Origin of the sequence: Flavobacterium sp. (assembly GCF_027484205.1) — a bacterium.
In the GTDB taxonomy this organism is placed as follows: Bacteria; Bacteroidota; Bacteroidia; order Flavobacteriales; family Flavobacteriaceae; genus Flavobacterium.
Window position 1 is genome coordinate 173,015 of sequence record NZ_JAIXUB010000013.1, and the last position, 57,671, is coordinate 230,685.

The window sequence follows — 57,671 nt, forward strand, 5'->3', positions numbered from 1 at the left end:
ATTTGCTTTAAGACCTTTAAGAGCTTTTTCATTAAATATGTTTACTGGACTTCAATCTGGTACAACTTATTCTGTAGATGTAAGTGTTTTAATTAATGGAATTTGGGGTCCATTTGGAAATGCATGTAATATTACTACTCCAGGAAGTATAGCAAGAACAAATACACCATCAACATTAAAAAATAGTTTTGATGTAAAAGTAGTTCCAAATCCATTTTCTGAAAATTTTGAGATAAAAGTTACCTCACCTTCAAATGAAATATTGAAAATTAAAGTTTTTGATAATTTAGGAAGACTTTTAGACGATTTTGAATCTACAATTGAAAATTTAAATCAAAGTAGTATTGGAAACAAATATCTTTCAGGTGTTTACAACATAATTATTCAACAAAATGATGAAGTTAAAACACTTAAAGTAATTAAAAGATAAGTGAAATCTAATTTTTGAGGCATTTGAAAAAATGCTTTGTATAAATTACATGAAAAAATTTTAATTTTTATAACTACTATAAATACATAAATAAAAAAGCGTGAAGTTTAATTACTTCACGCTTTTTTGGTTTGAATAATTTATTACTTACTGAATATTTTCAGCTCTAAATTCACCTTCAGTAACAGTGTAGGTTGCACCTTCATTTGTTCCTACGAATGAGAAAGTTCCTTTAATAACATCAGCATTAACTTGAGTTATAGTTACAGTTCCTGATTCATTATCTGAAGCTGCTTCTGTTTCAAAATCAGAATAACTTGCTCCATAAGCATCAACATTTGATGGTTCATCAGTAATAGAATAAGTTCCTGTTGCAACATCTAAAGGAAAGTATAATGTCAAAGATTTTCCGTTTGTTGTAAATCCTGTTAACGATTTACTTAAAGAATTGATAACTTCAGGATCAGAAACTTCTACTAAAGTTCCGTTAATTTTATATTTCAAATAAAATGTATCTGAACTACTTCCACCATCACCATCAGAGCTACAATTAACTAATAGAGAACTTGTTAATACTAAGACTAATAAAACCGTTAATTTTTTTAATGCTTTCATAATTTGCTTTTTGTTTAAATTTTAGGTGGCAAATATATTCTTACCATTTTTAATAATCATAAAAAAATGCTAAACTTTAACATTTTACAAAATAATTTACAAAATCATCGTTTTATATATAGTAAATTGCACCAAAATTAAATGCCATTATGGATAAAATTAAAATACTTTGGGTGGACGACGAAATTGATTTGTTAAAACCTCACATCCTATTTTTAGAAAAGAAAAATTATGAAGTTACCACCTGTAATAATGGTCGTGATGCTGTAGATATTTTTGCCGAAAACAATTTTGATATTGTTTTTCTAGATGAAAATATGCCCGGAATGAGTGGTTTAGAAACACTTTCAGAAATAAAAGAAAAAAAATCTTCAACGCCAGTAATCATGATTACAAAAAGTGAAGAAGAATATATAATGGAGGAAGCAATTGGCTCTAAAATTGCCGATTATCTTATCAAACCAGTAAATCCAAATCAGATTTTATTGAGTTTGAAAAAGAATTTAGACCATTCAAGATTAGTATCCGAGAAAACAACTTTAGATTATCAGAAAGAGTTTAGAAAAATTGCAATGGAAATGGCAATGGTAAATTCCTATGAAGATTGGATTGAACTTTATAAAAAACTATTATTTTGGGAATTAGAACTTGAAAATATTGAAGATTCTAATTTAATTGATATTCTTGAATCTCAAAAAGTGGAAGCTAACTCGCAATTTGGTAAGTTTATAGAACGAAATTATGAAGATTGGTTCGAACCAAAAGCAGAAACCCGAGGCAAAGCCGAACAGAGCAAAGCTAAACCAATTCAATCCCACACACTTTTCAGAGAATTAGTTGTTCCTGAATTGGTAAAAAAAGATAAGCCAGTTCTTTTTGTAGTTATCGATAATCTTCGCTACGATCAATGGAAAGCGATGGAAAGTACTGTAAATAATTATTACAAACTTGAGAAGGAAACACCTTATTTTGCAATGCTTCCTACAGCTACACAATATGCAAGAAATGCCATATTTTCGGGATTAACACCTTTAGAAATGGAAAAACAATTTCCGCAATATTGGAAAAATGATATTGAAGATGGCGGAAAAAACTTGTATGAAGCCGAATTTTTAACAGCTCATTTAAAACGTTTGGGATTAAATCTAAAACAAGATTATTTTAAAATTACAAATCTCGCTGGTGGAAAAAAATTGGCTGATAATTTTAGAAGCTTAAAAGACAATGATTTGGTGACTGTAGTTTACAATTTTGTTGATATGCTGTCACACGCAAAAACTGAAATGGATGTTGTAAAAGAATTAGCATCAGATGATAAAGCGTATCGTTCCTTAACTTTAAGTTGGTTTAAAAATTCACCGCTTTTAGAGATTATTCAACAAGCGCAAAAACTTGGTTTTAAATTAATTATAACCACAGACCACGGAACAATAAATGTAAAAAATCCTTCAAAAGTTATTGGAGATAAAAACACAAGTTTAAATCTTAGATACAAAACGGGAAGAAGTTTAACCTATGAAGATAAAGATGTTTATGTTGTAAAAGACCCGAAGAAAATTGGACTTCCTGCTATAAATATGAGTAGTTCTTTTATCTTTGCAAAAAATGATTATTTCTTGGCTTATGTCAATAATTATAATCATTATGTGAGTTATTACAGAAATACCTATCAACACGGAGGAATATCTTTAGAAGAGGTTATTGTACCTTTTTTGGTTTTTAATCCGAGGTAAAATTCAGTTGGAAGATGGAAGCTAGAAGAAGTAAGTTATTTTCATTAATCATCAACTTCTAACTACCATCTTCCATCTTCAAACTTAAAAACATGGAGATACTATTTTCACTAGACGAAATTGATATTGTTGCAAAAAAAATTCTTTCAGAAAATCCAAAAAAAGTAATTCTTTTTAATGGTGCAATGGGAGTTGGAAAAACAACTTTAATAAAATCATTGGCTAAAAATCTTGGCGTAAATAATGCTACAAGCAGCCCAACCTTTTCTTTAGTTAATGAATACCAAATAACTGCTAATCAATATATTTATCATTTTGACGTTTACCGTTTAAAGAAAGAATCTGAAGCACTAGATATTGGAATTGATGAATATTTATATTCTGGAAATTGGTGTTTCATAGAATGGGCAGAGAATATTCCAAATCTAATTCCAGAGGAACATTCTGTTGTTTCAATTGAATTACTTCCAGATGGCAAACGACGTTTAATTCTTAATTTATAATTATTAATTAAGAATTTTTATGTAATTTGTGCCAATATTCATTTGTAACTATGCCACTTACACCATTTACAAAACAACAACTACTTCCTCAAGAAGAAAAGCTTGAAATTGCTCGCCATAAAAGCGAATTGTTTATTGGAATTCCGAAAGAAACAAGCTATCAAGAGCGAAGAATATGCCTTACGCCAGATGCTGTTCACTCCTTGACAGCTCATGGTCATCGTATTTTAATCGAAGCTGGAGCTGGAGAAAGTTCGAGTTACTCAGATAAAGAATATAGTGATAATGGTGCTGAAATCACAAATGACACTAAAAAAGTATTGTCTTGTCCAATGCTTCTTAAAGTAGAACCACCAACAATGGCAGAAATTGAAATGATGAATCCAAATTCGATTATCATTTCGGCTATTCAATTAAAAACCAGAAAAAAAGAATATTTTGAAGCGCTTACTAAAAAGAAAATCACTGCTTTAGCTTTTGAATATATAAAAGATGAAGATGGTTCTTATCCAGCTGTAAAATCTCTTAGTGAAATTGCAGGAACGGCTTCGATACTCATTGCGGCTGAATTAATGATTAACAATCAATTTGGTAAAGGATTGTTATTTGGAAATATAACAGGAGTTCCTCCAACAGATGTTGTAATAATTGGTGCTGGAACTGTGGGCGAATTTGCGGCAAAAACCGCAGTTGGATTAGGAGCAAATGTGAAAATATTTGATAATTCTATTACAAAATTACGCCGATTACAAAACAATTTGAGTCAACGTGTATCAACTTCGACGATTCAACCTAAAGCACTTTTAAAAGCATTACGTCGTTGCGATGTTGCCATTGGAGCAATGCGAGGAAAAGACAGATGCCCAATTGTAGTGACAGAAACAATGGTAGAACACATGAAAAAAGGTGCTGTTATTGTTGATGTTAGTATCGATACTGGAGGTTGTTTTGAAACTTCAGAAATAACCACACATGAAAAACCTACCTTTATTAAAAATGATGTAGTACATTATTGTGTTCCTAATATACCATCTAGATATTCAAAGACGGCATCACTTTCTATCAGCAACATCATTACTCCTTATTTACTACAAATTGCTGAAGATGGCGGAATTGAGAGTTCCATTCGATGCAACAAAGGATTGAAAAACGGAGTATATCTCTATCACGGAATCTTAACAAACAAAGCCATTGGTGATTGGTTTAATTTACCAGATAGCGATATCAATTTAATAGTTTTTTAAATCATCAAATTTGTAAATATTCTAATCTTTAGATTACCTTTGCAAAAAAAATTACAATATGAAGTTTTATCAGAGGTTAGCCTACTATATGGTTGGTTTAGTTATGGGTGGATTTGTTGTAGCACTGGTTTTTTCAGGGAAAGACACACGTTGTAATTATTTCCCAAACGCAAGAGTTTTAAACGATTTACGTAACAAACCTTTTAATTATAGTATCGAAGCTTCAAGAAAACTTTCTGAAGATTGGATTGACACTATTGATATAAAAAACACCTTGACTTATGGTGATGTTGATTTTGATAGAAGTAATATTTCTTATCAAAAAGGTAAACTATATGTAATTGAAGGTCAAACTACAAAAAAAGATACCATCACTTTAAGAGTAATCAATTATCCTAGCAAAGCGGTTTTAGAAGATATTATTAGAAAAAAATAAAAAAATCCTGAGTTAGTAGCTCAGGATTTTTTGCTTTATAATTATTATTTATTTTTTCTTCGTTCTCTTTCTGTTTTCAGAAGATTCAATTCACGACTAGTTTGTCCTGCTACTGAAGTATTTTCTTCTGCACGACGAATTAAATAAGGCATCACATCACGAACTGGACCAAATGGTAGATATTTAGCAACATTATATCCATGAGAAGCTAAATTATAACTAATATTATCACTCATTCCATATAATTGTCCAAACCAAATGCGTTGGTCTTTAATTTCTATATTGTTGTTTTTCAACATTTCCATCAATTTATATGAGCTTTCTTCATTATGAGTTCCGGCGAAGATAGCCATTCTGTCAATATGTTGCATCATATAATCAACAGCAATATTGTAGTTATCATCTGTAGCTTGTTTTGACGCGCAAATTGGTGTTGGATAACCATTTTCCTCTGCGCGTTTATGTTCTTTTTCCATGTATGCACCACGAACTAACTTCATACCAATATAAAAACCATCTCTCTTTGCTCTTTCATGCAATGCTTTTAGGTAATCCATTCTATCCCAACGATACATTTGTAAAGTATTGAAAACAATTACTTTGTCTTTGTTGTATTTGCGCATCATGTCTTCAACTAAATCATCCGCAGCATCTTGCATCCAACTTTCTTCAGCATCAATTAATAAAGCTACATCTTTGCTATGAGCAGTTTTACATATAATTTCGAAACGCTCTTTTACTTTATTCCATTCAGCTTGTTCTTCCTCAGAAAGTGGTTGCTTCTCTCCTACTTTAGTATATAAATCTAATCTACCTAAACCTGTAGGTTTGAAAACTGCAAAAGGAATTGCCTGACGTTCTTTTGCAAACTCAACTGTTTTTAAAGTCATTTCTAAAGCCGCATCGAATTGAGCTTCTTCTTCTTTCCCTTCAACAGAATAATCCAATACAGATGAAACACCTTTTGTGTACATTTTATCAACTACAGAAAGACAATCCATTTCATTAACACCACCACAAAAGTGATCAAAAACAGTAGCACGAATTAATCCGTCAACTGGTAAATGAGCTTTTAGTGCAAAATTTGTTACCGCTGTTCCAATTCTAACAAGTGGTTCACTTGCAATCATTTTGAAAAGAAAATATGCTCTATCTAATTCTGTATCGCTTTTTAAAGCAAAAGCAACTTCTGTATTGTTAAAAATTTTGTCCATTTGTTTGTTAATAAGAAAACTAACTATCAATTTTACAATTGACGAATTAGTAATTATAGATAATGATTGTACAAATATAATTAGAATTTGATAATTTTTATTTAGAATTAGCTATTCTTTTTATCATTCCGTTAAAAATGAAAAAATGAAATGGTAGCATACTGTACCAATATAATCGTCCAAAAAGTCCTCTAGGTCTAAAAGTGGCAATTTGATGTAAATAATTATTTTCGTCAATTCTAAATTCGAGCCAAGCTTCGCCTGGAACTTTCATTTCTGCAAAAAGCAATAATCGTTTATTTTCTTTGTCGGCTAGTAAAACTCTCCAAAAATCTAGTGAATCTCCATTGTCTAAATGCGTTGGACTTGTTCTTCCTCTTCGTAATCCAACTCCGCCAAAAAGTTTATCAATAAATCCTCGCAATTGCCACATCCAATTTCCATAATACCAACCTTTTTGACCTCCAATTGACCAAATATTTTCTAAAACTTGTTTAGAATTTAAAATTTTAATTTTTTTACTGTCTTTCAAACATCCAAAATTGGGTATCTGAATATAATTTGTCAAATTACCTTTTAAGCCACTACTTGTTAAACTATCTTTCCAACTTGAGATAACTAAATTTTGTTCAATTTTTTGAAATGCTAATTTTATTGCATCAACGTATGAAATGGATTTTATTTTCAATAATTTTTGAAGTCGATTATCCTTACAAATAACTTCAACTTTCATACTATCAACTAAATTCATAGCTAATTTATAAGAAGTTGAAGTAACAAAATACAACCAATATGATGATAGTTTTGGAGTCATGACTGGAATAGTAATTATCGCTAATTTAATGCCACGAGTTTTAGCATATAATTGCATCATTTGCTTATAAGTAATCACATTTGGACCACCAATATCAAACGATTCGTTAAAACAATCTTCTCGATTTTGAACTCCAATCAAGTATTTTATCACATCACGAATAGCAATTGGTTGCGTTTTTGTTAAAACCCATTTTGGAGTAATCATAATAGGTAATTTTTCACACAAATCACGAATAATTTCAAAAGAAGAGCTTCCTGAACCAACAATGATTCCAGCCTTAAGAACTGTTAAATTTGGTTTACCTCCATATAATATTTTTTCAACATTATTACGTGAAAGCATGTGTTTTGATAATTTTGGATCGTTAACAATACCACTTAAATAAATAACTTGCTTTATATTCATATGCTCAGAATACAAATTGAAATTTTGAGCCGTTTTAGCTTCCATTAAATCAAATGTTTCCGTCGAACTCGACATAGAATGAATTAAAAAATAGGCAATATCAATTTCCGTGGGACAATTATCAAGGTTAATATCGTCAAGAAAATCTACTTCCCAAATAGTTATTAATGAAAGTGTTTCTTTATCTAAACCCAATCGCATTTTGTCTCTAACGGCACAAACTACTTCATGACCTTGATTGAGTAGTTCTGGAAGTAATCTTCGACCTACGTATCCGTTTGCTCCTGTTAGTAAAACTTTCATTTTTAATTATTTATAAATTAATTAACCCTTCAACCATAAATTTCGATATTTTTTATCTTTATCATAATCAGTTGCTTGTTTATCAATATTGAAATAACGATTTCCTCTTGGATCGTTTCCAACTCCTGCTAAATATGCCCAATTTCCCCAATTGCTACACACATCATAATCAATAAGTTGCTGTTCAAAATAAGCTGCGCCATAACGCCAATCGAGTTTTAAATCATTGCACAAATAACTAGCAACATTTTGACGACCACGATTGCTCATAAATCCAGTAAGTTTCAATTCAATCATGTTTGCATCAACAAAATCTACTCCAGTTTCTCCATCAATCCATTGTTGTAATTGATGCGAATTATGTTTATTAACTTCAATACCTTTGTTTTGAATTCCTGCTAATTGAAAAAAATTGGCATTGTGCTTTTTCATCATAAACCTAAAATAATCACGCCACAACAACTCAAAAACCAACCAATAAGTAGATTCATTAGCTCCAAATTGTTGCTCATATTTTTTTAATTCGTCGTGAATAAATCTTGGCGAAATACAACCTAAAGCCAACCAAGCAGAAAACTTTGAAGAATAATCAGCACCAAACAATCCGTTTCGCGTTTCTTTATATTTTGAAATGCATTTAGTTTCAAAAAAATAGTGATTTAATCTGGCTATTGCTTCCGTTTCTCCACCTTTAAAAGTTAAGACAGATCGTGAATCAATTGGTTCAAAACTCAATTCTAAATCTTCAAGTGTTGGTAATTTTAAAGATTCAATTTCTGGAGATTTAATTTCTTTTGGTTCTTCAAATGAATCTCTAATTAAGGCATCTTTTTCGGTTTTCTTTCTAAAACTAGTAAATACATCTGGAATGTCTTTTATTGAAAAAGGTAAATCCTCAGCATGATATAACGTACTTGTGCTGAATGTTTTAAGCTCACATTTCAATTTAAACAGTTCCTCTTGAACTTTAGCTTCGGTTTGCTTTTCTTCATACGACACTTCACGTTTAGCAAAGACTTTAGATACTTTATATTGCTGGGCAATTTTTGGGATTTCAACTTCTGGTTTTCCTTTTAAAATCAATAATCCTGAACCAATCTCTCTTAAATTTTTATCTAAATCCGATAATGATTCTAATAAAAATTGTGCTCTAAAATTTCCCATTTTTTTAAATCCAAATTCATTGGTAACAAATTCAGCATCATCAAAACAATACACCGGAATAATTTCATCACTTTGGGCTATGGCTTTGATAAGTGTTTCATTGTCGTGTAATCGCAAATCGGTTTTAAACCAAACTATTGAGGTTTTCATATATTTATTTTATTTCAGGTTTCAAGTTTATAGTTTTACAGTTTTAAACTTGGAACAAATAGTTTTACAATTCATTTATGTTTTTCAAACAATAATCAGCTTGTTGCAAAATAGCTGTTTTATCTTCGGGTTTCATTTTTCGCCATACATTATACATCATGCCTATTCGAGGATTTTTCCCTAATTTATCTTCATTTCTATCATAAAAATTCCAATACAAACTATTGAAAGGACATGATTTTTCGCCTGTTTTCAATGCTTTTTTATAAAAACAAGTGCCACAATAATGACTCATTTTATCAATATAACTGGCTGAACTTACATAAGGTTTTGTTCCTACAATTCCGCCATCGGCAAACTGACTCATTCCTCGCGTATTCGTAATTTCAACCCATTCAAAGGCATCAATGTAAATTCCTAAATACCATGCATCTACTTCATCAGGATGAATTCCTGCTAAAAGCGCAAAATTTCCTGTAACCATAAGTCGCTGAATATGATGCGCGTAAGCAAAGTTCAACGATTGTTTAATTGCATCTTTTAGGCAATTCATTTTTGTATTTCCTGACCAAAACCAATCGGGTAATTTTTCTTGATTATTGAAATAATTCATACTGGCATACTCAGGCATTTTGTTCCAATAAATTCCACGCATGTACTCGCGCCAACCTATAATTTGACGAACAAAACCTTCTAATTGATGAAATTCGATTTCGTTTGGACGCTTTTGCCATTCCTTAATAGCCGAATTAATAACTTCTTGTGGTGAGATCATTTTGACATTCATTGAAAATGAAATTCTTGAATGATAAATGGACCATTCATTTGGCATCATTGCATCTTGATAGCTTCCAAAAAGTGATAAACATTCGGACACAAAAAATTCCAATAATTGAAGTGATTGTTCTCTGTTTATTGGCCAAACAAAATTTTTAGCATCAATAGTTCCAATGGTTTTTACATCGGTTTTTGTAATTTCATTATAAATTTCGGAAACATCATTACAGAAAACAAATGGTAAAATTGGTTTATGATTTTTAGGCAATTTTTGTCGGTTTTCAGCATCATAATTCCATTGTCCAGTTAATGGTTTGTCACCTTCCATTAAGACGTTATGTTTTTTTCGCATGGCTCGATAAAAACTTTCCATCAAGAAAGTTTTTTTTCCATTAAAGAATTCACCCAATTCATTTCTTGTAGAAAAAAAATGCTCTGAATCAACAACTGTACTTGAAATTGAAATAGAAGAACAAAGGTTTTTTAAATCCAAATCAACTCGATATTCATCGGGTAATTGGTATTCAAAATGAGTGAAATTATATTTTGAAATTAAATGTTTAACATTTTTATCAAATGAATTTAAGTTATTGTCATCATTCAAATGAATATATATAACCTTATGATTATTAGATAATAAATCATTTTTAAAATTTTGCATTGCAGCAAAAATTCCAACTACTTTTTGAATATGATGTTTAGCATAATCCGTTTCAGAACGAATTTCCATCATCACATAAGTAATGGAATCATCAACAGTTTTAAACCAAGAATGATTGCTATTTAATTGATCACCTAGAATTAATCGTAACGTTTTTGACATTTGTACTTTTATTTGCAACTGATTCACTGATTAATATTTATAATCTGTGAATTTGCGGCTATTTAATTTTATTCATTCTACACTTATCACTACAATATTTCACTTCATCCCAAACTTTTTCCCATTTTTTGCGCCAAGTGAATGGTTTTTGACAAACAATACAAGTTTTATTGGGAAGATTTTGTTTTTTTACTCCTCGCATTTTTAGGTTTATTTGGGTTACTCACATGTTTCTTCAAAATTCGTTTTCCTTCTTCTTTGACATAATCTTTTTTACGGAAACTCCAAACAATATCACTTGCCATTTTTCTAGTTTCCTCAATATTTACAATGGGAAATGGATAATCTTTTCCAATTTCGCAATGATAAAATTGCTGCTCAATAGGATTCATTTTCCATGGTTCATGAATTAATTCTAAAGGAACTTCAGCTAATTCAGGAATCCATTTTTTTATAAAAATTCCATCTGTATCATGTTCTTCCGAATTTTTTATAGGATTATAAATTCGAATCGTATTGATTCCAGTCGTACCTGATTGCATTTGCAATTGTGGATAATGAATACCTGGCTCATAATCTAAAAATTGACGTGCTAAAAAATGTAATTCGCGCCAATCTTGCCATAAATTAAAGGTAAAAAACGAAACCACCATGGCTCGCATCCTGAAATTAATGTAACCTGTTTGAACTAAACATCGCATACAAGCATCCACAATTGGAACTCCGGTTTTGCCATCTTGCCAAGCTTTAATATAAGTTTCGTTTTTTGGTTTTATTAAAGAATCATAAGCACGATTAGCGTTTTCAAATTCCATTCGGCATTCATCTTCAAATTTTTGAATAAAATGACAATGCCAATGCAATCTGGAAACAAAATTTAAAATTGCCCTTTTGTTTTTAGAAGATTCATAATGCTGATTCGTATATTGGTAAATCATTCGCATACTGATATTTCCGTAAGTTAAATAAGGCGATAGTCGGCTGCAACCTGTTCGACTCAAACTTGGTTTAGAAATATGTTTACTATAATTTACGTATCGTTCTTTTACAAAACTATCTAAATAGCGCCAAGCCCAATATTCGCCACCTTGTTGAAAATTTTTATTGCGAGTTGTAATTTCGATAGGAAGATCATTTCCTTTTAGCTTTTGATAAAAATCTGATTCTAAATTTTCTATTTTAAAAGCATTCAAGTCAATCAATTTAGGTTCAGCTCGCATAACTTGCTCCCAACGTTTGTCCCAATCACTTCTTGATTTCAACTTTCTTATTACACCATGCATTTGCGATTGTTTCCATCTGATTTTATTTTCATCAAAAAACTTTTGCATAGCAATATCTCTATCAAAAGTGATTTTGTTTCCAATTTCTTGATGCGAAAAAACTGATTTTATATCGTAAATAGTATTCAACTCATTAAAAACAGTTGCAGCTTCATTATGAAAGAAATAAATATTGGAAGAAATAGATTGTAATTTAGTTTGCATTTCCTGCAATGATTCATGTATAAATCGCCAATGACGTACATCCGAATCATCATAACTCATTATTGATGGTTCAAAAAAATAGACAAATAAAACTGGTAATCCTTCCTGACTTGCCAAAAAAAGAGGTTCGTGATCTGTAAATCGTAAATCACGTTTGAACCAAACAATATTGATTTCTTTTTTTGTCAATTTTTTATAGTAATGATGTTAATTCTTTATCTGGTTTTGCATAACTCAATCGGTCAAGTTGAATAGTTTTGTGATAACTATCTAACCCAGAACAAGTAATGGTGTTTGCTTTTTCTAAATCGATAAATCCATCTTCGAGCAAGCAATTTTCTGGAATGTAAACTTGAATAATTTCTCCAATAATCATTGTAGTATTATTAATTGAAATATCTATTCTTTCTTTAAATTCTACACCTAATTGAATATGACTTTCAGATACAAATGGAGCAAAAAAATCATTTTTATATTCTGTTTGTAAACCTGTAACATCAAATTCAGAGATGCTTTTGTCGTATCTTGCTGAAGTTTGATGTGCTTGTCTATAAATTGCTTCGTTGATATGATTTACAGTATAAAAACCTGTTTCAAGAATATTACTCATTGTATCTCGCTCTGGCGGACTTGGTCTAAAAATCATCCCAATTAAAGGCGGATTAGCTCCAATATGAAATAAGGAACTAAAAATTGCCAAATTGGTATTCTTATTTTTATCAGAAGTTCCAACAAGAGCGACACTTTTAAAACCACCTAAACTGTTAATTAAATGAACACGTTTTTGTTTTTCTAGCAATTCAATTTGCGATTTATCGATATATTTTTTTTCCATTTTATAATTTTAAGCCAGGTGAATCCACTTTCTTTCACTGTTTAGTTTAAAGGTACCAATATGTTCTTTATTCCATTCATTTGGAGCAATCAACGATAGAGAATGTGTTCCGTCATCATTAGCATACAAATGATATATTTCGCCAATTACTGGTTCAAATGAAAATTTAGCATTGTATACCAATTCATTCCATTCATACTCGCGCATTAAACTTTCGTATTGCTCTTTTAGCTCGTTAAATTTATTTTCAAATTCTTTATTTACATTGTTAATGCTTCTGCTTTTCCATGAAACCACATCATCAATCTTAATCACTGGCGCACCAACACTTGTTGAATAAGTTAATAAACTTGCGTTGTAACCTTTTTCATCAGAAAAAACTACATTATCTGGCTTTTTGCTTTCCATTATTATCTTTTAGAAATTTTATTATTTGTGATGGCACGTTGCAAATTACATTTGAATCTATCAATACCTTCAACTCTTTTAGCAACATGCTTAGTTTTAGAACTTTCTACACGTTCACGCCACAATTTGTAACTGCTAAACTTAAGTTCTCTTTTCATTAATGCTTTTACATCAGCTTCGGATAATCCGAATTGAAATTTTATGGCGTCAAATGGAGTTCTGTCTTCCCAAGCCATTTCTATGATTCTATCGATTTGAATATCTGATAGATTTTCTTTTTCTGTGATTGGTGTAATTGGTTTCAAAATAAATTTGTTTAACTTTTTTATATTTTAATTAAACAAAAGTAAACAATTATTTGTTAATGAATACTTAAAATTTAATAAAGTAAAATAGATGTTACAACAAAATAGAAATCGGTTATATATAAAATCAATTTTATTACTTTTGTTGCAATTGAAAATCATTTTATGAAAAAAAAGGTACAATTAGTTGAGGAAAATATTGATGTAAGTGAGTCAAAAAAAACGGTAAGTTTTATAATAGTTTTATTGTTGCTTTTGTATTTATCGGTTGATTTTTTGCCAAAGTTTTCAGCACTAGATATCTCTGGCATTCAATGGGTTTTCATTTCTGTCATCAATATTTGTGTTGGTACTTTTATTTACTTCAATAAAAAAGAAACTTTAGAATTTAATTCTGTCAAATTAAATAAAGTATCGCTTTTATATTTGATTTTTACTGCAATATGTGGAATTTCAATTTTTGTTGCTCAAAATAAAATCGAAGGAATTGTATCGTTTGTAAAATTACTAACTACAGCTACTTCTGTATTCTTACTTAGCATTTTAGCACAAAAAAAGTCATCTCATTTTTTAACTTTTTCAGTCGCAGTTTCTATCATATTATTTTACCAATCGTTTATGATATTTGTAAAATATTATAGTTCCATAAACGTATTGAGTTTTGAACAGATAAATTCAATTTTATCAGGAAATACGGGAAACAAAAACGTATTAGCTTCTGTGTTTGCACTTAAAATTCCTTTCGCTATTTATTGTTTTTTTCATTACAATAACATTAAAAGATATTTCTTTTTGCTTACAATTTTTTTAAGCACAATAGTGATTTTTATAACCGAATCGAGAACTAACTTAATCAGTGTAAGTTTATTTTTAATCGCTCTGGTTGGGTTTCTGGTAATTTCGAAACAATTGAAATCAAATTTGAAAAATTTTGCTTTGCTCCTATTAACAGTAATTATTTCATATTCATTTGTAAATCTAAAATTTGCTTCTAAAAAATCTGAAAATCCAACAGAACTTGTTGCTTCAAACAATAATTTGACTTCAAAAAAAGAAGATATTTCAGGAAATCGTTTTTCGCTTTGGGAAAATACTTTTCAAATAGCTAAAGAAAATCCAATTCTAGGAAAAGGACTTGGAAGCTACAAAATTGAGTCAATACCTTATGAAAGTAAGCATAGAAACTATTGGGCAATTTCAAAACAGTCACACAATGACTTTCTACAAATTGCTGCTGAAACTGGTTTTATAAATATGTTGGTCTATTTATTGATTTTCTTTTTAGCTGTTTTTTATAGTTTTAAAACAGTAACAAATAAAGAAAACTCTGAAGAACAAAAATGGATTTCATTTGTAGTCTTAATTTCAATTTTAGCTTTTGGATTAGATTCACTTTTAAATTTTCCAATTCAAAGACCTATAACACAAATTCATTTTGCAATTATTCTTTTTTGGTTTTTGAATAGTACCAAATTCAATTCAAAATCTATACCTTCAAATTATTTTATTCTTCCAATAGCTGTTGTAAGTTGTGTACTAGTATACTCAAACATATTGTATTTTAAATCATTAGTTGGTCAAAATAAAATTTTTGCTGATGAAAATTCGATGGCAATGAGTTATGATGAAGTTGATAAAATAGTTCCTGATTATCCAAATTTAAGTGAATTTGGAAACTCAATAAAAGCTATTAAAGCAAAGTACTTAATTAAAGAAAATAACGAATCTGAAGCTTTAAATTTATTAAAAGAATCAAAAAAAGATAATCCTTATTTGATGGATACAGAATATCAACTTTCCAATCTTTATTTAAAACAGAAAAATAATGATAGTATTCACAAATATTTCAAGAAATGTTTTGATATGTTTCCCTTATATAAAACATTTTATATCAATTACATGGCTTCCGTAAAAGCAAGAAATAATCCTAAAGAGATTGAAGAAGCTTATAATTATGTAAAAAAATATAATAACGGAAAACCTTATCTAAATGTTGATTCAATTATAAATTTACGTTTAAAAAGAGTTGCTGATTCTAAAACGATTCAAAGTACAAAGCCAAATAATGAAACTCAAAAACCGGAAATTCAAAAAGTCAATTATCTTGCCATAGCAGAAAAATATGGAATAGAAAAGAAATTTGATTTGGCTTTAGAAAATTATGAAAAAGCACTACTTGAAACTCCAAACAATGCTATAATTCATCAAAATATTGGCATTTGTAATATCATGCTAAAAAATTATTCAAAAGGAATCGAAAGTTTAAAAAAGGCATTGAACAGTCCAACGTTAAATGATGGCAAAACTGAATATTATATTGGAGTTGCCTATTTTAATTCAAATGGAGACAGAAAAAAAGCCTGCGAATTTTTGAATATTGCCAAATCTAAAAACTATCAATCTGCTATTGAAATTGCAAATACTTACTGTAAATAAATGACACATCAACTAAACAAAATACAAGCCAATAATTATGAAATTTTCTTCAATGATGAAGGATATAATAATTTGAATGAAACAATTTCTAAAAACAATTATTCCTCCATTTTTATTATTGTAGATGAAAATACAAATGACTTTTGTTTGCCAAAATTCATTCCAAATTTAGCTACAGAAATTCCAATTGAAATTATTGAAATTGAAGCAGGTGAAGAAATAAAAAATATTACAACTTGTGTCGAAATTTGGTCTATTCTATCTGATCTTGGTGCAGACAGAAAAAGTTTAATAATCAATCTTGGTGGCGGTGTAATAACAGATATTGGCGGATTTATTGCTTCCACTTTTAAAAGAGGAATAGATTTTATAAATGTCCCAACAACTTTATTAGGAATGGTGGATGCCTCAATTGGAGGTAAAAATGGCGTTGATTTAGGAAACTTAAAAAACCAAATTGGTGTAATTAATGTACCTAAAATGCTATTAATTTCAACTGATTTTCTTGAAACTTTGTCACAAAAAGAAATGCGTTCTGGATTAGCAGAAATGTTAAAACACGGATTGATTTATGACAAAAAATATTGGGAACAATTTCTAGATTTATCACAAATTGATTTTGCCGATTTTGATGCTTTAATTTATCGCTCAATTGAAATTAAAAACGAAATTGTTAAACAAGATCCAACTGAAAATGGTATCCGAAAAGCGTTGAATTTTGGTCATACACTTGGTCACGCTATTGAAAGTCATTTTTTAGAATCGGAAACACCACTTTTGCATGGAGAAGCTATTGCAATTGGTATGATTTTAGAAAGTTATATTTCAAAAGAAAAAGGATTGCTTTCCAAAGAAGATTTTTATCAAATTAAGTACAACATCACCAACCTTTATGACCAACATAATTTTACTGATGAGGACATCGTTTCCATTCAAAATTTACTCATCCACGATAAGAAAAATGAGTATGGAAAAGTACAATTTGCCTTAATAAATGGTATTGGAAAAACCATCATAAATCAATCGGCTGAAAATGAATTAATTATTAATAGTTTTATCGATTATAAATCATAAGATATTTTTATAAAAAATATTGCAATTCGGTAATTTTATTTTTTACATTTGTCGTGATGAAAAATAATACGAACACTACTACTAATAGCACTTTCACGCTAAAAACCAATTCAGGTTTTCAAGTACTGTGTGTTACTTTTTTAACATCGATAAGGACAATTTTAGGATTATTTTTAGAGCTATTCAAGTCAGAAACTGAAAAACTTCCTATAGTTTATGCCAATATTAGGGTTTGAAAACAAAAGATTAGCGTAGTTTTTTTTTAATCTTTTAAAATCCCAAAATTCAATGAATACAAAATATTTCGACCTAATTAATCAAACTTATTATTTTCCGCAGGAAGAATTTACTTTAAACAAAGACAGTGAATTACTTTTTCACAACATTGATTTAATGAAATTGGTCGAGCAATATGGCACTCCTTTAAAATTCACTTATTTACCTCAAATTTCTAACAACATTAAAAGAGCTAAAAATTGGTTCCGAAATGCAATGGAAAAAAATAATTATGAAGGTAAATATTATTATTGTTATTGTACAAAAAGTTCTCATTTTGAATATATTATGAGTGAAGCTTTTAAAAATAATATTCACGTTGAAACTTCATCAGCCTTTGATATCAATATTGTTGAAAATTTATTAGAAAATGGTAAAATCAACAAAAGTACCTATGTAATTTGCAACGGTTTTAAAAGAGATCAATATGTCACCAATATTGCAAGATTAATTAATAATGGTCATAAAAATACAATTCCAATAATTGATAATTATGAGGAATTAGATTTGCTTCAAGCAGAGATTAAAGGTAAATTTAAAATCGGAATTAGAATTGCAGCCGAAGAAGAACCAAAATTTGAGTTTTACACGTCTCGTCTAGGAATTGGATATAAAAACATAGTTCAATTTTATAAAAAACAAATTCAAGAAAATGATAGATTGGAGTTGAAAATGCTTCACTTTTTTATTAATACTGGAATAAATGATACGGCTTACTACTGGAATGAATTAGTAAAATGTATCAAAGTTTACATCCAACTTAAAAAAGAATGTCCAACGCTTGATGGATTGAATATTGGTGGAGGTTTTCCAATAAAAAACTCTCTTGCATTTGAATATGATTATCAATACATGATTGACGAAATTATCAATCAAATAAAAATTGCTTGTGAAGAAGCTGAAGTTGATGTACCAAATATTTTTACAGAATTTGGTTCGTTTACCGTTGGTGAATCTGGTGGAGCAATTTATCAAGTATTGTATCAAAAACAACAAAATGATAGAGAAGCTTGGAACATGATTGACTCTTCATTCATTACTACTTTACCTGATACTTGGGCAATCAACAAACGATTTATTATGCTTGCCGTAAACAGATGGAATGACACTTATGAAAGAGTTTTACTTGGCGGAATGACTTGTGATAGTGATGATTATTACAATTCTGAACAAAATATGAATGCTATTTATTTGCCAAAATACAATAAAGAGAAACCATTATATATAGGATTTTTTAATACTGGTGCATATCAAGAAACCATTGGTGGATTTGGTGGATTGCATCACTGTTTGATTCCTCAACCAAAACACATTTTAATTGATAGAGATAAAAATGGAATTATAGCAACCGAAGTATTTTCTGAACAACAGACTTCAGAAGATGTTTTGAAAATCTTAGGATATAATAAATAATAAATAAAACAGTTTGAAGTTTTCAAAAAAAAGTTTTACTTTGAAATCCCAAACTACAATCATAAACATTAAATACACAAAATGAGCAAAGGACCAATAAGTCAGTTTATTGAAAAGAATTATCTTCATTTCAATGCAGCTGCTTTAGTAGATGCTGCCAAAGGATATGAGCAACATTTACTAGAAAATGGAAAAATGATGATAACTTTAGCTGGTGCAATGAGTACTGCTGAGTTAGGAAAATCGCTAGCAGAAATGATTCGTCAAGATAAAGTACACATTATTTCATGTACTGGAGCTAATCTTGAAGAAGATATTATGAATTTAGTTGCTCACAATTCATACAAAAGAGTTCCAAACTACAGAGATTTATCTCCTCAAGAAGAATGGGATTTATTAGAAAATCACTACAATAGAGTTACTGATACTTGTATTCCTGAAGAGGAAGCTTTCAGAAGATTACAATCACATTTATACGATATTTGGAACAATGCCGATTCAAAAGGAGAAAGATATTTCCCACATGAATTTATGTACCAAATGATTAATTCTGGTGTTTTAAAACAATACTACGAAATTGATCCTAAAGATTCTTGGATGGTTGCTGCGGCAGAAAAAAACCTTCCAATTGTAGTTCCAGGTTGGGAAGATAGTACTATGGGTAATATTTTTGCATCTTACTGCATCAAAGGTGAATTCAAACCTACTACAATGAAAAGTGGTATTGAATACATGATGTGGTTAGCTGATTGGTATCCTAAAAATTCTGGTGGTAAAGGTGTTGGTTTCTTCCAAGTTGGTGGTGGAATTGCAGGAGATTTTCCTATTTGTGTAGTTCCAATGTTATACCAAGATATGGAAATGCACGATATTCCTTTTTGGAGTTATTTCTGTCAGATTTCTGATTCTACAACTAGTTATGGTTCGTACTCTGGTGCGGTTCCAAATGAAAAAATTACTTGGGGTAAATTAGATATTCATACTCCAAAATTCATCATTGAGTCGGATGCAACCATTGTTGCTCCATTAATTTTTGCATATTTATTAGACCAATAAAATACATTTATGAGAAGAGTTATTGTTGATTATGCTAAGCTAACTGGCGATATTTTAAACTTATTAGTTGAGAAATTTCCTGAAGGATATGACGATAGTGATATTATCCGTTTCAGAAATGCTCAAAACGAACTTGTTGAAGCTGTAGAAGTTAGAACTGAAGACACTATTTATTTAGTAAAAGTAAGTACTAAACTTGCAAGCAGAATGGAGAAATTTGATGAAGACGATGATTTAGATGCAGTAATTGAACCAATTATTCCAGTTGCTGGTTTAGACGATGATGAAGATGCTGCAAGTGACGACGACGATGTAGAAGAAGATTTACTAAAAGACAAAGGTGGATCTGATGATGACGATGATGATGACGACGATGATTTTGAATCTTCAGATAATTTTGACGACGAAGACGACGAAGAATAAATAAAAGCTTGAAGCTCGAAGTTTGAAGCTCGAAGTTTTTTAAATATACAAGCATAAAAAGTAAAGCAGTTTTCATTTGAAAACTGCTTTACTTTTTATAATAATTCTTCTAACTTCCTACTTCTAACTTCTAACCCATTACAAATATCTTTCTTCAAAAACTCTTTGATGATGATTTTGATGACCAATAATTATAAATCCTAAAGCTCTAACCGACATTGGATTGTTGTTTGCAGAACCAATTAGTAGCAATTGTTCTTCATTGAATGACTTGAATAACAACATCGTTGCATGACGAACAGCTGAAAACTCCGTTAATAAATCCATGATGCTTCTTTTGTTTCCGCTTGCTTCGTTTGCATAATCGTCTTCTTCATAACCTGGTAATTCGGTTTTATCATTTCTTGCAAAACGTAAAGCTCTGTAGGCAAAAACTCTTTCGGCATCAATCGTGTGCTGAATAATATCTTTAATAGTCCATTTTCCTTCAGCATAACTGTAGTCAAATTTATCCATCGGAATGTCTTGCACAAATTTAATGTAGCGATGTAAAGAAATTTCTAATTCTTCTAACAAAGTATATTCATCAGAAACTTGTGCAATGTAATTTGCATAAAATGGTGCGTATTCGTTTGGGTTTAGTTGGGTTGGTTTCATTGGTTATAATTTTATCAAAATCAAAAATATAGTTAATATTGGAAATGACAAGAAAATTAAAGCAATATATTTAATAGCACTTCTTGTTAATTTATAATGCTTTTTTAATTCTTCATCTGTTAATTTTTCAAAATCAGGATTATTAAAAAGATTAATTGCGTGAATCATTTCATCCTTAAAAAAACCTATTTGAACACAATTTTTCTTAAATAAAATTGGATCACTTAATCTTAATTTATCACTAAAAGCACCAAGATTTTTAAAATAAAGAAAAACATATACTGGAAAACCTAAAAAATACAAAACTAATGTTGCAAAATTATTATGATATTCTTCTCCTAAAAAAATCCATATTATTGTTATCAGCAACAAAAGTAAAAAGTAATTTCTATACGTAATCTTCATAATTTAAGCCGAATTCCTACTAGCATTTGTATTTCCAAACAAGGAACGCATTACTAATTTTTCATATACTTCTAAAAGTTTAGCATCACTTCTACCCTTTTTGATTTCGTTAATTTTCATCAAAGCATATTGCTGAATCGTTAACAATGGTAACACAATATCTTCACGCATTTTAATTGAAGCTTTTCCGTCAGGATAATTTTCCATGAGTTCTTTGTGTCCTGCAATTTTTAGTAATAAACGTTTGGTTTCTTGAAACTCATCAAAAATTATTTGCCAAAAATCACCAAAATCAGCATCGTTTTTCATGTATTGCGTTAATGGGAAGAATGATTTTGCCAATGACATCATACTGTTTTCTAATAACGTTCTGAAAAATAAAGACGTATCAAACAGCGATTGTACTTTTTCCCATTGATTAGTGGTTTCAAAATGTTTTAAAGCGGAACCAACTCCAAAAAAACCTGGAACATTTTGCTTCATCTGACTCCACGAACCTACAAAAGGAATTGCGCGCAAATCAGCAAAATCTAGACTATCGCTTGCATTTCTTTTTGATGGACGACTTCCAATATTGGTCTTAGAATAATAATTCAATGTACTCATTTGCTCCAAATAAGGAATGAACTTTGGATGATTTTTAAAACTTAAATATTTTTGGTATCCAATTTCAGAAAGTTCATCAATGATTTCTTTATCAGAATTCGACAAGTTAATTTCATCTTTTTTATAAACTTGATTAGAAACTCCTGCACTTAAAAGATTTTCTAAATTATAACGACACGATTCTGTTGTTCCAAAATTTGAACTAATCGTTTGACCTTGAACTGTCAACTGAATTTCTTGATTCTCAATTTCTGAACCTAACGACGCATAAAATTTATGTGTTTTTCCACCACCACGAGCTGGCGGACCACCACGACCATCAAAGAAGATTACTTTTATTCCGTATTTTCTAGAAATCGTTGTTATGGTTTGTTTGGCTTTGTAAATTCCCCAATTTGCCATCAAGTAACCGCCGTCTTTGGTTCCGTCAGAAAAACCTAACATAACGGTTTGCTTGTTACCTCGATTTTTTAAATGTGCTGCATACTCTTTATTAGTGTACAATTGCTCCATAATTTTGTCAGCATCTTTCAAATCATCAATCGATTCAAATAACGGAACAATATCTACCGATGGTTTTTCCCAATTGCATAATTTGAATAAAGCAAAGGTTTCCAAAACATTCAACGCACTTTCATTGTTAGAAATGATGTAACGGTTCGCTCCTAGTTCACCATTATTTTCTTGTATTTTCTTAATAGCAAAAATAGAATCAAGAGTTTGCTTTGTAATTTCATCAACAAACAAATCTGAAGAAATGCTTCCTGAGATAGTCGTTAGCAATTCCATTCTTTTTTCAGTTGAATACGAAAAGTAATTCTTAAAATCATCGTTGCCCATTCCGAAGGAATCAAAAATGGTTTTAATTACTTTATTGTGAATTTTACTATTCTGACGAATGTCTAAAGAAGCAAAGTGAAATCCGAATAAATTGACTTTATTTATCAAATCGTTAATCTCATCTAAATACAGTGATTGATGTTTTTCTATACAAAGTAACTTGATTTCATTTAGTTTATCTTTTAGTTCTGATAAAGTTATGTATATAGTTCCAGTTGAATAAAATACAGAACGATATAATTTATTTTCAACATCAGAAATTATGATATCAATTCCTGAAAAAGTCAATTTTCTTTTCAACTTTCTTATATCAGAATAATAACATTTTAAAACAGATGTTCGCAATCTATCTGCAACTTTCAACGTGATTTCTGTAGTTACAAATGGATTTCCGTCTCTATCGCCACCAGGCCAAAATCCCAAATTTATTATGGAATTAGAAATCGGTTTATCCTTAAAAATATTCTTCTGAATGAATTGCACCATTTCACCAGTTGTTTGATAAAAAACATTCTCAAGATACCAAATCAAACTCACGGCTTCATCAAAAGGTGTTGGCTTTTCTTTTTTAATGAAAGGTGTTTTTCCTAATTGCGCCAAAAGTTGTTTTATTTTACTCAAATCATTTTCGCGAATGGCATCGGTTAAATCGGTGATTATTCCTAGAACAGAACCAGGATAAAATTGTGTTGGATGTGCTGTTAAAACTGTACGAATATTGAAATCTTCTAAAAAAGATAACAATTCCTGTTTAAGTTCTTTAGTATCAGCACGTTCTTTTACATCACGAAGTGAACCTTTTCCTTCCATGTTGTTTACCATAGGAAAAGCAGCATCTTCAATAGCATCAAAAAGTACAATTTGGCGTTCTACATATTGAATGAAGCGAAACATCAAACTGATCTTTTCTTCTTCAGAAACATTGTCTAAATACTTCTGCGAAAATGAATTTACAATTTCAATTGGAGATAAATTATTTTTGAATCCGTTATCACAAACTTCACTAAAAAGCGGCAATAAAACTCCAGTATTATCAATAGCATCAAAGGGTAAAGTTATAAATACACTATTGTAAATGTGGTATTTAGATAATACGTTTTGATTGAAACGCTCTATTTTTGGTAAGGTATACATAGTAATTTTAATTTTTAGTAACTGCAATTATAACTCCAAAATTTCCATCTATTTGTTCCCAATTTTCTTTTGGGCAATAGGTTCTGGATACAAATCCATCTAAATATAAAGCATTTTTGCATCCTTTGCTTTTGAAAAAATCAGCAAATTCATAAAAGTTTATCTCTTTTTTTGACATAGCGAAAAGCACTTCATTATTAGGCAATATTCCTACTCCATTTCTTATGTTTAAATTTGTAGATTTTTTATTAAAAGCGTTATGAATTTGACCATCAATAACCAACATTGGTCCAGATTGTGTTGCAAATTTTATGCTTTTATCATTATGAAAATCTTCAGTTTTACAAACAAATGCCTTATTAGAATTGGTCAAATAAAAAACTCCGTTAGGTTTCATGTAAAAATTTCCTTTTGCATTTGATGTATCAATTGGTGTTTTTTCAATTCCGTTTTCAATAAATAAACCTTGTGGAGATTGATCTTTCTTATACATTCCACCATTTGTGGCAAAAATCAATTGATTATTATTTTTTGACAACCAGTTTCTTAGTTTATCAATGCTTCCGAAAATTTCATGATCATTATTTTTCCAATAAAATGAAAGTTTTGATTTAGAAGTATTAACAGAATAAGTAACAAAATCATTATCAGATTTAGTCGAAAATTGAAAGAATAGCGAAACACTTATTACAAAGAATAAAACAATCAAAAACTTATTTTTCATTTTAATAATTTGAATCTAAATATACAAAAAAAACCTCAAGCAAAAAACTTGAGGTTTGTATAAATGATTTTCATTAGAAAATTAAATGTCTTTGAAAATAGTGTGCATCAAACGTTTTTTGTCGTTGATACTTTCCTCAAGTGAAATCATTGTTTCCGTTCTGTAAACACCTTCGATGTCATCAATCATGAAAATAACGTCTTTAGCGTGTTTTGTATCTTTAGCTCTAATTTTACAGAAAATGTTGAACTTTCCTGTTGTTACATGAGCAACCGTTACGAATGGAATTTCGTTAATTCTCTCTAAAACAAATTTAGTTTGAGAGGTATTGTTTAAGAAAACACCAACATAAGCAATAAATGAATATCCTAATTTTTCATAGTCTAAAGTCAATGATGAACCCATAATGATTCCTGCATCTTCCATTTTCTTTACTCTTACGTGTACTGTTCCTGCAGAAATTAATAATTTTTTTGCGATATCTGTAAATGGAACTCTTGTGTTGTCAATCAACATATCAAGGATTTGGTGATCTACTTCATCTAAACGAAACTTACTCATAATTACTAACTTTAATTTATTGTTTTGTTTTACAATACAAATTAATACATTTTATTTAGTAAAAAACAAAAAATAATATTATTTTTTTAATCCATTAACAAATTTAATGTCATTTCCTAAATAAAAATTAGCTTTTTGATTTAATTTCGGAATATTCTGTTCGTCATCTGTGTAGCGCATTTTGTGTGCATTATACAAATAATGTCCAAACTTTCCTTTCAATTCTCCAATCTCAACTATGTAAGCATTCAATTGGATTTTTCCATCAATAAGTTCTTCTTTGTATTGTGCAGCAAAATTCGTGATAATTTCTTTACCATCATAATTTATTTTGATGTTTTTATAAAGAAAATCATAAAAAACGATATTATTTTGAGGAATTGACAAATATTTTGCAATATCATTATTAACTATATCGTTTTCGTAAATATACTTTAATCCTGATATTAAGGATATAAAAATCATTTTTCGAGTATATTCTCTATAATAATCGTCTTGATAATGTCCTGCTTCAAATAAAATTGTGGGAACATTTAGTGACGTAAACCTATCACCTATACAATTGATATTGAATCCGTCATCAAAACGTCCAACTTGATTGGGAATATGTTTTTGAAGTTCGTCATTCATTGCAACAATAACATTCATTGCTTTAGTACGAACATCATTTACATCTCGGGTTTCATTAAAAGCTGGCGCTAAAAAAGAAACTGTTGCAACATTTCCTTCATTACCTGCTCCAAAAATGGTTCTTTGATCGTGAAGATTGTAACAAAAATCAGGTTTGAAATGTTCAAATGTTTTACGAAGTAATTGACTTTCAGGCTGCGATAAATCGACAGAATCTCGATTCAAATCTACTTTATTAGCATTTTCACGAGTGTATAATTCAGCGCCATCAGGATTTACCATTGGAAGAAAACAAAAAGTAAATTCTTGAAGTAACTTCGTTCCTATTGCTTCTTGTGAATGAATTAAGTTGAAAAAATCAAACAATGCTTTAGTTGTAGTACTTTCATTTCCATGCATTTGCGACCACATGAAAACTCTGATTTTCCCAGTTCCTATTTCGTATTTATAGATTGGTTTTCCTAAAACTGAAGCTCCAATAACTTCTGTTTGAAGCTTTGATAAAAGTGGTTCAATATCTGTTAAAGTGATGTATCTCCCAAAAAGGGAATTGGCTTTGTATTGTTTATGTAATTCAATGTAATCCATAAAATAAATTTACTACAAATGTAATCAACTTGAATTATTTGCCTACAAAAAAAACCTCCAATAATAACTATTGAAGGTTTTAAAACAAAACTTAACCAAAAAAATTAATCTATTTTCTTAAAAGATAAACACTACTAATTCCTGCTTCCATTCGTGATGCACTAGGGTTTGCATCTGCTGTAGCTGTAGGTAAAGCAAATGTTAGTAATTTTCCACCTCCATTTAAACGTTCTGCTACATATATATTTTCTGTTTTATAATCGTAAGTAACATCTACAGGATTTCCTAATGAAGAATTTGGACCATAAACTCTAACTTGACTTGACACTGGAATTGTTCCTAAATTTGCGGTTGCACTTAACACTGATGTAAAGTTGTTTATCACAATTAAACCACCATCTGAATCTGATGTCGCTGCTCCAACATCTGTTAAAATCATTCTATTATCTTTAGCAGAAAAGAAAATTCCGTGTGTTCTCACTAAACCTTCAACTGTAAATCTTTTTGTTGGAGTTATTGGTCCATTAGCATTTGAAAAGAAATTTTCAAAAACAACGATATCACCTGTTAAATCTGCTGTTGCATAAAGTGTGTTTCCATTTAAAAAGATTCCCCAATTTTTAAAATTAACTGTGTAATCGTTTAATAAAGTAAATCCAGTTGCTGTTTTTTGATAAACTAATAATTTGTTAGTGTTTGAGTTAGCTGCATTTTGATCTTGTGTTACAACCACTTTATCACCTGAAACAGCAACTTCTCTTGGGTTATTAAAGTTTGAAGTACTTGCATAACTCAAAGACAATGAAGTTGAAGCATTCATCATAGCTTCTTCAATATTCCCATAGGCTTCTAATACATTATTTGTACGTGAAGCTAATATAATTTCATCTGATTCATTATCATAAAAAACACCATCAGTATCCATTGAAGGAATTGTAAAACTCATTACAGAAGGAGTTGTTAATGATAAATCACTAATTGTAACTTTTCCTGAAGTGTTACTCGATGTAAAAAGTTTAAAGTCACTTTTTCCTTTTGAGTCATCATCTGAACATGAAAAAAATGATACTGATACGAGTGCGGCAATTAAAAAATTTGTTTTCATAAATACTTGTTTTTTTTTGTTATTTACAGGTATTTACGAGAAGAGAATATTTATGGTTTTAAAAGTTTGAAAAAAAAATTAAATAAATTGTCTTTCTGGAAATTTTCCTTGAACACCTTTATAAAATTCAAAATAAATTTTCATATCTTCATCTAAATTTCCTGATGGATATATAGGTGATCCAATTTTCACTTCTTTTTTACTATAATCAAAAGCAACAGGAATGATAGGCACTTTAGCTTTTAACGCTATGTAATAGAAACCTGTTTTAAGTTCTGTTACTTTTTTTCTAGTACCTTCTGGAGCAATGCCTAAACGAAAAACTTCACGACTATTATAAATATCAACAATAGAATCGACTAAATTTTTTCCGCCACTTCTATCTAATGCAGCACCACCAATGGAACGAAAATAATATCCAAAAGGAAAAACGAATAATTCTTTTTTACCAACAAAATTCATTTCTTGATTTGCTATTCCTCTCACAAACAAGCCAATAAAAAAATCAAAATTACACGTATGAGGCATTACGGCAATAACTGATTTTTTGATGTTTTCATCAAAACTTCCTGATATTTTCCATCCCATTAATTTGAGAAAAATAAATTCGTAAAGTCGTTTCTTCATTTGAAATATTTTGCGTAAATTTATGATTATTCTGTTACATTTGAGAAAATAAATATTATGCTTGCCAAAATCTTCAGTTACTTTCTTCCTATTAATATTTACAAGAAAAATTCTAGTATCAGCAAAACACTAGAAGTTACCTGGAACAATGGTGAGTTAGTTTTAGACTCTAAAAACACTAATTATTCTTATGGAAGTTTACAGCGAATCTTAAAAAAAGGACTGAAATACATTGGATATGAAAGAATTAAAAAATTTGATAATATCCTTATTCTTGGAGTTGCTGGTGGAAGTGTGATTAAAACTTTAGTAAACGAAGTCAAATTTAAAGGTCAAATTACTGGTGTTGAAATTGACAAAGAAATTGTTGAAATTGCAAATAAATATTTCAAATTAAACGAAATTTCAAACCTAGAATTAATTGTTGATGATGCGTTTGAATTTGTTTTAAAAACTAAAAATAAATATGATTTAATCATCATCGACATTTTTCAAGATACTAAAATGCCTAATTTTCTTTTTGAAGATTTTTTTATCAATAGAATCAATTTTTTACTTAATGTAGAAGGATTTATTCTTTTTAACACCATGGTTATCAATGAAAAAGATAGAATACGAAATATAGATTATAAAAAGAAATTTGATGGAAATTACTCTATTCGGATGTATCCAAAAGTTGAAGTTCATAACGAACTTTTTACCATCAAAAAACTAAGATAACTAGAGCATCTTTCTAGCTTTTTCCAAATCTTCAGGTGTGTCAATTCCGATGCCAACGTGAGTAGTTTCCACCATTTTGATTCGTTTTCCAAATTCTAAATAGCGTAATTGTTCTAATTTTTCGGAAGCTTCTAACGATTTCATTGGAAGTGAGTAGAAATCTAAAAGTGCTTGTTTGCGAAACGCATAAATTCCGATATGTTGAAAATAACGAACGCCTACTTTAACTTCTCTTGGATAAGGAATTACCGAACGTGAAAAGTACAATGCAAAGCCGTTTTGATCAACAACAACTTTCACATTATTTGGATTATTTATGTCATCTTCATTGGATATTTCACGCATTAACGAAGCTAAATCTACTTTTTTATCAGCATCATTTTTAAAGACTTCGATAACTTTTTCTAATGGTTCTTTGTTGATAAAAGGTTCGTCGCCTTGAACATTTACAACAATATCAACATCTAAGTTCGCAACTGCTTCGGCAATTCTATCGCTTCCACTTTCGTGTTCTTTTATAGACATGATGGCTTTTCCGCCGTTGGAAACTATTTCGTCAAAAATTAAATTGGAATCCGTAACTACAAAAACATCGTCAAAAAGATTGGTTTCTTTTGCAGCTTCATACGTTCTAAGGATTACAGTTTTTCCTCCTAAATCTTGCATTAATTTAGCAGGAAAACGTGTTGAAGCATAACGAGCTGGAATTACGGCGATGACTTTCATATTAATTTGCCGCTAAGACGCAAAGGCGCAAAGCTATTTTTTAAGTTTTTTAAATATCCAATAAATTATTCCAAAGATAATAACTACGAGGATAATTGCAAGTATTGGAAGGAAAATTGCGAGTGAACTTAGCGTGATTGCAGTTCCAGTTTCGGCAGTGGAAACCACTGGATTTCCTAAACCTGCTGTTTTTACTGATGATGCTAATCGCGTTGTGGTTGTTAATCCTTGAAATGCAGTTGCCGAACCACTTCCTGCAATAATAGCTAAAATTGTGGTCATTGTTGGCGAAATATCGACCATAGTGGAAGCCATGACTATAAATCCGGCAATGGCTGCTAATGGCGTTGCAATAGTATCCAATAAATTATCAATAAACGGAATGTAATAGCCAAATATTTCAAAAATCATGGCTACACCAAAGCTTATTAATGCTGGCAAACCACCAATCCAAGCCCAACTTTCATTCAGCGGAATTACATTAAAATAAGACGCCAAACTCAATGCGAAAACAGGTAAGAATACTCTAAATCCTGAGGCAGAAGCTAATCCGATTCCGAGGCAAATTGATAAAATAGTTTCTAAATTCATTTGTTATTTTTTCCTAATGTTTTCAAAAGTTGTGCCGTTTTGAAAGTAACTAAATATTAAGTCTGTAGGTTATTTGTTTTAGCTAATGTATAAAAAAAACCGCAAAGTCAGAAGACATTTGCGGAGCTTTAAAAATAAGTTAGGGCAAAAAGTTTTATTCATTTGCAAAACTTCCACCACTCATGGCTTTCATAAAAGCTTGAGGATTCCAATATTCTCTGTAGTTTACGATAAGTTCATCTTTAAAAGTTACAAATGTAGCATAACTCATTTCATATGGATTTCCGTTTCCAATTACAACGCCTGATGCGCTCCACTCAGCAATGGCAACGTTTTCATCATCAGTTCCAATAATTTTTAATGTTGGTATTGACTTCACATCAATAAAACTCGGATAGTCTTTTAAATAAGCATAAAGCGATTCTCGTCCTTCAAATCGTGCTTGTGTACCTTCTGGAGCAAAAGGGAATTCAGCAACGACATCTTCGGCACAAAGATCTGACCATGCTTTCATGTCTTTTGATAAAAATGTATCTAAACTGTTACGAAGTAATTGCGTTGCTGGTGTGTGTTTTAAATTTTCCATTTTTTTATAATTTTATTATGCAAATTTGCTTCAAGAACTAACCAAAATTCGATGACAAATGATAAAAAAAACCGTTGACATTTATCAACGGTTTATATTAGTTTAAAAAATTATTATTTTAAAGATTGCTTTTTAATTCTGCTTAAAGTTTCTTTCGTAATTCCTAAAAATGATGCAATGATGTGTTGTGGAAAACGTTGAATGAATTGTGGATGATGTTCTGCAAATTCTTCATAACGTTTTTCTGCTGTATTGCTGATGGTTGATTTTAAACGTCTTTGATTTGCTATGGCATTTCGTTCATCCATCAATCGTAACATTTGCGATAAAGCTGGAATTTTTTCTGTTAAATCTAGCATTTCTGTCCTAGAAATAATGAGAAGTTCAGTATCTTCCCAAGCATCAATATTATAAACTGAAGGTTGCAAAGTGATAGAACTTTCACGATCGCCTGCCCAATAATTTTCAATATACAATTGTGCAATATGCTCCATTCCTTTATCGTCAACACTATAGAGACGCATTGCGCCGCTTACAACAAAGCCAACATTTTTACAAACTTCGCCTTCTTGCAAAAAATATTGTTTTTTTCTAATTTTCTTGTATTTGAAAAACGTTTTAACCAACTCTTCTTCTTCGGTTGTTAAATTGGAAGAAATGTGTTGGTTTATGTAAGCTATTAATTTATCGTGCATTTAATACAATCTTTGAAGATTTGAGTTAATTGGATAAATCCAAAAGTATAAAAAAATCCGCAAAGTTGGGAGATGTTTGTAGAGGTATTTGTGGGAAGAATTGTTGTACTAGTAAAATCTTATTTAAGTGCGTTCAAAAATAGCATCAATATCATCTTGTGAAGATGAATTTGTATAATAATCTGTTCCAGTTTCATCATCAAAATCAGGAACTTGACTTTCAAGATAATCCATAGCCATACTTTCAACGTCAAGTTTAGAAATAATTTGATTTGTGTTAAATCCAATTTTTTCTATTACTGACTCATTAAACCCATCTAAAAAAGAATTTAAACTTTCATTTATATCTGATTCAATTCCTTTTGTATCAAAAACATAATCTAAATTACCATCTGGATATTGATAATGATTAATATATTTACTATAATCAATATCTAAGTCGTTATTGCTTAACATTTCATTCAGATAGTTTTCCATGTGTTCCTCAACTTGAGATAAAATTATTGAATCATTAATATCAAATTCATCAATAAAGTTTAAAAGCTGTTTTAATGTGTCATCATCTAAATAATTCTCAACATAATTGTATAAAAATTCATAATTGTTAATTTCTATTCTTGGTTCAAACTCTTTAAGTATCATTAAAAGTTCTGATAATTTATTTCCGCAAGGATTTTTAGCATTAATTAAAGTTTTTAAAAATTGTTCAATTCTAATATTTAAACGTTCATTGAAGAAATCAATATAAATTAGTGATATTAAAAAATCCCAATCCTCCTCTCTAATTTTACTTTCAAAGAAATAATCAAATAAATTTTCATGAATTGTCAATGAACATTTTTTATTAATTTTTTTAAATAAAATTAAAGTATTCAAAAAGCTAATAGAACTCTCTGTTTCTAATGATTTTAAAATATTTGTTATCAATTCAATCTCCTGAGAATAAGATTTAAGAACAAAATCTGCAATGGATGGATTAAATAGTACATATTCAAAATTATTTTCGCTTACTTGATTTCTATTCAAAAGAGATTTTATGGCTAATTTTCTAACCGCCTCAAAACTTTTATCTGAGTATTCGCCTAAATTTACTGGATGAATTCTAAGAAATGTATTATATGAACGTCTTAATAATTCTTCAGTAATTTTACCATTATTATAAACAGTTAAAAAAGTTAGTGCTCTTACACAATCATCTGTCTGATTTTGAAAATAATCAGCCCAAATATATTCAGGTTCATCTAAATTTTTTTTTATATAAGACCAATAATCACTTGGAGTTGTGTCTCCAATTCTTATACCATCAGTTATAAATTCAATAATTCGAGGATTGAAATTTCGATGATTAATTATCAACATATACTTTTTATTAAGATATATTTCATCAATGTAATCTTTATCCAAGTTAGAATGATATATATGGTTATATAAAATTTGAGCTTTATCAATTTTTGTTAAATTTTCAACTTTAAGTAAAAACTCATTATCCCTAATTTTACCATTCTGAAATTTATGACTAAGACTATATGCCTTATTTAAAATATTTGTTCTTGACGTAAGTATGAATTTTTTAGATTTATCCTTATTTACTCTATTAATAAATTTAACTATATGAGAATCTCTTTTATTATTAATAGCATCATATAAATTACTTCCTAAAAAATCATCACAGTAAAATAAAATTTTCTTTTTTTCTTTTTCTCTGAATATACTTTCAGCTTCGTTTAAATTCTCCTCAATATCACAAAATTCATATCCTTTTGCTGTGTAATAAAGAGATAAATTATCTGCTAATGTAGTTTTACCAATACCTGGTTCTCCTGTCATTATTATAACATTACTCTCTTCTAGTATTTTTAATCCTTTTTTGTGGTTTTCAGTGATAGCATACTTATAAGAGTTTTCTTCAATTTCACGAATAGTACTTTCGCTTCTTCCTTTAATTGCATTATTGTAAATTAAATCTAATACAGAAGTACTTGTTATCCATAATTTAAAATTCTGCTCAACTATATCTTGATTTTCTTTCTTTGATAAGAAATCTGCTAAATCTTGATAACCAAATACATCATCTTCTCTTTTAATATAAGGATGGAATATTGCTTTTATTTCTTGTTTATTTATTCTTGAAAGTTTTTTAGAAGTAATAAAAATATATTTATTAGGTTTAAGTTTGTTAACCTTTACAATTTCTTCAGATTTTAATTTAGAAATCAGTTTACTATAAGGAGTTTCCGTATAATGTTTACATTGAATTATTCCTTCTTTATCATTTCCAATCCAAAATCTACCATCAACGCCTCCATCGATACCAACTTTAAAAGTTTCAACTCTTTTCTTTAAAATTTTTCCAATGATTGAAGCTCCCAAAGATTCAAACTCTCTGTCGTTAAGTTTTGAAAAGTCATAATCCATATTAAATCAGTATTTCATTTTATAATTCGATTTTTTCAATTCACCAATATAACAATTTCCCTCAATCTACTCCAAAAAACTCTCGTCCTTAAACCCAATCAAATATAATCTATCTTTGGCTCTTGTAATTGCTGTGTAGAGCCAACGAATGTAATCTCTGTCGATGCCTTCTGGTAAATACGGTTGTTCTATGAAAACGGTGTTCCATTGTCCGCCTTGGCTTTTGTGGCACGTTATGGCGTAAGAGAATTTTACTTGCAATCCGTTGAAGTATTCGTTTTCCTTTACTTTTTGGAATTTGGCGTATTTGGTTGTTAGGTGTTCGTAATCTTTCATCACTTCTTCATACAATTGGTTGGATTGCTCGTAGGTTAATGATGGTGATTCGCTTTTTATGGTATCTAAAATCAAAACGGTTTCAAAAGGAATTTGGTTGGGATAATCGACCATTCGAATTTTGACTTTGGCAAATTTGAATCCGTATAATTCTTTGAAACTATAAATTTCCAACACTTCGATGATGTCGCCATTGGCAATGAAACCGGCTTCGTCTTTTTCTTTCAGCCAAAAATAATTGTTCTTCACGACCATTAAGAAATCGCCTGTAGATAAATCGCTTTCTTTGTCAAGGATTTTGGTTCTAATTTGTTCGTTGTATTGGTTCGCTCTTTTGTTGGAACGCACAATAAACGCCGTATCTTCAATAGAATAATTACTGTAAGCTTGATTGATTGCGTCTTGAATATCGTAACCATCAGTTAGGCGAACAATGTCTTTGAAACCTCGTAACTTGAACTTGAATTCGGTGATGAAACTGTCTTTCAATAATTCACGTAATTCGGTAGCATTGTAAAGAATTCCGGAGTTTAGTTCTTGACGCATTACTTCGTCGAGTTCAATCCAATCTACTTTTTTGTCGTAATTTAGTTCTAAAGTATCGGTGTTTAAAGCTGGTGAAATATCTAAATTCACTGGCGGAAGCTGTGCTGTGTCGCCAAGTAGAATCATTTTGCAATTTTCACCACTATAGATGTAGGAGATTAAATCGTCGAGCAAACTTCCGTTTTCGTACATTTTGCTTTCTGCGGCAACATCAGAAATCATTGACGCTTCATCGACTATAAAAATGGTGTTTTTGTGTTTGTTTTGTTGCATTGTAAAAGCCACTCCGCCACCACTCGACTTCTTCGGAAAATAAATTTTCTTATGAATTGTAAATGCTGGTTTGTTGGAATAATTGGCAATTACTTTGGCAGCACGACCTGTTGGCGCCAATAAAACGTATTTTTTATTAACTTCGATTAGGTTGTTTACAATGGTAGAAATTACGGTGGTTTTTCCTGTTCCTGCATATCCTTTTAGTACAAAAATGCTGTCGTTGTTAACATTGGTGATGAAAACGGCAATTTTTTGAAAGAAAGCATCTTGTTTAATCGTGGGATTAAACGGAAATTTTTGGGATAGAATGGAATAGAAGTTTTTGGTTGCCACTTGTAATTATTTAACCGCAAAGTACGCAAAGTTTTACGCAAAGTTCGCAAGGAATTTATTATTTTTTTACCATTAATGAAAGAAGAAGAAAACTCAAGAGCGATGTTTTTATAACCACATAGAAACATAGATTTTTTGTGGTAAAGGCGCTTCGCTTTTGGATAGGTTTCATAGAATGTTGGAACGCGGATGAAACGGATTGATACAGATTGTCGCGGATTTTTATATAGTTGTTTTGAAAATATTATTTGATAGCAAAAATGAATACAATTAGAATCTAAATGTCAGTCTGAGCTTGTCGAAGACTTTTTTTTTTATAGCACTTCGACAAGCTCAGTGTGACAACTTATTGAAATTGAGCTTTGGAAATCTGATTTTGTGAAATGGATGGCTGTTTAGCCCTGATTGTAATGGAAATCCTTTTTTACACCTGACAGGTTTTGAAACCTGTCAGGTGTAAAAAAGATTGGAATGAAAAGCAGGAATAAGGTTTGTAGAAATGCCCAAACCATTCGCTCCTTAAAAATAAAAATTGTAAGTTTGCGGTGATAAAAATGGATTTTCAAAATGAGTATTACGGACAAAACTTATAAAAAACTAGCTATTCAAGTTTCTTTGAATGGGTTGTCGTTTTGTGTATTTGATACTTTGAGTGGTAAACCTGTGGTGTTGCATAACATTCATTTTGACAGTTTTCAGCGTAGTGCAAAGATTGAAGATTTGTTTGCTTCGGTTTTTAGAGAACATCCTGAATTGAGTCATAAATATGATGAAATTGAGATTCTTCACAGTAATAATTTGTCGACTTTTGTACCAACAGCTTTGTTTGATGAGGAGTTTTTAGGAAGTTATTTACAATACAACACTAAGGTTTTTGAAACCGATTTTTTCACTTTTGACGCCTTAGATAAATATGAAATGAACAATGTTTACATTCCGTATGTGAATATGAATAACTTTTTTATTGATCAATATGGTTCGTTTGAATACAAACATGCGAATAGTATTTTGGTTTCAAAATTGTTGGATTTATCTAAGAATAATGAGGAACGCAAGATGTTTGTTCACGTAAGTGAAAGTCATTTTGAAATTATTGTGGTTCAGAATCAGAAGTTGCATTTGTTTAATTCGTTTGAATACAAAACACCTGAGGATTTTATTTACTACATTCTTTTTACTGCCGAACAATTGCAGTTAAATCCTGAGAATTTCAAATTGGAATTCCTTGGAGCGATTGTTGAAACGGATGCTTTTTATCAAATTGCCTACAAATACATTAGAAATATTTCATTATTTGATGTTTCTGATTTTACCAATAACTTCACGGAAAAAGAAAACCGCGAACACTTTATACTACTTCACTCGTGAGAATCATTTCTGGAAAATACAAAGGAAGACGCATTACAGCTCCAAAAAACTTACCGGTTCGCCCAACGACTGATATGAGTAAGGAAGCTTTGTTTAATGTACTAAATAATCATTTCAATTTTTCGGGATTGAAGGTTTTGGATTTATTTGCTGGAACTGGTAATATTAGTTACGAATTTGGTTCGCGTGGTTGTGACAACATTACGTGTATCGATGGTGACATGGGTTGCGTGAATTTCATTAAGAAAACGGCCAAAGAATTTGATTTGAATATCACTGCCATTAAAAGCGATGTTTTCAAATTTTTAGAAAAACACAAAGGAAGTTATGATATTATTTTTGCCGATCCACCTTATGGAATTGAGCAAAAAGAATTTGAAAAATTAATCGAATTGGTTTTTGAAAACGAATTGTTAGACGAAGAAGGCATGATGATAATGGAACATTCGAAGCATACCAAATTGAATCACATGATGCACTTTTCTTTTCAGAAGAATTATGGTGGTTCGGTGTTTTCTTTTTATGAGTTTGAGGTTGATGATGAGGAAGATGATAGTGAGGAAGAATAATTCTTAACGAATTCTACTTGAGTTTTCATCTATTGCTCTTTCTTTAAATTCTTGATCTTTTATTTTTCCAAAGGAATATCGCATTGCTATTGATACCAAATGCAAATCGGTGTAAAAAACTCCTTTTGATATCACATTATTACTGCTGAAATTTTCATTGAACTTTACTTTTCTGAAAATATCGTTATAACTCAGCGTGCAACTTAAATTCTTGAAAAGAGTTTTTGAAACTGCCATGTCGAATGTAATTAATCCGTTTCTTTCAAAAACTCCTTCAGTTCGTTGTGTTATTCCCCAACTTGTTAAGGATAATTCTATAGCTTTTGGAAGTCGAAAAATGTTGTTAGAATAAAAATATAAATACGGTTTTGATGGATTTACAACCGATACTTTATCTTCAATGGTGTTGATTATTCCATTAATTGTATTGGTAGATGTCCAAATTTTATATTTAAACGGAATTGTAAATTCTAGATTAAAACCTGATTCTTTTTCGAAATTTTTTGTCTGAAATGTTAGTAAATTTTGCGAATTATTGTAAGATGATGCATAATAAACTGGATCTTTTATATCGTAATAACTCAGTTTTACCGATTTGTCTTTAAATTGATAAGCAAGTGAAACTTCATCGGTAATTGTTGGATTTATGTTGATGTTGTTATTCCAAACAAGATACGGATTGATATACGTTGAAAGTTGGCTTGCTGTGGAAAAATTAGGTCTTGAAATACTTTTAGCATAATTAAAAGTCATTGTATTGGTGCTGTCAATTGGGGTTTCAATTTCAAGTTTTGGAAAAAAATTCGTGTAATTTTTATCGATTACCAAATTACTTTCAGAAGAATTTTTCCCTTTTGCAATAGTATTTTCAACTCTTAATCCGATTGAATAATTTACTTTCTTTATTGTTCCAGATAAATTGGTATATGCCGCATTATTAGTTTCTTTATAATTATAATTTGAAGATAAATTTGAACTTGGATTTATGGTATTAACTTCAAAATCGGTTGTTGGATTAGCTTTTAGAAAAAGAACACCCATCTCAAATTTCATTTTATTTTTAAACTCTTTTTCAAAATCGAAACGTACCGAATAAACATTAATTTTTATCTTTTGAAATCTGTTTTGAGATAATTCAAAACTAGTATCGTTGAAATTATTAAATATCTCGCTATCAATTTCTTGATTAAAATTTGAGATTTGAAATCCTGTAAATAATTGTCCGTCAATACTTTTTATCTTATGATTGTAGTTCAAAAACACATTAGTAAAGTTTCTAAATTCATCATTTGTATTCAAAGTATTAATATTATTAATAGTCGTTTGTTGCTGATTATAAGTATTCGTAACAATGTCAAAAATATCTTTTTGTGCACGTCTGTTGGCATTTAACGAAAAATAATCATCTTCATTTATTTTGTAAAAAATGCCTCCACCAAAAATAAATTGTGGTCGCTTAGTAATTGCTATAACATTATAATTTGAAACAATATCGTAGTTTGGAATCGTAAAATTATTTCCATTGCCTTCCCAAACTTTGATTTGATTGTAATTGAAATTGGTTTTGAATTCTAACTTTTTCTTTTTAAAACTCGAGTTAATTCCGAAATAATTATTGAACTTTTTTTGAAAAGAAGCAGTTTCAGAAATAGTTACTTTGAAACCTTCTTTCTTACTTAGTTTTCGGGTTATCAATAGTACAACTCTTCCATTGGCTTCATATTTTGACGATGGATTGTTAATGATTTCAATCGATTTGATATCATCAACTGACAACGAATTCAAATCATTCATAGTAACAATTTGATTGTCGATATATATAATTGGAGTTCCTTTTCCGATTACTGTGATAGATTCTTTATCTGGACTAATTTGGATTTTAGGAAGTTTTGCTAACAAATCAACCATATTGGGAACTGAATTAAAAATGGAATTGGCAACATCAATTTTTATGTTTCCGTTCTTGTTGGTGAATGTTTTAACTTCTTTTACAATTTTAACTTCTTCTATAACTTTAGGTTTTTCTTGAGAGAATAAAAATTGAACAATCAATATACTAATCAAAATAAGAATCTTTTGCATAACATTTATTTTAATGCAAATTTGATTGAATATTTTTCTACGAAAGTTAATTGAGAGTTAATGCAAGGTTAATGCAAATTATTATAAAAAAAAGCAGACCTGTAAGCCGGATTCTGTTCTCGTCCCAAAAGACGATACCTTATCATTTATCTAGTCGCGTTGTTACCAACGAGATCAATCTTTCTACCCTTCGACAACGGACGAGTAATCCTTTTTATCCCGAAATTTCGGGAGTCGATATACTTGAAATTTCACCGCATAGAGTTTACCTGGTTTCACTACAGCCGAACTGTACATACTTTCTGTTGCACTTGTCCTCGTCTTTCAACGGTTGGGCGTTACCCAATATGCTACTCTTTGGTGTCCGGACTTTCCTACTCGTCCCAAAAGACGAGTCGATAAGGCGGTCTGCAGTGCAAAGGTAGAACTTAATATTAGATTTTAGACATACGATTTTAAATATGTATATAATTCAATATTTGATTTAATTCTGTACTTTTATTAAAATTATTTATATGAAAATTAGATTTTTTCTATTATTGGTTTTATTTGGAATTAATAATTGTTTGGCTTGTAAATGTGTCGAGTATTCTATTAAAGAAAAAGTCAATATTGGTTTCAAAAAAGCAGATATTATTTTTTATGGTGAATTGATAAAATATGATACCCTAAAAATGACATATAGCTTTAAAATCTATGAAATCTTTAAAGGTAAAGTAGCATCAAAAATTATTAATGGAAATGCTGAAGGCTCAAGTTGTGATTTATTTCCTAATGAAAAAGGATTGTGGATTGTATATGGCAACTTCAATTCTGATAAAACATTAATTGGATTAAGCGCATGCTCTCCTACTCAATCACAAAATTTTGGACCTGGATTTCCTCCAATTCCATTTAAATTTGATTCTAAAGGAAAAATTATATCTAAAAATGAAATTGAAATGAGTTTATTTAATTTAGAAAATCAAAATAAATCTTTACAATCCTTCATATACCAATTAGAAAAACTAAGACAATACAAACAAAATCAGAATACAATTTCTGAAAATTCACAAAGTAGTTTCTATCAAAAAATAGTAATTGTATCTGTAATAGTTAATGCAATTTTATTTTTAAGTTTAATAATGGTAATTAACCGAAAAAGAGTTTGATTTTTTTTGATTGTTATTGCTTTTGATTTTTGAAATTGATTTTTTTAAATCTATATTTGTAATCCAATAAAATTCTATGGAACAATTTGTAGTATCAGCTCGTAAGTATCGTCCACAAACGTTTAAAGACGTTGTTGGTCAGCAAGCTATTACGAATACTTTGTTGAATGCTATAGAAACTAATCATTTGGCCTCTGCCCTATTATTTACTGGTCCAAGAGGTGTTGGAAAAACTACTTGTGCGAGAATTTTGGCTCGAAAAATTAACCAACCAGGTTATGATGATCCAAATGAAGATTTTGCTTTTAATGTTTTCGAATTGGATGCAGCTTCAAACAATTCAGTTGATGATATTCGAAATTTAATTGATCAAGTTAGAATACCGCCACAAACAGGACAATATAAAGTTTATATTATTGATGAGGTTCACATGTTGTCATCTGCCGCTTTTAATGCGTTTTTGAAAACATTAGAAGAACCGCCAAAACATGCTATTTTTATTTTAGCGACTACAGAAAAACACAAAATTATTCCGACGATATTATCTCGTTGTCAGATTTTTGACTTTAAAAGAATTACAGTTAAAGATGCTAAAGAACATTTGGCAGAAGTAGCTACAAGTCAAGGAGTTCAATTTGAAGACGACGCTTTACACATTATTGCTCAAAAAGCTGATGGTGCGATGCGTGATGCTTTATCGATTTTTGATAGAGTTGTTTCGTATTGTGGCAACAATTTGACACGTCAAGCTGTAACTGAAAATCTTAATATACTTGATTTTGAAACGTATATTAAAGTAACCGATTTGATTTTGGAAAACAATATTCCAAGTATCTTGATTGCCTATAATGATATTTTATCAAAAGGTTTTGACGGACATCATTTTGTATCTGGATTGGCTTCGCATTTTAGAGATTTATTGGTTTGCAAAAATCCGGCAACTTTAGTTTTATTAGAAGCTGGTGAGCAAGCGCAACAACTTTATGGTCAACAAGCACATAAATGTCAATCGGATTTTCTTTTAAAAGCGATTGAAATTGCCAACGATTGTGATTTAAAATACAAGGTTTCTCAAAACCAACGTTTGTTAGTTGAACTAACTTTAATGCAACTTTGCTCTATCGATTTTGATGGAGAAAAAAAAAAGTTGACTTTATAATTCCACCGACTTATTACAGAAACAATAGTTATTCTATAACGGAAGTTGGAAGTCAGAAGATTGAAGATGGAAGTCAGAAGACTGAAGTTAGAAGTCAGAAGACAGAAGATGGAAGCCAGATGACCGAAGATGGAAGCCAGAAGATCGAAGATGGAAGTCAGAAGGTGGAAGATGATAATTCTAATAAAAAGACAAATTTAGAAATTGTTCCTGAAGCTCCAAAACCTGAAATTGATTTAAAACCTGAAACCCAAAACCTGCAACCTGCAACTAATAACGTTTCTGCTTTATCTTTATCAAGTATTCGTGCGAAAAAAGAGTTGATGGAAGCTCAAAAAGGTGTTGTAAAAGTGGAAGAGCATTTGCCTAGTGAAGCTTTTACAGAAACCGAAATGCTTGAACTTTGGTATAAATTTGCTGACCGATTAGGTGATAAAGGTGCAAAAATCATGGAGTCATTACTAAGAATTAGTGATCCTAAACTTGATGGCACTATCATTGTTTATGAACTTCCGAATGAAGGTTCTAAAATTGATTTTGACAAAGCTAAACCAGAACTATTGGGATATTTAAGAGGACATTTACACAATCATGACATTACAATTGAAGTTGTTGTGAATGAAGAAGTGAAAGTTAAAAATGCGTTTACACCACAAGATAAATTCAATCGATTGAATGAAATCAATCCAAATTTAGAGTTATTAAAAAAGACGTTTGACTTGGATTTATAACATAAAAAAATCGCTTTTTTCAAAGCGATTTTTTTATTTAAAACATTTACTAAAATTAATTTTTAGCTTTTAATGCTTTGTACTTATCCGTTAATTCTAAGAAATTATAAACAGTCAATAAATTAGATTTAACAACTTCATTTTGAGGATCTAATTCAATAGCTTTTTCTAATAATGGTAAAGCGCTATTAAATAATTTTACTCTTTCCGCTTTTAAATTGTCATATTTTTTCAAATCTGCTGCACTTGTACCTAATTTATTCATTTCTTCAACAATTTTCCCATCAGGTTTTAATTTTAAATCAGACAAATTCAAATAAGCATTTACATAATCAGGTTTTAACTGAATTACTTTATTATAATATTTTTCTGCTTCATCATATTGTTTAGTTTCTGTTGAAACCACACCAAGATTAAAAATCAAATCTACATCATTCGGATTTGCAGCTAGTGCTTGACCAACTAACTCTTTATATTTTGCAAAATCATTAAGTTTATAATACAAATCTGCTTCTGTTAGAATTAAAGAAGTATCATTTGGATTGTCTTTTCTAGCTTCACTGATAGCAGCTTTTGCTTCATCAGTTTTATTTTGTTGTAATAAAATTAAAGCAATATTTTTATAGATTTCTCCTCTTTTTGATGGAATTTTTTCTTCTTTTGGATTATTATGCGTTTTAAGTCTTATAAAACTATCTCTTACATTTTTATCATCATAAGTTTCAACCTCACCAGTTGCTATATTTTTTGCAGTGTATAAAGTTTTCTCACCAGAATAATTGATTGTTTTTAATTCTTTATAATATTTTAAAGCACTATCAAAATCTTCACCATTGACAGCATAACCTGCAGCATAATATAAGTTTTCTTGATCTTTTTTATCCAATTGGTAAATTGCATATAAAACTTCTGATGATTCTTTATATTTTTTTTGATTTCCTAATGCTACTGCATAATTCAACATTTCAGGCTTAAAAGAAGCGATAGTTTCATTAATATCATCAGTGTAAACTTTTTTTCCGGTTTTTTTCTCAAAATCTAAAGTTGCATTTAAACCTGTTGCCAAATCAGAAATTGATTTTGCATTAACAAATTTCATCATCTGAGCAGGAGTGGCTGCTGGACCTAAAGAAGAAATTTCCATTATTGGAAGCATACATTTGTAAAAATTTGTATAAATTTTGTCACTTTCTTCTGTTGCTAGCGGTTCTAATTTATTTAAATTTGATTTATAATCAGCAATATCAGATGCACTTGGAATTTCTTTAGCATAGATTTTTTTTAACGCTTTCAACTCATCCTTTTGGGAGAAAGAAGCAACAGAAACTAATAATGTACTAGCAATTATTATTTGTTTAATTTTCATAATGATATTATTTAATTGTTTTTTGTGTTAATTAACAAAAGCTATGCCACCAAATAAATGTATCAGGAAACACAGCTTTTGCATTTATTTTATTTTAAAATTTATTCTTCAGAATCATCATCAGCGTCATCACCTTCTTCATCTTGATTTTCTACAACATCGTCATCATCTGCATCATCTTCAATAACAGCATTTGGATCGATTTCTAATTCTTCACCGTCAATTGCCACAGCTTCTTCTTCTTCATCTTTCATAACTTTAGTTACAGCTGCAATTGAATCGCTTCCTTTTAAGTTAATCAATCGAACTCCTTGCGTAGCTCTACCCATAACTCTTAATGTAGAAACATCCATTCTGATTGTTAATCCAGATTTATTGATAATCATTAAATCATCAGCATCTGTTACTGTATTAATCGAAACTAATGCACCCGTTTTTTCAGTAATGTTTAATGTTTTCACACCTTTTCCACCACGATTGGTTATTCTATAAACAGCTTCTCCTTCGTCTTCAAGTTTGGTTCTTTTTCCATAACCATTCTCTGTAACTACTAATAATTGAGTCTCATTAATGTTATTTTCATCAACAGAAACCATTCCGATTACTTCATCTTGGTCGTCTCTTAATGTAATTCCACGAACTCCAGAAGCTGTTCTACCCATTGGACGAGTTTTAGCTTCTTCAAAACGAACTAATTTACCAGATTTAACAGCAATTAAAACTTGACTTCTTCCGTTAGTTAACTCTGCTCCTAATAATTCATCGTCTTCCTTAATTGTGATTGCAGCTACACCATTAACTCTTGGTTTAGAATATTTCTCTAAAGATGTTTTCTTCACCTGACCTTTTTTAGTAGCCATGATGATGTAATGCTCTTTAATATATTCAGGATTTTTTAAATCTTGTGTACAAATAAATGCTTTTACTTTATCATCACTTTCAATGTTGATAAGGTTTTGAAGTGCACGACCTTTACTTTGTTTATTTCCTTCTGGAATTTCGTAAACACGCATCCAATAACATTTTCCTTTTTGTGTAAAAATCAATAAATAATTGTGATTAGTTGCAACAAATAAATGTTCTAAGAAATCTTGATCTCTTGTTCCAGCACTTTTTTGTCCAACTCCACCTCTATTTTGAGTTTTGTATTCTGTTAAAGATGTACGTTTAATGTAGCCAGCATGCGAAATAGTAATTACCACATTTTCATCTGCAATTAAATCTTCAATACTAACATCACCACCAGCATATTCAATTGTTGAACGACGCTCATCACCATATTTATCTTTAATTTCAACCAACTCCTCTTTAATCAAAGCCATACGCATTTCTTTGCTAGCTAATAATTCTTTCAAGTGGTTGATTAATTTCATGATTTCTTCATACTCTGCACGAAGTTTATCTTGCTCAAGACCTGTTAATTGTCTTAAACGCATTTCAACAATCGCACGAGCTTGAATATCTGATAAACTAAATCTTTCTATTAATTTAGCTCTTGCTTCTTCTCCATCTTTAGAAGCACGAATTAATGCAATTACTTCATCAATATTGTCAGAAGCAATGATTAAACCTTCTAAAATGTGAGCTCTTTCTTCAGCTTTTCTTAATTCAAATTGTGTTCTTCTAACTACAACATCATGACGATGTTCCACAAAATAATGAATCAATTCTTTCAGATTCAACATTTGAGGTCTTCCTTTTACTAATGCAATATTATTTACACTGAATGAAGATTGTAATTGCGTGTATTTATATAAGGTATTTAAAACTACATTAGCAACAGCATCACGTTTTAAAATATAAACGATACGCATACCATTTCTATCCGATTCATCACGTATGTTAGCAATACCTTCAATTTTTTTCTCATTAACCAAGTCCGCTGTTTTCTTAATCATTTCAGCTTTGTTAACTTGGTATGGAATTTCGGTAACAATAATCGATTCTCTTCCGTCAACTTCTTCAAAGCCAACTTTAGCACGCATTACTATTCTACCTCTTCCTGTTTTGAAAGCTTCACGAACGCCTTCATAACCATAAATTACACCACCAGTTGGAAAATCTGGTGCTTTAATATGGTTCATTAATTCATCAACTTCTATTTCTTCATTATCAATATAAGCTAATGTTCCGTCAATAACTTCAGATAAATTATGAGGTGCCATATTTGTAGCCATACCTACTGCAATTCCTGATGCTCCATTTATTAATAAATTAGGAACACGGGTTGGCATAACAGTTGGCTCATATAAAGTATCGTCAAAGTTCAATTTGAAATCAACGGTTTCTTTGTCAATATCTGCCATAATGTCTTCCGACATTTTTTTCATTCTTGCTTCAGTATAACGCATTGCAGCAGGACTATCACCATCAACAGAACCAAAATTACCCTGACCATCAATTAATAAATAACGTAAACTCCATTCTTGCGCCATACGCACCATTGCATCATATACCGAAGTATCTCCATGTGGATGGTACTTACCTAAAACTTCTCCAACAATTCTTGCGGATTTTTTGTGAGCTCTATTAGAAAAAACTCCTAAATCATACATTCCATAAAGTACTCTTCTGTGTACTGGTTTCAAACCATCACGCACATCTGGCAATGCTCTAGAAACAATAACTGACATCGAATAATCGATGTAAGCTGACTTCATTTCGTCTTCAATGTTAATAGGAATTAACTTTTCTCCGTCAGACATATTTATAAATTTTTAAAATAAATTAATTTAGAATTCAAACGTGCAATATACATCTTTTTGCTATTTTTAAAAGTATTTTCAAAGACTAATTTCAATGATTTATTAACAAAATTGACTAATAAAATGGTTAATAAATTAGCAAATTGTTAGTATTTTATTCAAATATTTTTTTGTCAATTTACTGACAAGTGTTTTCCTCGGAATGATATTTGTAATAATTCAAGTAATTCACTAAATTTACCTCAATAATACTATATAAATATGGATGATAATTTTTCTCCAAGAGTTAAAGATGTTATTACCTACAGTAAGGAAGAAGCATTACGTTTAGGCCACGACTTTATTGGTACTGAACACCTTATGCTGGGGATTTTGAGAGATGGAAACGGAAAGGCAATCAATATTTTGAATAGTCTTTCTGTAGATTTAGAGCATTTACGACGTAAAGTAGAAGTTTTAAGTCCGCCAAATCCTAATGCAGAAACCAGCATAGAAAAGAAAAACTTGCACTTAACAAGACAAGCAGAACGCGCTTTAAAGACTACTTTTCTTGAAGCTAAAGTTTTTCAAAGCACCTCAATTAGCACGGCACATTTATTGTTATGTATATTGAGAAACGAAAATGATCCCACAACAAAGCTATTGAATAAGATGAAAATCGATTATGAAATAGCAAAAGAACAATATTTAGATATGACACCAAAAGACGAAGATTTTTTAGAAAATTTACCAAGAAACGAATCGTTCAATGAAGATTCAGGTCAAGATGACAGTATGAAAGGCGACAGTTTTAATACACCTGCCAATAAATCCAATAAGAAATCTAAAACTCCTGTTTTGGATAACTTTGGACGTGATTTAACAGAAATGGCAGAAGAAGGAAAACTTGACCCTGTAGTAGGTCGCGAAAAAGAAATTGAAAGAGTTTCCCAAATTTTAAGCAGAAGAAAGAAAAACAATCCTTTATTAATAGGTGAACCTGGAGTTGGTAAATCGGCTATTGCTGAAGGTTTAGCCTTGAGAATTATCCAAAAGAAAGTTTCGAGAATCCTTTTCAATAAAAGAGTTGTAACTTTAGATTTAGCAAGTTTAGTTGCCGGAACAAAATACCGTGGACAATTTGAAGAGCGAATGAAAGCTGTAATGAATGAGTTGGAGAAAAACGACGACATCATTCTGTTTATTGACGAAATTCACACCATTGTTGGTGCTGGTGGAGCAACAGGTTCGCTTGATGCTTCTAACATGTTCAAACCTGCCTTAGCAAGAGGTGAAATACAATGTATTGGAGCCACAACACTTGATGAATACAGACAATACATTGAAAAAGATGGTGCTTTAGAAAGACGTTTCCAAAAAGTAATTGTAGAACCAACTTCGGTTGTGGAAACCATTACTATTTTAAATAACATCAAAAATAAATACGAAGACCATCACAATGTAACTTACACTGACGAAGCAATTGAAGCGTGTGTAAAACTTACAGACAGATATATGTCAGAACGTTTTTTACCAGACAAAGCAATTGATGCATTAGACGAAGCGGGTTCAAGAGTTCATATTACAAATATTGATGTTCCAAAACAAATTTTGGATTTAGAACGTCAATTGGAAGAAGTTCGTGAGCTTAAAAATTCTGTTGTAAAAAGACAGAAATATGAAGAAGCAGCCAAACTTCGTGATGACGAAAAGAAACTAGAAAAAGAACTTGCTATTGCTCAAGAACAATGGGAAGAAGATTCTAAAAATAATCGCATTCAAGTTACAGAAGATAATGTTGCCGATGTGGTTTCGATGATGACAGGAATTCCAGTAAATAGAATTGCTCAAACTGAAAGTAATAAACTAGCTAATCTACCTGAACTACTTCAAGGTAAGGTAATTGGACAAAACGAAGCTGTATTGAAAATTGCTCGTTCCATTCAAAGAAATCGAGCTGGATTGAAAGATCCAAATCGTCCTATTGGTTCATTTATTTTCTTAGGTTCGACAGGAGTTGGAAAAACACAATTAGCAAAAGTTTTAGCAAAAGAACTATTTGATTCTGAAGATGCGTTAATTCGTATTGATATGAGTGAATACATGGAGAAATTTGCTATTTCTCGTTTAATTGGTGCACCTCCAGGATACGTTGGATATGAAGAAGGTGGACAATTAACCGAAAAAGTGAGAAGAAAACCATATTGTGTTGTATTGCTTGATGAAATTGAAAAAGCACATCCAGATGTTTTCAATATGATGTTACAAGTTTTAGATGACGGTTATTTAACTGATAGTTTAGGAAGAAAAATTGATTTTAAAAATACAATTATCATCATGACTTCTAACGTTGGTGCGCGTCAATTGAAAGATTTTGGTCAAGGTGTTGGTTTCGGAACTGCTGCCAAAGTAGCTCAAGCGGACGACCATTCTAAAGGAATTATCGAAAATGCTTTGAAAAAAACATTTGCGCCTGAATTCTTAAACAGAATCGACGATGTAATTGTATTTAATTCATTAGAAAAACATGATATTGACAAAATCATCGAAATCGAATTGAAAAAATTATATTTAAGAATTGCAGATTTAGGTTATACATTAACATTATCTGACAAAGCAAAAGCTTACATCGCTGAAAAAGGATTTGATAAACAATTTGGCGCAAGACCTTTAAAAAGAGCTATTCAAAAATATGTTGAAGATACGCTTGCCGAAGAAATTATTACTTCAAAAATCAATGCAGGTGACGAAATTTTTATGGATATCGAAGATGGTGCTGACGAATTAAACGTAAAAGTTCAAAAGAAAGAAGAACCAACAAGTTAAAATTTAATCATCAATATTTCAGCCACGAAATACTTGAATTACTCTAAATAATTAGTGAAAATTCCTGTAATTCGTGGCTTAATTTTTTAATCAAATGCAACAAAACAAAATCATTTTAGGTTCTGAAGAATGGTGTTCTTTTCCAGAATTAGGAATTCCTGCAATAAAAGCACGTGTCGATTCGGGTGCAAAAACTTCTGCTTTACATGCCATAAACATTGCACCTTTCGTAAAAGATGGAATCAACTGGGTAAAATTTGACATCAATCCTATTCAAAATAATCTCAAAACAGTTATTCATTGTGAGGCAATTCTAATAGACAAACGTGTTGTAAAAAGTTCGAGTGGTTTTCGTGAACAACGTTATGTAATTCAAACCGAAATCAAACTTGGAAATGACTCTTGGAAAATCGAAATGACTTTAACCAATCGAGATTCTATGGGATTTCGAATGCTTCTTGGTCGTGAAGCCATGAGCGGAAGAATTCTAGTTGATCCAGAACAAAAATATCTGTTAGGCCAAACTACTACAGAAAATTTAAAAGATTTGTATGTGAATTCAATTGCAAATAAATCCGGTTTACGAATTGGTTTATTAGCAAGTAATCCCGAATTATACAGCAACAAACGAATAATGGAAGCTGGTGAAATGCGTGGTCATGAAATGCATTTTCTAAACATCAAAGAATGTTACATGAAACTCGATGCCGACCAACCCGAAATTCATTATCGTGGTGGAAAAGTATTAGATAATTTTGATGCTGTAATTCCACGAATTCGCCCAAGTATTACGTTTTATGGTTGTGCTTTAACGAGACAATTCGAAGCAATGAAAGTTTATTGTTTGAATTCGGCTGCTGCCATAACACAATCGCGTGATAAATTATTTTCATTGCAATTATTACTCAGAAATGGTGTCGATATTCCAACTACAGGATTTGCCAATTCACCTTTAGATACAGACGATTTGATAAAAATGGTTGGTGGTTCGCCATTAATTGTGAAATTATTAGAAGGAACACAGGGAAAAGGAGTTGTTTTAGCCGAAACAAAAAAAGCTGCAGAATCAGTAATTAATGCATTTAAGAGCTTAAATGCCAATATTTTAGTTCAAGAATTTATCAAAGAAGCTAACGGAAAAGATTTGCGATTATTTGTTGTTGATGGAAAAGTAGTTGCATCGATTCAACGTGAAGCTGCTCCGGGAGAATTCAGAGCCAACATTCACATGGGAGGAACTGCTTCAATTGTGAAACCAACAGCCGATGAAAAACGAATTGCTATAAAAGCAGCAAAAGCTATGGACTTAAGAGTTGCGGGAGTTGACATCATTCGTTCTACAAAAGGACCACTTTTATTAGAAGTAAATTCATCGCCAGGATTAGAAGGAATTGAAGGAGCAACTAATAAAGACATTGCTGGTGAGATGATTAAAGCGATTGAAAATAATATTAAGAAAAAGTGATTATTGAAAACTAACTTATGAATCCTTATTTAGATATTACTATTCGAAGTGTTTCTGTTTATTTTTTTATGATTATTGCACTCCGAATCTTTGGAAAAAAGCAATTATCACAACTAAATACAGCCGATGTAATCTTGATTTTACTGATTAGTAATTCGGTTCAAAATGCTATGGTTGGAAGTAATACATCACTTTATGGTGGAATTGTAGCTGCATTAGCACTTTTTATTATTAATTATGTTTTCAAAAAAGTGATGTCAAAATCACAATTCATAAAAAAACTAGTTCAAGATACGCCAGAAATTCTTATTCACAACGGAAAAATCGAATTCAAAACCATTGGAAGATTAGGAATAACTGATGATGAACTCAAAGAAGCTATGCGTGAACATGGAGTAGAATTTTATAAAGATGTCAAATTAGCCATGTTCGAAGTTGATGGAAGCATCAGTATTATTTCGGGTGATAAAGATTTAAAACAAACCCATCACAAAAGAAAAATTCATAAAACATTAGGAAATTTAAACAATTAAATATGACCAAGAACAGACTTGAAGCCTTCAGCGATGGTGTTTTAGCAATTATTATAACCATCATGGTATTAGAATTTAAAGTACCGAATGATGCTACATTTGAATCCGTTGTAAAATTATCTCATAAATTTTTGAGTTATATTTTGAGTTTTATTTATGTTGGAATTTATTGGAACAATCACCATCATTTACTTCAAACAGCAAAAAATGTCAATGGAAAGATTCTATGGGCAAACTTACATTTATTGTTTTGGCTTTCGTTAATTCCTTTTGCTACCGCTTGGATTGGTGAACATCATTTTGCTTCTTTTCCGATGATGCTTTATGGAATTATTTTATTAATGAACGGAATTGCTTTCAATATTCTTCAATTTACAATCATTAAACATCATGGCAAAGATTCAATTTTATATAAAGCTGTTGGTAAAGATTTTAAAGGAAAAGCATCTGTTGTTTTATATTTAATTGCTGTATTTTTAACCAAATATTATCCAATAGCATCAGGTTGTATTTATATTCTTGTAGCATTGATGTGGCTTGTGCCCGATAAACGAATTGAAAAAGTTTTAGAAGAGAATAATTAATAAACAAAATATGAATTTACCATCACAAATCATCGTAGGATTTATCGCTTTCATTCATTTGTACATTCTTTGGTTAGAAATGTTTGCTTGGACAACTCGTGCCAAAAAAGTATTCAAAACTATTCCTGAAGATCAATTTGAAAAAACCAAAGTCATGGCTGCCAATCAAGGTTTATACAACGGATTTCTTGCTGCGGGATTGATTTGGTCGCTCTTTATATCAGATGCTAATTGGAGTAAAAATGTTGCGTTATTTTTTCTAATCTGTGTTTTAGTTGCCGGAATTTATGGTACAATGACGGTTTCTAAACGAATTTTGTTTGTTCAAGCTGTTCCCGCTATTTTTGGGATTTTGAGTTTGATATTTTAATTTTATAATTTTTATTAAAAACGAAAGTAATCTTTATGAAAAAAATAGTATTTCTTTTTTTTATTACTATCTCGATAAATTTTGCTTCATCCCAAAATTATGTTTTGCAAAATGAAATTTTAGTTTTCGGTTTCGAAACACAAAATGGAAAAAAAATGGTTTTAGCAAAAGATAAAAATGATGCGTACATCATTTATAGATTCGGAACAAAAAACAAAATTGAGTTAGAATTTCCTAGTAAAAATGAAGACAGTTGGAAAAAATTTGAATATTCGTTCTACTTACGTGGTGGCGGAATAGAAAATGAAGGAATGGATTTGAACTACGTTAAGTTTTCTAATGGTGAATATAAATATTTGATTTATGACACTTATTATTCTATTAATAACGAAAAATTATTAGGAATTAAAATAACTAACTTGAAAAGTGGGGAAATAACTGATATTGTTGGAAAAAAAGGAACTAGAAAAGGAACATTAATTGATTTTAGATTTAATAAATTATTGAAAATTAATGATGAAATTGAAGAATAGATTGTCATATTTTTATCTTAATTTCTGAATTCCAACATCAAAAAATTGAGCAACCTTTTCTGCTAATTCTTGAGCAATTTTTTCAGGTAATTGTCTATTAATAAAAATATCTTTATTGAATAAATAAAAATCAAATTGAACAAACCAACCCATACTCAAATTACTTGATTCATAGTTGATTGTAATGTACTTAATTTGATGTAAATCTGTGATTAATTTTTTATCAACATACAATTTAGTATTTTTTTTTTCAAGCAATTTTCTTCCGTATTTTCTCCACTCCAAATACGAATTAAGACTTATATAGATAAAAATTGATAAACAGATAAAATAGCCAATAAAAAAATCAAAGAAGTCGATGGATTTCCATTTTACAAAAAACAAAATTGAAATAAAAAAAAGCACTATAAAACCTACTTTTACTATTGTCAAGGTTTTATCAAATGGAAACTTGATATAAAGTTTATTTTCGCTTTCTATAGTTATAAATTTTTTCAAACTACTCCTCCAAATCAATCAAAAAAGTATTTAAAAAAGCAACCGATTTTTCAATATCATAATGCAGAATTCGATCTTCTTTTACAAATGGAACTTCTTCACGATAGGATTTTAAAAACATTTCAATAAAAGCACTCGATTGTAAAGGTCTTCTAAATTCAATAGCTTGAGAAGCATTCATTAATTCGATGGCCAAAATGCGCTCTAAGTTTTCCATGATTTTCAAACATTTGGTTGCTGCATTTGCTCCCATGGAAACATGATCTTCTTGTCCGTTACTCGAAACAATGCTATCAATACTTGCAGGTGTTGCCAATTGTTTGTTTTGACTAGCGATACTAGCTGCCGTATATTGCGGAATCATAAAACCTGAATTCAAACCTGGATTATCAACCAAAAAAGCTGGTAATCCTCGTAATCCTGAAATCAACTGATAGGTTCTTCTTTCTGAAATACTTCCTAATTCCGATAAAGCAATCGCAAGAAAATCTAAAGCCAAAGCCAAAGGTTGACCATGGAAATTTCCACCTGAAATAATCACGTCTTCTCCAACAAAAATATTTGGATTATCGGTAACCGAATTGATTTCTGTCTTGAAAACTTTCTTTACATAATCAATCGTATCTTTCGAAGCACCATGTACTTGTGGAATACATCTAAATGAATACGGATCTTGAACATGTTGTTTTTCTTGAGCAATAATTTGACTGTCTTCTAACAAATCTGTAATTCTTCTTGCAGTAACAATCTGACCTTTATGAGGACGAGCATAATGTATCAACTCATTAAAAGGTTCAATTCTTCCATCAAATCCTTCAAGTGAAATTGCAGAAATAACATCGGCTAAATAAGAATATTTCATCGCTTTTAGCAAAATATAACTTCCGTACGAACTCATAAATTGGGTTCCATTCAACAAAGCCAAACCTTCTTTTGATTGTAAAACAATTGGTTTCCAATTAAATTTCTTCAAAACTTCAGATGAATGAACTTTTTTACCTTCAAAATTTACTTCGCCTTCTCCTAATAACGGAAGCGATAAATGTGCTAGTGGAGCCAAATCGCCACTCGCTCCAAGCGAACCTTGAGTATAAATTACAGGCAAAATATCATGATTATAAAAATCAACTAATCGCTCAACCGTTTGCAATTGAACACCTGAATTTCCATAACTCAAACTCTGTATTTTAAGCAACAGCATTATTTTCACTATCTCTTGCGGTACTTCATCTCCAGTTCCACAAGCATGCGATTTCACCAAGTTTTCTTGAAGTTGCGATAAGTTTTCATTAGATATTTTTACATTACATAACGAGCCAAAACCAGTATTGATTCCGTAAATCGGTTGGTCGTTCGAAGCCATTTTCTTATCCAAATATTCACGACATTTTTGAATATTGATTTTTGCTTCTTCTGATAAGGCAATAGATTTATGTTGCGATATAATGTCTTGCAAAGTCTCTAATTGCAACACTTCCGAACTGATGTAATGCGAATGCTCCATTTTTAAATGTAATTTGACCTCAAAATTCCGCAAACAATTGTTAAAATCCAACTATTTTAACTTCTATTTTATTATCAAATCAATAATTTTTAGCATTTATAACGATTCAAATAATTTATTTCAAATGCGATAACGATGTAAAATTGTGATATTCATAAAAATACAAACAACATTTTTTTGATTAACAAAAAATACTACTTTTGAAATGTATGTTGAACAACAAAAATAATATCACTTCATTTTTCACAACCAGTACTTCGGTTGCGACTTTTGTTGGCACAACATCTACAACAACTACAACCCCATTTGGGGTATAATTTTCACATATAATCCAATTTCTATGGGCTTTCAATTGAGAGCTAATTATTATTAACCACATAGAAACATAGCAGTCACATAGCTAAGAAGGTTTCATAGGTATTTCATTTAAACATAGATAATAAATAATTAAAAGTAAATAGATATGCGTATAAACATCATGATATCTATATGGAAAAAAGAAAAATATGAATACACAAAAACAAATTGATGACTTAACATACAAAATCATTGGAGCTGCAATTGAAGTTCACAAAATAATGGGAAGAGGTTTACTCGAAAGTGTTTACCATCAATGCTTAAAAGAAGAGTTAAATATCAGAGGAATTAAGTATGTTTCTGAAATGAAAATTCCTTTAATTTATAAAGAAAAAGAACTAATTTCAGATTTTAGGTGCGATTTATTAGTCGAAAACTTGATTATTGTAGAATTAAAAGCAATTACAGAAATACATCCAATTGTTGAAGCACAAATTTTAAATTACATGAAACTTACAAAATCACCAAAAGGAATACTGATAAATTTTAATTGTTCAAACATCTTCAAAGACGGACAAAAAACCTTTGTTAATGAATATTATAAAAACTTGCCAAATAACACATAAAAGATATAAAGTGCTATGAAATCTATGTAAAGCTAAGCGACTTTACTTCAATCAAAATTCTATGAAATCTATGTGGTTTAAAAAATAAAAACTATGATAACACTAAAATTCGGCGGAACATCTGTAGCAAACGCCCAAAACATAAAACTCGTAATCGATATTGTCCATCAAAAAGCCAAGGAAAACAAACTTGCGGTAGTAGTTTCTGCATTAAGTGGCGTGACAGATATGCTTATCAATGCTTCCAAAAAAGCTGCCGCAAAAGATGAATCGTATAAAAATGCAATTGACGAAATCAAGCAAAAACATTTTGATGCTATTGCTGATTTAGTTGATAATTCAAATCAAAATCAATTACTAATTAAGATTAACAGTCAAATAAATCAATTGCAGACCTTGCTTGATGGCTGTTTCCTTTTAGGCGAATTATCTCCAAGAACTGCTGATGCTATTGCAAGTTTTGGCGAATTATTGTCTTCCCAAATCATTGCAACTGCTTTGCAACAAACCATTCCGAATAGTACTTTTAAAGACAGTCGTGAGCTAATCAAAACCAATTCTAACTTCGGTAAAGCTTCTGTAGATTTTGATATAACAAATAAATTAATTGCTGATTATTTTAGTTCCAATAAATCGCAAGTCGTTCTTTTACCAGGTTTTATTGCATCTGATGAATTGGAAAATACTACAACTTTAGGTCGTGGCGGTTCCGATTATACAGCTGCCATAATTGCTAATGGAACAAAATCGGATGCTTTGGAAATTTGGACTGATGTGAATGGGATGTTTACTGCCAATCCGAAAATTGTAAAACAAGCGCAACCTATTGAATCGATTTCCTATCAAGAAGCGATGGAATTGTCACATTTTGGTGCGAAAGTTTTGTATCCGCCAACAATTCAACCAGTTTTAAATTCGCAAATTCCAATTTGGATCAAAAATACTTTTGAACCTCAAGCTTTTGGAACCTATATTTCAAATGAAAATCATGTTTCCAATAACCCAATAAAAGGAATTTCGCACATTGATAAAATTGCATTGTTAACTTTAGAAGGTTCAGGAATGATTGGAGTTGCTGGTTCATCTAAAAGATTATTTTCTGTTCTTTCGCAAAATAATATCAACGTAATTTTTATCACACAAGCGTCATCAGAACATTCTATTTGCATCGGAATTCAAAATCAAGATGCTGATTTGGCAAAAAAAGCAATTGAAACTGAATTCCAATTAGAAATTAACCAAAATAAAATTGATCCATGCCTAGTTGAAAAAGACTTGTGCATTGTAGCTTTAGTTGGTGAAAACATGAAGAATCACCAAGGTTTGAGTGGCAAAATGTTCAGCACTTTAGGAAAAAATAACGTAAATATTAGAGCCATTGCGCAAGGTGCTTCTGAAAGAAATATTTCGGTAGTAATCAATGAAAATGATGTTAAAAAAGCTTTGAATACATTACACGAACGCTTCTTTGAAGACAATACCAAACAGTTGAATTTATTCGTAATGGGTGTTGGAAATGTAGGTGAAAAATTCATTGACCAAATCAACCAACAAAAGAAATTCTTAAAAGAAAATCTTAAAATAAATGTCCGTGTAATTGCACTTTCAAATTCACGCAAAATGGTTTTTGATGAAGACGGAATGAATTTAAAAGATTGGAAATCAATAATAGAAAACGGTTCAAATGCTAATGTTTCCGAATTTATTTCAAAAGCCAAAAGTTTGAATTTACGAAACAGTATTTTCGTAGATATTACTGCTAATCATAACATTGCATCAATTTATGACCAATTCTTAAAACAAAATATTGCAGTCGTTACTTGCAACAAAATTGCGTGTTCTTCTCAATTTGAAAATTACAAATATTTAAAATCTTTATCAAGAAAATACAACGCTC

The 57,671-nt window shown here is 30.3% G+C and carries 53 protein-coding genes and 1 other RNA gene (2 of these 54 running past the window's edge); 24 read left to right on the forward strand and 30 right to left on the reverse strand.

All coding sequences use genetic code 11. The features are described from left to right. Positions 1-430 carry the final stretch of a T9SS type A sorting domain-containing protein gene (locus Q0049_RS04960; RefSeq protein ID WP_298117220.1) on the forward strand. 5,636 nt of this gene lie to the left of the window's left edge, so 430 of the gene's 6,066 nt are visible here — the last part of the coding sequence; its start codon lies beyond the left edge, outside the window; it ends in the stop codon at positions 428-430. A 147-nt stretch (positions 431-577) separates the two neighbouring features. Here Q0049_RS04960 and Q0049_RS04965 read toward each other — a convergent pair whose 3' ends face one another. After that, entirely contained in the window at positions 578-1,045 is a 468-nt protein-coding gene (locus tag Q0049_RS04965; protein WP_298117222.1) for a DUF6252 family protein, read from the reverse strand. 149 nt (positions 1,046-1,194) lie between these two features. Here Q0049_RS04965 and Q0049_RS04970 point away from each other — a divergent pair, with 149 nt between their 5' ends. The 4 genes from Q0049_RS04970 to Q0049_RS04985 all read left to right on the forward strand — a co-directional run bounded on the left by Q0049_RS04970 (position 1,195) and on the right by Q0049_RS04985 (position 4,961). Further along, a complete protein-coding gene (locus tag Q0049_RS04970) occupies positions 1,195-2,778 on the forward strand; it encodes a bifunctional response regulator/alkaline phosphatase family protein (RefSeq protein WP_298117224.1) in 1,584 nt (527 codons plus the stop codon). Positions 2,779-2,870: 92 nt separating this feature from the next. Then, positions 2,871-3,281 carry a tRNA (adenosine(37)-N6)-threonylcarbamoyltransferase complex ATPase subunit type 1 TsaE gene (gene tsaE / locus Q0049_RS04975; protein WP_298117226.1) on the forward strand — a complete coding sequence of 137 codons (411 nt, stop codon included), beginning with the start codon at positions 2,871-2,873 and terminating at the stop codon, positions 3,279-3,281. Positions 3,282-3,331: 50 nt separating this feature from the next. Further along, the gene (locus Q0049_RS04980) at positions 3,332-4,525 is read left to right on the forward strand and encodes an alanine dehydrogenase (protein ID WP_298117227.1); all 1,194 of its coding nucleotides are present in this window, start codon (positions 3,332-3,334) and stop codon (positions 4,523-4,525) included. Between the two features lie 58 nt (positions 4,526-4,583). After that, complete coding sequence (locus tag Q0049_RS04985) at positions 4,584-4,961, forward strand: DUF4258 domain-containing protein (RefSeq protein ID WP_298117229.1); 378 nt, start codon at positions 4,584-4,586, stop codon at positions 4,959-4,961. 44 nt (positions 4,962-5,005) lie between these two features. On the opposite strand, the gene Q0049_RS04990 is transcribed toward Q0049_RS04985, so the two are convergent. The 9 genes from Q0049_RS04990 to Q0049_RS05030 all read right to left on the reverse strand — a co-directional run bounded on the left by Q0049_RS04990 (position 5,006) and on the right by Q0049_RS05030 (position 13,649). Further along, positions 5,006-6,175, reverse strand: coding sequence for a proline dehydrogenase family protein (locus tag Q0049_RS04990; protein WP_298117231.1), 1,170 nt, complete (start codon positions 6,173-6,175; stop codon positions 5,006-5,008). 97 nt (positions 6,176-6,272) lie between these two features. Then, entirely contained in the window at positions 6,273-7,700 is a 1,428-nt protein-coding gene (locus tag Q0049_RS04995) for an SDR family oxidoreductase (RefSeq protein WP_298117233.1), read from the reverse strand. A gap of 21 nt (positions 7,701-7,721) precedes the next feature. Continuing rightward, positions 7,722-9,014 (reverse strand): DASH family cryptochrome, encoded by a 1,293-nt coding sequence (locus Q0049_RS05000; protein WP_298117236.1) that lies wholly within the window; start codon positions 9,012-9,014, stop codon positions 7,722-7,724. A 64-nt stretch (positions 9,015-9,078) separates the two neighbouring features. Continuing rightward, entirely contained in the window at positions 9,079-10,614 is a 1,536-nt protein-coding gene (locus Q0049_RS05005; protein ID WP_298117238.1) for a cryptochrome/photolyase family protein, read from the reverse strand. A gap of 58 nt (positions 10,615-10,672) precedes the next feature. Further along, positions 10,673-10,816 (reverse strand): DUF2256 domain-containing protein, encoded by a 144-nt coding sequence (locus Q0049_RS05010; protein ID WP_298117240.1) that lies wholly within the window; start codon positions 10,814-10,816, stop codon positions 10,673-10,675. Beyond that, a complete protein-coding gene (locus tag Q0049_RS05015) occupies positions 10,782-12,290 on the reverse strand; it encodes a cryptochrome/deoxyribodipyrimidine photo-lyase family protein (RefSeq protein ID WP_298117242.1) in 1,509 nt (502 codons plus the stop codon). The genes Q0049_RS05010 and Q0049_RS05015 overlap by 35 nt, the downstream gene beginning before the upstream one ends. 4 nt (positions 12,291-12,294) lie before the next feature. Continuing rightward, positions 12,295-12,936: a flavin reductase gene (locus tag Q0049_RS05020; protein WP_298117244.1), complete on the reverse strand. Its 642-nt coding sequence runs from the start codon at positions 12,934-12,936 to the stop codon at positions 12,295-12,297. Between the two features lie 9 nt (positions 12,937-12,945). Continuing rightward, positions 12,946-13,344: a DUF2452 domain-containing protein gene (locus Q0049_RS05025; RefSeq protein WP_298117246.1), complete on the reverse strand. Its 399-nt coding sequence runs from the start codon at positions 13,342-13,344 to the stop codon at positions 12,946-12,948. Between the two features lie 2 nt (positions 13,345-13,346). Further along, entirely contained in the window at positions 13,347-13,649 is a 303-nt protein-coding gene (locus tag Q0049_RS05030; protein ID WP_298117248.1) for a TIGR03643 family protein, read from the reverse strand. Positions 13,650-13,814: 165 nt separating this feature from the next. Here Q0049_RS05030 and Q0049_RS05035 point away from each other — a divergent pair, with 165 nt between their 5' ends. The 5 genes from Q0049_RS05035 (at position 13,815) to Q0049_RS05055 (ending at position 20,327) form a co-directional block, all read left to right on the forward strand. Continuing rightward, positions 13,815-16,085: an O-antigen ligase family protein gene (locus Q0049_RS05035; protein WP_298117250.1), complete on the forward strand. Its 2,271-nt coding sequence runs from the start codon at positions 13,815-13,817 to the stop codon at positions 16,083-16,085. Beyond that, positions 16,086-17,159, forward strand: coding sequence for a 3-dehydroquinate synthase (gene aroB / locus Q0049_RS05040; protein ID WP_298117251.1), 1,074 nt, complete (start codon positions 16,086-16,088; stop codon positions 17,157-17,159). Positions 17,160-17,447: 288 nt separating this feature from the next. Beyond that, positions 17,448-18,848 carry an arginine decarboxylase gene (locus tag Q0049_RS05045; RefSeq protein WP_298117253.1) on the forward strand — a complete coding sequence of 467 codons (1,401 nt, stop codon included), beginning with the start codon at positions 17,448-17,450 and terminating at the stop codon, positions 18,846-18,848. A gap of 81 nt (positions 18,849-18,929) precedes the next feature. Next, positions 18,930-19,904 carry a deoxyhypusine synthase family protein gene (locus Q0049_RS05050; protein WP_298117255.1) on the forward strand — a complete coding sequence of 325 codons (975 nt, stop codon included), beginning with the start codon at positions 18,930-18,932 and terminating at the stop codon, positions 19,902-19,904. Positions 19,905-19,913: 9 nt separating this feature from the next. Further along, positions 19,914-20,327, forward strand: a complete 414-nt coding sequence (locus Q0049_RS05055) for a DNA primase (RefSeq protein WP_298117257.1) — start codon at positions 19,914-19,916, stop codon at positions 20,325-20,327. Positions 20,328-20,465: 138 nt separating this feature from the next. Here Q0049_RS05055 and Q0049_RS05060 read toward each other — a convergent pair whose 3' ends face one another. From Q0049_RS05060 to Q0049_RS05095, 8 genes are all read right to left on the reverse strand, one after another. Further along, entirely contained in the window at positions 20,466-20,984 is a 519-nt protein-coding gene (locus tag Q0049_RS05060; RefSeq protein ID WP_298117259.1) for a DinB family protein, read from the reverse strand. Between the two features lie 3 nt (positions 20,985-20,987). Next, on the reverse strand, positions 20,988-21,389 hold the full coding sequence (locus Q0049_RS05065) for a hypothetical protein (RefSeq protein WP_298117261.1): 402 nt from the start codon (positions 21,387-21,389) through the stop codon (positions 20,988-20,990). Positions 21,390-21,392: 3 nt separating this feature from the next. After that, complete coding sequence (locus Q0049_RS05070; protein ID WP_298117263.1) at positions 21,393-23,969, reverse strand: phosphoenolpyruvate carboxylase; 2,577 nt, start codon at positions 23,967-23,969, stop codon at positions 21,393-21,395. Between the two features lie 7 nt (positions 23,970-23,976). Beyond that, positions 23,977-24,693, reverse strand: a complete 717-nt coding sequence (locus Q0049_RS05075; protein ID WP_298117265.1) for a phosphodiester glycosidase family protein — start codon at positions 24,691-24,693, stop codon at positions 23,977-23,979. Positions 24,694-24,774: 81 nt separating this feature from the next. Next, positions 24,775-25,254, reverse strand: a complete 480-nt coding sequence (locus Q0049_RS05080; protein ID WP_035127172.1) for a winged helix-turn-helix transcriptional regulator — start codon at positions 25,252-25,254, stop codon at positions 24,775-24,777. A gap of 78 nt (positions 25,255-25,332) precedes the next feature. Next, complete coding sequence (locus tag Q0049_RS05085) at positions 25,333-26,472, reverse strand: M14 metallopeptidase family protein (RefSeq protein WP_298117268.1); 1,140 nt, start codon at positions 26,470-26,472, stop codon at positions 25,333-25,335. 109 nt (positions 26,473-26,581) lie between these two features. Beyond that, positions 26,582-27,577, reverse strand: coding sequence for a hypothetical protein (locus Q0049_RS05090; protein WP_298117270.1), 996 nt, complete (start codon positions 27,575-27,577; stop codon positions 26,582-26,584). Positions 27,578-27,655: 78 nt separating this feature from the next. Further along, positions 27,656-28,204 (reverse strand): 1-acyl-sn-glycerol-3-phosphate acyltransferase, encoded by a 549-nt coding sequence (locus Q0049_RS05095; RefSeq protein ID WP_298117272.1) that lies wholly within the window; start codon positions 28,202-28,204, stop codon positions 27,656-27,658. A gap of 57 nt (positions 28,205-28,261) precedes the next feature. On the opposite strand from Q0049_RS05095, the gene Q0049_RS05100 reads away from it, so the two are divergent. Then, a complete protein-coding gene (locus Q0049_RS05100) occupies positions 28,262-28,924 on the forward strand; it encodes a spermidine synthase (RefSeq protein WP_298117274.1) in 663 nt (220 codons plus the stop codon). Here Q0049_RS05100 and kdsB read toward each other — a convergent pair whose 3' ends face one another. From kdsB to Q0049_RS05130, 6 genes are all read right to left on the reverse strand, one after another. Further along, positions 28,925-29,650 (reverse strand): 3-deoxy-manno-octulosonate cytidylyltransferase, encoded by a 726-nt coding sequence (kdsB, locus tag Q0049_RS05105; protein ID WP_298117276.1) that lies wholly within the window; start codon positions 29,648-29,650, stop codon positions 28,925-28,927. It abuts the gene before it with no gap. A 33-nt stretch (positions 29,651-29,683) separates the two neighbouring features. Then, complete coding sequence (locus tag Q0049_RS05110) at positions 29,684-30,241, reverse strand: DUF4126 domain-containing protein (protein WP_298117279.1); 558 nt, start codon at positions 30,239-30,241, stop codon at positions 29,684-29,686. 154 nt (positions 30,242-30,395) lie between these two features. Then, positions 30,396-30,827, reverse strand: a complete 432-nt coding sequence (locus Q0049_RS05115; RefSeq protein WP_298117281.1) for a nuclear transport factor 2 family protein — start codon at positions 30,825-30,827, stop codon at positions 30,396-30,398. Positions 30,828-30,940: 113 nt separating this feature from the next. Next, positions 30,941-31,522, reverse strand: a complete 582-nt coding sequence (locus Q0049_RS05120; protein ID WP_298117283.1) for a Crp/Fnr family transcriptional regulator — start codon at positions 31,520-31,522, stop codon at positions 30,941-30,943. Positions 31,523-31,645: 123 nt separating this feature from the next. Beyond that, positions 31,646-33,937, reverse strand: a complete 2,292-nt coding sequence (locus Q0049_RS05125) for a restriction endonuclease (RefSeq protein ID WP_298117285.1) — start codon at positions 33,935-33,937, stop codon at positions 31,646-31,648. Between the two features lie 66 nt (positions 33,938-34,003). Further along, positions 34,004-35,428 carry an AAA family ATPase gene (locus tag Q0049_RS05130; protein ID WP_298117287.1) on the reverse strand — a complete coding sequence of 475 codons (1,425 nt, stop codon included), beginning with the start codon at positions 35,426-35,428 and terminating at the stop codon, positions 34,004-34,006. A 567-nt stretch (positions 35,429-35,995) separates the two neighbouring features. Between Q0049_RS05130 and Q0049_RS05135 the strand changes: the two genes are divergently transcribed. Together Q0049_RS05135 and rsmD are read left to right on the forward strand one after the other, a co-directional pair. Continuing rightward, on the forward strand, positions 35,996-36,796 hold the full coding sequence (locus Q0049_RS05135) for a DUF3822 family protein (RefSeq protein ID WP_298117288.1): 801 nt from the start codon (positions 35,996-35,998) through the stop codon (positions 36,794-36,796). Continuing rightward, positions 36,793-37,365, forward strand: a complete 573-nt coding sequence (gene rsmD / locus Q0049_RS05140; protein WP_298117290.1) for a 16S rRNA (guanine(966)-N(2))-methyltransferase RsmD — start codon at positions 36,793-36,795, stop codon at positions 37,363-37,365. Before Q0049_RS05135 ends, rsmD begins: the two co-directional genes overlap by 4 nt. 3 nt (positions 37,366-37,368) lie before the next feature. On the opposite strand, the gene Q0049_RS05145 is transcribed toward rsmD, so the two are convergent. Beyond that, positions 37,369-39,447, reverse strand: coding sequence for a TonB-dependent receptor (locus Q0049_RS05145; RefSeq protein WP_298117292.1), 2,079 nt, complete (start codon positions 39,445-39,447; stop codon positions 37,369-37,371). Positions 39,448-39,533: 86 nt separating this feature from the next. Continuing rightward, positions 39,534-39,862, reverse strand: an RNA gene (gene rnpB / locus Q0049_RS05150) — RNase P RNA component class A. A 100-nt stretch (positions 39,863-39,962) separates the two neighbouring features. On the opposite strand from rnpB, the gene Q0049_RS05155 reads away from it, so the two are divergent. The 3 genes from Q0049_RS05155 (at position 39,963) to Q0049_RS05165 (ending at position 42,488) form a co-directional block, all read left to right on the forward strand. Next, positions 39,963-40,598: a hypothetical protein gene (locus Q0049_RS05155; RefSeq protein WP_298117295.1), complete on the forward strand. Its 636-nt coding sequence runs from the start codon at positions 39,963-39,965 to the stop codon at positions 40,596-40,598. Positions 40,599-40,674: 76 nt separating this feature from the next. Then, on the forward strand, positions 40,675-41,757 hold the full coding sequence (gene dnaX / locus Q0049_RS05160) for a DNA polymerase III subunit gamma/tau (RefSeq protein WP_298117297.1): 1,083 nt from the start codon (positions 40,675-40,677) through the stop codon (positions 41,755-41,757). Positions 41,758-41,876: 119 nt separating this feature from the next. Continuing rightward, on the forward strand, positions 41,877-42,488 hold the full coding sequence (locus Q0049_RS05165) for a hypothetical protein (protein WP_298117299.1): 612 nt from the start codon (positions 41,877-41,879) through the stop codon (positions 42,486-42,488). 55 nt (positions 42,489-42,543) lie between these two features. On the opposite strand, the gene Q0049_RS05170 is transcribed toward Q0049_RS05165, so the two are convergent. Further along, positions 42,544-43,854 carry a tetratricopeptide repeat protein gene (locus tag Q0049_RS05170; RefSeq protein ID WP_298117300.1) on the reverse strand — a complete coding sequence of 437 codons (1,311 nt, stop codon included), beginning with the start codon at positions 43,852-43,854 and terminating at the stop codon, positions 42,544-42,546. Positions 43,855-43,955: 101 nt separating this feature from the next. Continuing rightward, positions 43,956-46,559, reverse strand: a complete 2,604-nt coding sequence (gene gyrA / locus Q0049_RS05175) for a DNA gyrase subunit A (protein WP_298117302.1) — start codon at positions 46,557-46,559, stop codon at positions 43,956-43,958. 261 nt (positions 46,560-46,820) lie between these two features. Between gyrA and Q0049_RS05180 the strand changes: the two genes are divergently transcribed. The 6 genes from Q0049_RS05180 to Q0049_RS05205 all read left to right on the forward strand — a co-directional run bounded on the left by Q0049_RS05180 (position 46,821) and on the right by Q0049_RS05205 (position 52,849). After that, complete coding sequence (locus Q0049_RS05180; RefSeq protein ID WP_298117304.1) at positions 46,821-49,364, forward strand: ATP-dependent Clp protease ATP-binding subunit; 2,544 nt, start codon at positions 46,821-46,823, stop codon at positions 49,362-49,364. A 94-nt stretch (positions 49,365-49,458) separates the two neighbouring features. Next, entirely contained in the window at positions 49,459-50,829 is a 1,371-nt protein-coding gene (rimK, locus tag Q0049_RS05185) for a 30S ribosomal protein S6--L-glutamate ligase (protein ID WP_298117306.1), read from the forward strand. A gap of 17 nt (positions 50,830-50,846) precedes the next feature. Further along, entirely contained in the window at positions 50,847-51,362 is a 516-nt protein-coding gene (locus Q0049_RS05190; RefSeq protein WP_298117309.1) for a DUF421 domain-containing protein, read from the forward strand. 2 nt (positions 51,363-51,364) lie between these two features. After that, positions 51,365-51,946 (forward strand): TMEM175 family protein, encoded by a 582-nt coding sequence (locus Q0049_RS05195; protein WP_298117311.1) that lies wholly within the window; start codon positions 51,365-51,367, stop codon positions 51,944-51,946. A 10-nt stretch (positions 51,947-51,956) separates the two neighbouring features. Next, positions 51,957-52,316, forward strand: a complete 360-nt coding sequence (locus Q0049_RS05200; RefSeq protein ID WP_298117313.1) for a DUF1304 domain-containing protein — start codon at positions 51,957-51,959, stop codon at positions 52,314-52,316. Positions 52,317-52,351: 35 nt separating this feature from the next. Next, a complete protein-coding gene (locus Q0049_RS05205) occupies positions 52,352-52,849 on the forward strand; it encodes a hypothetical protein (RefSeq protein ID WP_298117315.1) in 498 nt (165 codons plus the stop codon). A gap of 12 nt (positions 52,850-52,861) precedes the next feature. Here Q0049_RS05205 and Q0049_RS05210 read toward each other — a convergent pair whose 3' ends face one another. Together Q0049_RS05210 and hutH are read right to left on the reverse strand one after the other, a co-directional pair. After that, on the reverse strand, positions 52,862-53,107 hold the full coding sequence (locus tag Q0049_RS05210; protein ID WP_298117317.1) for a hypothetical protein: 246 nt from the start codon (positions 53,105-53,107) through the stop codon (positions 52,862-52,864). Between the two features lie 241 nt (positions 53,108-53,348). After that, positions 53,349-54,851: a histidine ammonia-lyase gene (gene hutH, locus Q0049_RS05215; protein ID WP_298117319.1), complete on the reverse strand. Its 1,503-nt coding sequence runs from the start codon at positions 54,849-54,851 to the stop codon at positions 53,349-53,351. Between the two features lie 506 nt (positions 54,852-55,357). Here hutH and Q0049_RS05220 point away from each other — a divergent pair. Further along, on the forward strand, positions 55,358-55,774 hold the full coding sequence (locus Q0049_RS05220) for a GxxExxY protein (protein ID WP_298117321.1): 417 nt from the start codon (positions 55,358-55,360) through the stop codon (positions 55,772-55,774). Positions 55,775-55,867: 93 nt separating this feature from the next. Next, positions 55,868-57,671 carry the 5' portion of a bifunctional aspartate kinase/homoserine dehydrogenase I gene (thrA, locus tag Q0049_RS05225; protein WP_298117323.1) on the forward strand. The gene runs 644 nt beyond the window's last position, so only the first 1,804 of its 2,448 coding nucleotides appear in the window; its start codon is at positions 55,868-55,870; its stop codon lies off the right edge, out of view.

Excerpts from the sequence above, each read along its gene's own strand:
- Q0049_RS04965 (WP_298117222.1), bottom strand. The coding sequence starts at position 1,045 with ATGAAAGCATTAAAAAAATTAACGGTTTTATTAGTCTTAGTATTAACA.
- Q0049_RS04970 (WP_298117224.1), top strand. The coding sequence starts at position 1,195 with ATGGATAAAATTAAAATACTTTGGGTGGACGACGAAATTGATTTGTTA.
- tsaE (WP_298117226.1), top strand. The coding sequence starts at position 2,871 with ATGGAGATACTATTTTCACTAGACGAAATTGATATTGTTGCAAAAAAA.
- Q0049_RS04980 (WP_298117227.1), top strand. The coding sequence starts at position 3,332 with ATGCCACTTACACCATTTACAAAACAACAACTACTTCCTCAAGAAGAA.
- Q0049_RS04985 (WP_298117229.1), top strand. The coding sequence starts at position 4,584 with ATGAAGTTTTATCAGAGGTTAGCCTACTATATGGTTGGTTTAGTTATG.
- Q0049_RS04990 (WP_298117231.1), bottom strand. The coding sequence starts at position 6,175 with ATGGACAAAATTTTTAACAATACAGAAGTTGCTTTTGCTTTAAAAAGC.
- Q0049_RS04995 (WP_298117233.1), bottom strand. The coding sequence starts at position 7,700 with ATGAAAGTTTTACTAACAGGAGCAAACGGATACGTAGGTCGAAGATTA.
- Q0049_RS05000 (WP_298117236.1), bottom strand. The coding sequence starts at position 9,014 with ATGAAAACCTCAATAGTTTGGTTTAAAACCGATTTGCGATTACACGAC.
- Q0049_RS05005 (WP_298117238.1), bottom strand. The coding sequence starts at position 10,614 with ATGTCAAAAACGTTACGATTAATTCTAGGTGATCAATTAAATAGCAAT.
- Q0049_RS05010 (WP_298117240.1), bottom strand. The coding sequence starts at position 10,816 with ATGCGAGGAGTAAAAAAACAAAATCTTCCCAATAAAACTTGTATTGTT.
- Q0049_RS05020 (WP_298117244.1), bottom strand. The coding sequence starts at position 12,936 with ATGGAAAAAAAATATATCGATAAATCGCAAATTGAATTGCTAGAAAAA.
- Q0049_RS05025 (WP_298117246.1), bottom strand. The coding sequence starts at position 13,344 with ATGGAAAGCAAAAAGCCAGATAATGTAGTTTTTTCTGATGAAAAAGGT.
- Q0049_RS05035 (WP_298117250.1), top strand. The coding sequence starts at position 13,815 with ATGAAAAAAAAGGTACAATTAGTTGAGGAAAATATTGATGTAAGTGAG.
- aroB (WP_298117251.1), top strand. The coding sequence starts at position 16,086 with ATGACACATCAACTAAACAAAATACAAGCCAATAATTATGAAATTTTC.
- Q0049_RS05045 (WP_298117253.1), top strand. The coding sequence starts at position 17,448 with ATGAATACAAAATATTTCGACCTAATTAATCAAACTTATTATTTTCCG.
- Q0049_RS05050 (WP_298117255.1), top strand. The coding sequence starts at position 18,930 with ATGAGCAAAGGACCAATAAGTCAGTTTATTGAAAAGAATTATCTTCAT.
- Q0049_RS05055 (WP_298117257.1), top strand. The coding sequence starts at position 19,914 with ATGAGAAGAGTTATTGTTGATTATGCTAAGCTAACTGGCGATATTTTA.
- Q0049_RS05060 (WP_298117259.1), bottom strand. The coding sequence starts at position 20,984 with ATGAAACCAACCCAACTAAACCCAAACGAATACGCACCATTTTATGCA.
- Q0049_RS05065 (WP_298117261.1), bottom strand. The coding sequence starts at position 21,389 with ATGAAGATTACGTATAGAAATTACTTTTTACTTTTGTTGCTGATAACA.
- Q0049_RS05070 (WP_298117263.1), bottom strand. The coding sequence starts at position 23,969 with ATGTATACCTTACCAAAAATAGAGCGTTTCAATCAAAACGTATTATCT.
- Q0049_RS05075 (WP_298117265.1), bottom strand. The coding sequence starts at position 24,693 with ATGAAAAATAAGTTTTTGATTGTTTTATTCTTTGTAATAAGTGTTTCG.
- Q0049_RS05080 (WP_035127172.1), bottom strand. The coding sequence starts at position 25,254 with ATGAGTAAGTTTCGTTTAGATGAAGTAGATCACCAAATCCTTGATATG.
- Q0049_RS05085 (WP_298117268.1), bottom strand. The coding sequence starts at position 26,472 with ATGGATTACATTGAATTACATAAACAATACAAAGCCAATTCCCTTTTT.
- Q0049_RS05090 (WP_298117270.1), bottom strand. The coding sequence starts at position 27,577 with ATGAAAACAAATTTTTTAATTGCCGCACTCGTATCAGTATCATTTTTT.
- Q0049_RS05095 (WP_298117272.1), bottom strand. The coding sequence starts at position 28,204 with ATGAAGAAACGACTTTACGAATTTATTTTTCTCAAATTAATGGGATGG.
- Q0049_RS05100 (WP_298117274.1), top strand. The coding sequence starts at position 28,262 with ATGCTTGCCAAAATCTTCAGTTACTTTCTTCCTATTAATATTTACAAG.
- kdsB (WP_298117276.1), bottom strand. The coding sequence starts at position 29,650 with ATGAAAGTCATCGCCGTAATTCCAGCTCGTTATGCTTCAACACGTTTT.
- Q0049_RS05110 (WP_298117279.1), bottom strand. The coding sequence starts at position 30,241 with ATGAATTTAGAAACTATTTTATCAATTTGCCTCGGAATCGGATTAGCT.
- Q0049_RS05115 (WP_298117281.1), bottom strand. The coding sequence starts at position 30,827 with ATGGAAAATTTAAAACACACACCAGCAACGCAATTACTTCGTAACAGT.
- Q0049_RS05120 (WP_298117283.1), bottom strand. The coding sequence starts at position 31,522 with ATGCACGATAAATTAATAGCTTACATAAACCAACACATTTCTTCCAAT.
- Q0049_RS05125 (WP_298117285.1), bottom strand. The coding sequence starts at position 33,937 with ATGGATTATGACTTTTCAAAACTTAACGACAGAGAGTTTGAATCTTTG.
- Q0049_RS05135 (WP_298117288.1), top strand. The coding sequence starts at position 35,996 with ATGAGTATTACGGACAAAACTTATAAAAAACTAGCTATTCAAGTTTCT.
- Q0049_RS05145 (WP_298117292.1), bottom strand. The coding sequence starts at position 39,447 with ATGCAAAAGATTCTTATTTTGATTAGTATATTGATTGTTCAATTTTTA.
- Q0049_RS05155 (WP_298117295.1), top strand. The coding sequence starts at position 39,963 with ATGAAAATTAGATTTTTTCTATTATTGGTTTTATTTGGAATTAATAAT.
- dnaX (WP_298117297.1), top strand. The coding sequence starts at position 40,675 with ATGGAACAATTTGTAGTATCAGCTCGTAAGTATCGTCCACAAACGTTT.
- Q0049_RS05165 (WP_298117299.1), top strand. The coding sequence starts at position 41,877 with ATGACCGAAGATGGAAGCCAGAAGATCGAAGATGGAAGTCAGAAGGTG.
- Q0049_RS05170 (WP_298117300.1), bottom strand. The coding sequence starts at position 43,854 with ATGAAAATTAAACAAATAATAATTGCTAGTACATTATTAGTTTCTGTT.
- gyrA (WP_298117302.1), bottom strand. The coding sequence starts at position 46,559 with ATGTCTGACGGAGAAAAGTTAATTCCTATTAACATTGAAGACGAAATG.
- Q0049_RS05180 (WP_298117304.1), top strand. The coding sequence starts at position 46,821 with ATGGATGATAATTTTTCTCCAAGAGTTAAAGATGTTATTACCTACAGT.
- rimK (WP_298117306.1), top strand. The coding sequence starts at position 49,459 with ATGCAACAAAACAAAATCATTTTAGGTTCTGAAGAATGGTGTTCTTTT.
- Q0049_RS05190 (WP_298117309.1), top strand. The coding sequence starts at position 50,847 with ATGAATCCTTATTTAGATATTACTATTCGAAGTGTTTCTGTTTATTTT.
- Q0049_RS05195 (WP_298117311.1), top strand. The coding sequence starts at position 51,365 with ATGACCAAGAACAGACTTGAAGCCTTCAGCGATGGTGTTTTAGCAATT.
- Q0049_RS05200 (WP_298117313.1), top strand. The coding sequence starts at position 51,957 with ATGAATTTACCATCACAAATCATCGTAGGATTTATCGCTTTCATTCAT.
- Q0049_RS05205 (WP_298117315.1), top strand. The coding sequence starts at position 52,352 with ATGAAAAAAATAGTATTTCTTTTTTTTATTACTATCTCGATAAATTTT.
- hutH (WP_298117319.1), bottom strand. The coding sequence starts at position 54,851 with ATGGAGCATTCGCATTACATCAGTTCGGAAGTGTTGCAATTAGAGACT.
- Q0049_RS05220 (WP_298117321.1), top strand. The coding sequence starts at position 55,358 with ATGAATACACAAAAACAAATTGATGACTTAACATACAAAATCATTGGA.